This is a genomic window from Paenibacillus cremeus, assembly GCF_007786445.1.
GTDB classification, from domain to species: Bacteria; Bacillota; Bacilli; order Paenibacillales; family NBRC-103111; genus Paenibacillus_G; species Paenibacillus_G cremeus.
This window is the reverse complement of the sequence record NZ_VNJI01000025.1, coordinates 55,625-98,489: the sequence shown is the minus strand read 5'-3', so window position 1 is coordinate 98,489 and position 42,865 is coordinate 55,625. Positions and strand designations below refer to the sequence as shown.

Below are 42,865 nucleotides of genomic sequence, written 5' to 3'. Positions count from 1 at the left end.
ATTTTGAAAGGCAATCAGAATTCCCCACATCGGCAAGTATTTAAATAGAACAAAGTATAAAATTCCGGGCAGGGCCATCAAAAGTAAATACTTATTTTTTACCAACGCCCTCCAGCCCTGGCTCCAGCGATTTCGGGCTACCGTCCCGACCCCTGAAACGGATGAGTCGGTATATAAGTTTGTTCCACTCATGTGGGCACCTCCTTCCTGTTTTGATCTAAAGTATGTATCTAATCATAGTTATCAACAATAAAACATTTTTGCAAAGGGCTGTTCCAGCATGAAAAAGAGTGTGCGGACAAATTTTTACCTTAAGATCGCTCTGAACAAATCAGACCCTTGGCCATGCCACCTTTTGTTGCGATGCTATCGTTAAGCAATTGCACATCTCAGGCTATACGTGAACGGGTGTCTTCAATGAAAAGAAAGCGCTCAAAAACCGAGCGCTTTCGTGAAATTGCGGACACCGTAGGAATACCTGATCCATGTTGGATCCGATATCTCCTTAAAATCATCATTATAATTCGTAACCGTAGTGTCTTTATATAACTCAAGATCGGAATAAACGTAAGTAAGGGGAAACAAATCTTGGGATACTCGTACAAGATAACCGCTCAGGCTTTCGTTATTGTACATTTTTGGGCGATTCAGCAACCTCTTCAAATTTATTCTCCCTTTGCTCTTGATGGAGTTAATTCTTCATAACACCATTTCCATGTGACTTACTTTTTAAACACATCCTTACCTTTACCGTTCGGACACACGTTCGCTTACAAGGTCACAGAAAGAAGCTTCTGTCTTCACAGAAATATGAAAAAAGGCTTGGGGTTCTATTCTCCGAGCCTTTTTGTATATTTATTCATTACGTTGCATACACGTTTTACAATTATTTTTGAAACAAAATTTACAGCTATTTTGTGAACCATTTACAGTTTTTGATGAAAATCACACGGGTGTCTGCACGGTGCTTGCTGAATTGACTAACCTTTGCTATCCTTCTCAATGAGAAGTAACAATTAATGTTCCAACTTTGAAGCCCATTACTATCCTTAATATTCATGCAAAATTATTTATCTAGACAAGTGTTTCTAAAATATAAAAACACTGAAAAAGCCCATTCCATCAAGGAATGGGCCAGCGACATTTATGTTACAACTCTGCGACAAAACATGTTCCAATCGACGACATTTTTAATTACAGTTCACAAACACACACACAACTGTGATATTCCATAAATAATTAGAAAACGGAGCCCGCAAACCCACGCGGCTCTGTTTATGTTGTTCCATATTTCATTAGAATTTTGACCGACGCCTCAATGAAAGAAGCCGTTTGTTGCAGAATTCGTTAGAGAAAATTTTTGGAGCTACAAAGAAGCAGTTAGCCGCACGTCCAGTGCGTTACCACGTTCGCGGTTCCGTTTATTGCTTCCTTCGCTATAACTCCTGGGATCTGGGCTTTGATCAATTGTTTGCCTCTTCCTTCGTTGCGCGCAGGACTGACGCCCAAAAGGAGCCGTCGGCTTTTCCTAGATCGTTCTATGCTTAGGCTATCAATCTGTATGCCGTTTGTCAGACAGCGGCAATATGCCGGTCACTGACGGAAAGTGGATTTTGGCGAACAGGCATCTCAAAATATATCCTTCAGCATCAATGTGACCACAGTCTTATTACTCCCTTCACTTAAACTCATCCGTATAACTTTTCAGTCTTAGTCCTGTTCTTCTTAAATGGATAGAGACTTTAGCCTTAAGCTCTGCATGTTTGAACTCTTCGTTCCAGTTTTTACGAACTTTTTTGAAAGCGGCTGTATCTTGCCTGTACATATCTTCCCCGAAACCAAAAATATCGGATCCGTATTCAACCTGAACCTTCTTCATGGTATTCTCTATGGACGCTTTTAATTTTTGTTCTGCTAATTGCTCAAGTTCTAAGAAGGTTTGAGGCTTGGATAAATCAGCTTTGCAGGACATCCCATCAATTACGCCGTTGATGAATATGTTAACAATTATGTTAGGGGTACCAGCATCGTAGAATGCCTTTATTTTGGTTCCTGAATCATATACATTGACATCTAGATGTCCGTTGTCTTTACAAGGTACCGTTAGTACTGTGTCTTTAATCAAGTTTTGAGTCCATAAGTAATTCCGTGTATCGTCCAAATTGAGGTGTCCGACAAGTTTTTGTTTGTTAAACACCCCTAGTCCCGACAAAATCACATTGTTCCGAATGATACCGGATTTTAAATTTTCATCCTTTGAGCCCACATTCGCATTTCCTTGGACAGTAACCGTTTCAACGACAGGGTCTCTGCCCTCAGAGGTGAGAGCTTCAATCATATCTTTCATTTTGACTTGTGGATCTCCGCCCCATTCTCTATTAAAGTTACCGCTTTGCCGAAACAACTTGGTCGAAGGAGAAATACCTCCAGGTATAATTGTAGAGATGACTTCCAAAGCGGTACCGCGCGTAACTATTACCATGTTAAAATCGTCCCGTAATTCCCAATCTCTTTCCAGGAAGTCCAAGAAATCCAGATTTCCCTCACGGGCCACTTCCTCATTCAATGCAAAAAGTCGCACATGAGAATAAATTAATTTTCGAGGAAGCCCCGCATTCATTTTACGGCGTATTTCTTCGACCGAATTCCCTTCCTGACTATAAACGATAGCAGGAATCGTACTTCCCCCAGTTTTTTTGCCCATTTCCGTCGGATTAATCATTTGTACGGAAAGCTTCCATTTCATGTTCTCGCCTTTATCCAGCGCCATACCAAATACAACGAATATATTATTTATTTCAAGTGTCTGACACCCAGACAGTAAGATGAGCAGTGCTATTGGTAGCAGGGATCGTTTGATCGCATTCATTGCTGAAGTCCCCTCAATCTCTTTTGTTTCTGTTTCTTTTGTAGAGCGGCGATTTTGTTTGTAGGAAGAGGCTTCTTTGAAACATTTTTGGAGAAGGCAGACGAATCCATACCCCAATAATATCCCGAACAGAGGAAGGCGCTATTGGTGACAAATAAGGAATTCCCAGTGAGTTCAACTTTACTAAATGAATCATGATGAGAATTAATCCAAACCCGATACCGTATAAACCCATTACAGCACTCAATAGGATCAACATGAAACGAAGCAACCGAAGAGTAAGTGCCATGGAGTATATTGGGACGACGAAACTGGCAATTCCTGTAAGCGAAACAATAATGACCATAACACTCGAAACGATGCCAGCTTCGACTGCAGCCTGTCCGATGACCAAAGTACCGACAATGGACACCGCATTGCCGACCGCTCTCGGCATACGGATTCCAGCTTCCCTGATAATTTCGAAGGTGAATTCCATAAGTAACACTTCGACGACGGTAGGAAAGGGAACAACTTCCCGTTGTGAAACGATCATGATTAACAACAAGGACGGTATCAGCTCTTGATGATAGGTCGTGATTGCCAGATAAAACGCAGGCAATAGCATTGCAATAAAAAGTGAAACGAATCGTATCAAACGGATGAACATTGACATGAGGTATGATTGATAATAATCTTCCTGGCTTCGGAAGAAATCGTTGAACACGGCTGGAGCAATAATCGCAAACGGGCTTCCGTCCACGATGACCGCTATCTTACCTTGAATCAGGCCGCCGGCTGCAGTATCCGGTCTTTCTGTGTTAAGAAACATAGGGAAAGGCGAATACATATTGTCGCTTAGTGATTCTTCGAGAACAGACGAATCCATCAATGCGCTAATTTCCAGCCGCTGCAGACGGTGGCGCATTTCCGCCACGATGTTCTCGTTTGCAATATTTTGCATGTAAGCCATGACAACCGAGGTTTTCGTATCTTTGCCTAGCTGTAGGGATTCGAATCGAAGCGCGGTATGCTTGATCCGGCGCCGGACAAGGGAAACATTGGTGTGCAAATCTTCCGTGAACGAATCTTTTGGACCACGGATGATGGTTTGCGTGGTAGGCTCTTCGATGCTGCGGGACTTGAGATTTACAATCGAAAGCGCAAGTGCCTGATCAATTTGATTGAAGAATAATAATGCATATCCTTCCAATAGACATGATAATGCTTTCTCAAGTTCTGTTACGATAAGGTGAGAAAAACCCGGAAACAGCTGCATCCGGAAATGCTCCAAGTCATTGAAATCTTGAGATGTATGGGCAGGAGTCAGCAATGGCTGGCGGATGGTGTCGATTTCCTGCGCGTTCGTCATACTATCGAGAAAGCATAATAAGGCGCTTTGCCCGTCCACAAGCATCCGGTCGAACCGAATGTCAAGGGTATTGCCGAACGCCGCTTTGAGATGATCCAAATTAGTTTCCAATACGGCCGATATGGGAGCATTATTCATTCCTTCGGGAAGCAGCGTATTTCTAGTCGTTGTTTGATTTGTATGTAAGAAAACCATCGAAAGGCCCCACCTTACTATTTATTGCCTGAAGCTGTTCGTTTTCGAGTTCTCCACGTGACGATTCCGCATAATACGCATGGAATAGCGATTTGGAAAGGAATATGCAGGACATAGGGAACGAGTTTAATGCCTTCATAGACGTGTTCAGCAGAATTATGGGAAACAACCACAGACAAGACGGAGAATAGCAACCCCATCGGAATAACAAACGTTGTGTAACGTACTTTAGTCAAATGCTCCAATCCCTTTAGTCCGCTATAAAAGAAAACAGACACTTTGATTACGATACCCAGCATCATAATGAATGTCGCTAGCGCATCGATTCGCTCAATGAAATTTCCAATGGTCAAAATGCGTGCAGCGCTAAGAAGTGGGTAGGTTGCTCTTGATCTTGCATCTATGCCGATAGTCCCGATTTGGATGATGCAGGAGAAAATCAGTACTAAGGAACTAGCAAGAATACCATACACACCTACGCGTCGGGCTTTCGAGAACTGCGAGGTGAATGGTATGAACATGGTGAATGCGATCAATTCACCGAACGGAAACGTTATCACGCTCGGGAACGCAGCTTTTAAAATCGGTTCAATACCTTCTCCCATAACAGGCAACAGTCTATTAAACGAGACGTCCCCATCGGCAATTAAAAGCACGCCAATCAAAAATAAAAATCCCATTAAAATCGGAGCAAATAACTCTCCGATACGGCCAATGATTTGAAGCCCCGAGCTTGTAAGGTACATACAAAGGATATAAAAGAAAAGATGCATGATCTCAACGGGCGTCTTGGTCAAGAGTGTGGTTTTCATGATCTCGATTAAATCACGATCTATTCGGATGCAAATGTAAAAAAAATACATAGCATAAAGGTAAATAAATACGGCCCCTATTGGTTTCCCCAAAGCGTATTCCATGACTTGATAGAAATTCTGTTGTGGCAGCCGAAGCATGAACCAGAAATAAATCAGCAAGAGAGCGACTCCCACAGCAGCCGACAGTAAGATTGAAAGCCATGCGTCTTGCTTAGCACTGCTGCCGATGCCGAAAATGATGGCACTGCCTGTTTCGAATGCAACCATTAGCAAAAATAACTGGGATAGAGAAATCTGCTCACTGCTTGGATTCATTGCGGTTTACCGACCGAAGTTTTTTGAGATCCATAAATAAACTTACGACTAATGCAAGAGCTAATTGCAGGAGCAGGATTGGCCTCCCGAAGCTGGTGTGAATACTTGCCAAGTTCAAATAAGATTGAAGAAGAGATCTCTGATAAATGCTTGCATCGAAAAGTGCCAAAACTGTAGCCAGACTGGAGAATACAAAAATAAACATCAAAGTAATCAAATGAGAACGTCTCCCTATGGATGTTTTTGGTTTATAATGTCCATTTTGGAAAATTTTTATGCAGGTATGAGAATAGGAGGGTTCTGACTAGACTGCCTACAATTTTATTGCCAAGACGGCGTGCTTTCTACATTACCTCCACAATAGCCTCAACTTCACTGCTCGTCGCAATGATTTGAAGTTCTTGGTCTCTGCAGAACATAATCTCGAAGCAAAAAAAAGCAAAACTGACCCTATCACTACATCGTTAATATTGCAAGCTAGGGAAGAACTCTGTGCTTGGGGTGAAGGTCGTTGATTTTAAATAAGTAAAAAAAGCCAATTCCATTAAGGAATAGGCTAGTGTCATTTATGTTCCAAATCGACGACATTTTTAATTACAGTTCTCACAAACTGTCCATCGAATTCTGCAACAATTCTAATTAATTCTGGAATTTCACACAACAACAAAAGAGGCCCGAAGGCCTCTTTACTTAACTGCATCTACTATAGCCGCAATTGCTGCAATTTTTGCAGCCTTCACTGTTGATCAAGGAAGCGGATCCGCAGGACGGACATAGGTCCAGAGACGTCGCTGCGTTCTTCGTGACCGCGTATTGCGCGGTCGTTTCCATCACGATCTCTTGCGTCGCTGTGACGTAATCGTCCGCGGTGTCTTCGGCTTCGCCGTGCATCTCGAGTGCTTTAGCTACCGCGTCCGCGATCGATTCCACGCGGTTCGGACCAAAGCCGATGGCGCCGGAGCCGCCGATGCCTTTGAGATGCTTGGTGAGCAGCTGCACTTTATCACCATGATCGCCGTAGCGCAAGAACAAGGAGCAGACGCGGCCGAGCGCTTCGGACATCGCGAAGACGTCGGAGCCGGCTTTCCCTACGTTCAGGAAGATTTCGCTTGGGCTGCCGTTCATATCGTTGATCGTAATGTAAGCCATTCCGAATGGGGTGTTGAACTTGTACGTCGCTCCGCGAAGAATTTGCGGACGGCGCTTGTACTGCTTGTTGAACGTCTGCTCCGTCTTGGAATCTACCTTGACGGCTAGCGATTGAGACAGGCTAGTCAGCGATGTTTCATCCTTCGCACTCGCAGCCTCAGCTGCAGGAGCAACTTGTGGAGCCGCCGCTTCGGCTGTCTTGTCTTCCTTCTTCTCCGTGCTGAGCACTTGCACGTCCCGGCTGCCATCACGGTAAATCGTAACGCCTTTACAGCCCAGATCAAAGGCCAACTCATACAAGTTCTTCGTCTCTTCCACCGTGAAATCGGATGGACAGTTCGCCGTCTTCGAGATGGAGCTGTCCACCCATCGCTGGATCGCCGCTTGAGCGCGGATATGATCCTCAGCGGACAAATCCATCGCGGTGACGAAGTGACCCGGCAGATCTGCATTTGGATGCTGATCCTTCCACTCCTGCGCGATCGGCACATATTGTTTGTCGAAGCCGAGACGGCTTTGACGGTAGTATTCAAATGCGAAGTACGGCTCGATCCCTGTGGACGTGCCTACCATCGTTCCTGTGCTGCCTGTAGGCGCTTGGGTAATGACCGTAACGTTGCGCATGCCCTTCTTCTTCACCGCTGCGCCAACTTCCGGATACACGTTCACCATGTTCTTCATGAAGCCGCTTTGCATGAACTTATCGGTATCAAACTGCTTGAAGGAGCCCTTCTCTTCCGCGATCTCAGCGGAGGCCAGATAAGCTTCCTTTGCCATGAAGCCGTACAGCTTGTCGAGGAACTCCAGCGATTCCAGGCTGCCGTAGCGGATCTCCAGCTTGATCATCAGCTCGGCAAGACCCATGGAGCCCAGACCTACGCGGCGTTCGCCCTGTTGGTTAATGCGGTTCTCTTCAAAGTGATACGGTGTCTTATCGATGACGTTATCAAGGAAGCGCGTCGAGAAACGAACGACCTTCGCAAGTTCATCCCATGCCACATCGTGCTGCTCTTCGTCGTAGAACTTGGACAGGTTGATAGCGGACAGGTTACATACGCCCCAGGCCGGCAAGCCCTGCTCTCCGCATGGATTCGTGCAAATAATCGGGTTGAAATACCAGCTGTTGGACATTTGGTTATAGTATTCCATGAATACAACGCCCGGCTCAGCGGATTTCCATGCCGATTCAATGATTGTATGCCATACATCCCGTGCTTTAACGGTACGGTAATGTTTAATTTCCTTGCCGGTCTTTCTCCACTTCTCTAGATCGCCGTCCCAAATGTCGTTGTACTCAGGATCGGTCGTATCCGGATAGACAAGCTCCCAGTCGAGGTCTTCTTTAACAGCCTTCATAAACGCGTTGCTGACGCAAACAGAGAGATTCGCATTCGTAATCTGGCCCATCGTCTGCTTAACCGTGATGAAATCCACGACATCCGGATGCCAGTCGTTGATCATCAGCATCAGTGCTCCGCGCCGGCTGCCGCCCTGCTCGATGAGTCCGGTTGTGTAGCTGAACAAGCCGCCCCAAGATACAGCACCGCTGGAGGAGCCGTTCACACCTTTAACCACCGAACGGCGAGGACGCAGCGAGGACAAATTAATCCCTACACCGCCGCCGCGAGCCATAATCTCGGTCATTTCCGACAACGTCGCCATAATGCCGCCGCGGCTATCGTGAGGCGATGGAATGACGTAGCAGTTAAATAGTGTCAGTTCATCGCTCGCATCCGCCCCGGCTGCGATCCGTCCGCCCGGCACCAGCTTCCAATCATTCAAGACGTAGCGGAAATTGTCCGTCCACTCTTTCTTCTTCTCTGGCGTTGCCTCGACAGAAGCCATTGCAGTAGCCAAGCGATCCCACATTTGCTCTGGAGTTTTCTCCACCGTCAATGTCAGCTTCTCCACAGTGGACTCGAACATCTCACCGCTTCTCAGCAAGATTTTGACTTGTTTTCCTTCACGCTCGACGACTTCGCCAACTTCCTTAGCAGGGAATTTCGGATCGTCTTTCGTAAGCACTAACACCGTATCGCCCACTTTCGTGTGGCTCGTGTCTGCGTTCTTCATCGCGTAACGGTCAAGAAATATTTTTTCGCTTAAGCCTTCCAATTTGGTCTGCTGCATGGTCTTCAAAACAACAACCTCCCGAAAATAGAGTTAAAAAAATGAAGACAGAGCCTCCCGTGATCATCGACAAATTTCTATGCTCCACAGCGTGTCTCAGGCATTCGCAAGCCGAAGATGTAAGCGGTATATTTAGTAGGCAATTGCCTTAAACGCTGCGGTGACAAGCCGATTCTCACGTCTTCAGAGGGTTTCTCCATGGGGATAATAATCACAATATCTGGTATGCGAAATTCATTATACAATACAATATATTGTGTATCTATCGGATTGATTGCGAATTTCGGCAATTAAATCAAGCTTGGGTGCCAATAGCTACGATTTGCTCTATTAATCTCTCTTTTTCACTTTGTGCGGCTTGACTTTTATTCGACAAAATTCGTTCAATAACACAACTAAAGAACTATAGAACATACGCCAAAAGACCCATTGAAATACAAACCCCGTTCCCGGTCCTTCAGATGCTTTGACATTCGATACATCCATTGATAGTCTAATAACAGCATAGCATAACCAGAAGCAAAACACAAACGTTTGTTCGTACTTATCTTGATCATTTTTGAAGGAGGCTATACATATCCATGACGCAAATTTACTTATATCAAAACGAGTTCGTTGCCAAAGAAGCACTGCACATCTCTCCGGAGGACAGGGGCTACTACTTCGGTGATGGTCTTTATGAGGTCATCCGCGTCTATAACGGCAAGCTGTACGAGGCAGGGCCACACTTTGCCCGGCTGACAAGGACGGCCGAAGCTCTTCGCATCCCGCTCCCGTTTACCGAGGACGAGCTGTCTGCCCAGCTCGAGAAGCTTATTCAAGTGAACGAGCTCCACGAAGGCAGCGTATATATGCAAATCACGAGAGGCGCGGCGCCGCGTTCGCATCCATTCCCGGCCTCGGCCGAGCCGATCCTGATGGCCTACACGACGTCATACCAACGCCCTGTCGCCACGCTAGAGGAAGGCATAACCGCGGTGACGACTGACGACATCCGCTGGCTGCGCTGCGACCTTAAGACGCTTAACCTGCTCCCGAACGTGATGGCGAAGCAGCACGCAATGGACCAGGGCGCCGGAGACGTCATTTTTCATCGCAGCGGGACCGTGACGGAGAGCAGCTCCTCGAACGTCATGATCGTCAAAAACAACGTCATCAAGACGCATCCGGCAAATAACCTGATTTTGCATGGCATTACGCGTTTAGTTGTGCTGCGGCTGGCCAAGCAAGAGGGCATCCAGCTGGAAGAAGCGGCCTTCACGGTCGATGAGCTGCTGAACGCAGATGAAGTGTTCATTACAAGCACGACCGCCGAAGTGACTCCGGTTATCCAAATTGACGGTAAGGCCATCGGCAGCGGCAAGCCAGGCCCGCTCACCCGCCAACTTCAAACCGCTTTTGAAGCAACGATTCCATCAAAATAGACAAAACAGAAAAAAACCTTCGGAGAGAGCCGCCGCTCATCTCCGAAGGTTCCATTCCTCGCTGCCGTACTTTTCCGCTGCCAGCTGCTTCGCCAGCTCCACTTCATAAGACGTCAGCTCTCCCTGCACCAGCTCAATTCCGAGGCCCTCCGCAATCCCTGCGCGAAACGACGCTTCCACCTCACTCAACCCGACGACCGGCTGCTCCAAGCTGCGTAGAATGTCGTTGATCGCCACCGCCTTTTTCAAAAACGACTGCTTCATCCGCTCCATAATCCGCTCGCTCGAAAACTTCAGCAGCCGGAACAGCTGATCCGCGTCCAAATCGAGCAGAATCGAGCCGTGCTGCAGCACAACGCCCTTTTGCCGCGTTTGCGCGCTGCCCGCGACCTTGCGTCCTTCTACCACCAGCTCGTACCAGGACGGCGAGTCAAAGCAGGCTGCCGAGCCAACGGACGCGTACTTCGTTTTTTCCTCTTCGCTCTCGAGCTGCACCATATCGGCCGCCAGCCCCAGCTTGCGGAAGCCCAGCAGCAGCCCTTCGCTAAGCACGCGGTACGCCTCCGTTACACTCCGCGGGATGCCCGGATAGCTCTCAGAGACGATCATGCTGTAGGTCAGCTCCTGGTCGTGCAGCACAGCTCTCCCTCCGGTCGCCCGGCGGACAAAGCCGATGCCCTCCCGCTTCAGCGCGTCGAAGTCCACTTCCTCCAGCGCCTTCTGAAAATAGCCGATCGACAGCGTCGCCGGATCCCAGCCATAGAAGCGCACCGTCGGAGGCACCTTGCCCTCACTATGCGCCGTCAAGATCGCTTCATCCACTGCCATATTCACCTCCGGGGAACAATACCCCGAATGGATAAATCTCCACTGTTGTTTCATGCTGCTAATAACACCGCCTTTATTTTTTCACGCTAATCCAGCGCCCGGACGCCAGCTCCGGAATGATCAGCTCGCGCTCCGGCTTCTCCGTCGCATTCGGCGTCAGAAACGCCAGCGCCCCGTCTTCGCCCAGCGCCACAAACTCGTCTGCCGTCCGGTCCAGCGCCACCGGCTGATGCTCCCAAGCCAGATGCACCTGCTTGCGGCTCTTCAGATCCAACAGCGACAGCGGCTTATCCAGATCCGGATTATTGCCGCTCCGGTCGTAACGGGCGATGAGCAGCTTGCCTTGCAGCGCCTTCATCGTATAGGAAAACGGCCGCGTATTGCTCACGAAATTATTCGCCAGCTCGTAAGGCACCTGCTGGGGATTCCACCGGTATATTTTGTTGGACCACTCGCTTTTATTGCGCTGGGAAATCATCAGATACAGGTCACCGTTCGTGTCGAGCGCCGTTTGGTCGAGCGGGTAACGCCGCGCCGCCTGAATCATGGGGCCCCATTCGCCCGTCAGCAGATCAACTTTATAAATATTGGAGCTGGTTGACGTATTATTAGAAGTGACGAAATAAACATCCTTCCCGCTTCCGATCACGTCCTCAATGCCGCCGGGCACCTGCCACTCCTTCACCCACTTATGCTCCTTCAGCTGATAAATGCCGGCCTTCGAGTATTCCCCATCCTTCTGCATCGTCTTCTCCGCGGACGCCAAAAACATCAGATCGCCCTGCACATAGCTGAACTTGGGCGCCATCTGAGGCGTGGCATATTGCACGTAGCTGTCCCCGTTCCTGTCCCGCAAATAAAAGCCGCGAAACGCCTTCGGATCGCTCGGATTGAACACCGTAATCACTGCATGGTCGGTGGTGTAGCTGATTGAGCTGATGGGCTGTACCGTTTGCAGCACTTCCTTCGCATGCTTCGACTTGCTGCCGATGCTGAACACCTGATAATCGCTGGCCACGAGCAGATCCCCGGTCACATCGATCGATTGCGTCGCTTCCGGATCGACCGGTGTCGCCTTGTGGGTCCAGGAGCACCCCGCACCAAGCCCCAGCAGCAGAAGCAAAGCCATCCCAGCTTTCATGAAGCCTGAGATTAACCTCATCGTCCATCTACCTTTCTGAATCTGGCTGATCATAACACTTTTCACGAATAGACGCTTCCTTACATCATAATGCATCAACCATTGGTTTGAAAGCCCGTCATTTGAGCATACTAAATTTTAACTCTATGAGTTGCCTAGTAAAAGTTGTGGCGGAGAGGACGTCGGACCCGCTGCAACATGAAGAGGGGCGCGTGACACCATGCAACTAAACGAGCAAAAAGAACACGTGCGGTCGCTGAATGAGCATGTTCAGGCCCATTTTGAACGGGAATGGTTCGAGGACCTGCACGCCAAAACGCAGCGCAATGGCCCTTGGGACGACTGGTCGATGTACCGTCTCGCCTACGAGGCCGAACAGACGGGACTGATCCGCAGCTTCGACGAGCTGTTATGCCTGACTCACCTGCAGGGTCTTGTACCGATGCAGCATCAGCTGGACACCGCCAAGAAGGTGCTGACCGAGATGCGGGGCCGAGCCATTCTGGCCGACGAGGTCGGACTTGGGAAGACAATCGAAGCGGGGCTCATCCTTAAAGAATACATTATTCGAGGCCTCGTGAAAAAGGTGCTCATTCTCGTACCCGCTTCGCTGGTGCTGCAGTGGGTACGCGAGCTGAACCAGAAATTCGGCATCTCCGCCGTGGCGCAGAAAAAAGAATACATGTGGGTGCAAAATGACATCGTCGTCGCCTCCATGGATACGGCGAAGCGTGATCCCCATCGTGAAATCGTGCTTGGCCTGGAATACGACATGCTGATCATCGACGAAGCGCATAAGCTGAAGAACAAGAAAACGACCAACTACCAGTTCATTAACGAGCTGCGCAAAAAATATTGCCTGCTGCTAACCGCCACGCCAGTGCAGAACGATCTCAAAGAGCTGTACAACCTGATCACACTGCTCAAGCCGGGCCATCTGGGCGGGCAAGGCAGCTTCCAGGCCAACTTTGTGGTTGACAAGCGCATCCCGAAAAACGAGGAGCAGCTGCAGCAGGAGCTGTCCAAGGTCATGATCCGCAACCGGCGCAGCGACGGCAACGTTAGCTTCACGAAGCGGATCGTCCGCAACATCCCGCTTACGCTCTCCAGCGATGAGCAGGCGTTGTACGACGGCGTGACCGACTTTGTCAAAGGCCGCTACGAGGAAGCCGGGGGCGATATCGGAAGCATTCTGTCGCTCGTAACGCTGCAGCGCGAGGTATGCTCCAGCCGGGATGCCGTGTTTATCACCCTGGTGAATTTGTTCAAAAAAACCGCCGAGGACTCCCCCCTTCGCCCAAAAATTTGGGAGCTGGTGGAGCTGATTCGCGGCATCAAAGCGAATACCAAAGCAGAGAAAACAATGGAGCTCGTGCGCGAGATCGACGATAAGGTGATCATTTTCACCGAGTACCGGGCATCCCAAGAATACCTGCTTAATTATTTGAAGGAGCATAAAATTACGGCAGTGCCCTACCGGGGCGGCATGAACCGCGGAAAAAAAGACTGGATGATGGACCTGTTCCGCAACCGGGCGCAGGTGCTTGTGGCGACAGAGGCCGGCGGCGAGGGGATCAATCTGCAATTTTGCCACCACATGATCAACTTCGACTTACCTTGGAATCCAATGCGGGTGGAGCAGCGGATCGGGCGCGTTCATCGGCTGGGACAGCAAGAGGACGTAAAAATTTATAATTTGTCTACCCAAGGGACGATTGAGGAGTACATTTTGTCGCTGCTGCATGAAAAAATCAATATGTTCGAGCTCGTCATCGGGGAGCTGGATACGATCCTGGAGCGTTTCGAGAAAAAAACGTCGCTCGAGTCACATCTGGCGAAGCTGATCTTGGCTTCTCGCAGCCAGGATGAGATCCGCGATCAGCTTGAGGATTTGGGGCGCTCCTTCACGATGGTCAAGTCCGAGGTCGAGCAAGAGGCACAGGAAAACGGCCGGCTGCAAACGGTGCTGAACGCCGTAGGACAAACCATCCACGATGCGGACTATCTCAGTGAGGAGGCGCAGACTTAAGCCATGATGAACACCGAGGAAATCCACCGCTATGTGCTGCAATATTTGGAAGCCGAGCGCTGCGACATTCTGGAGAAGCATCCTTCCTATCTCACCGTGAAGCTGTCCGTTTCGGCGGATAAAGATCTGAACTACCGGCCGTACTACTGGAGCTTCGTTGAGCGGACCGGCGCGCCGCCTGAGACGATGACGTGCACGTTCATTTTCGACCCGGAGCAGTACCGGGAGCTGCAGCCGCACGGACAGCCGGGAGGTCCGCAGCCGGGCGTGAGCACCGCCGCACCGCCCGGTGCAGGAGCCGTACCCGCTCCGCCGCAAGGCGCTGCTAGCGCAGATGCAGCGGCTCCCCCTGCTTCTGCTTCCGGCAGCCCGGAGCAGCCGCAGCCGCAGAGCGACAGCATCCTCGGCCGCTACTTTGGCTTCGTGCCGACCGCCTTTACCGCGCGCGTGCCGCGGGATGAGGTCACCTTCGGCAGCCGGCGGCTCGAGCAGATCTTCAGCGCCGTGCGGGCCAAGGGCCGCTTCGTGCGCTTGTTCGAGCAGCATGCGCAGGAGCTGCCGCGGTACCAGACCCAGACGATCCCGTATGAAACCTGGCTGGGCGTCAATTACAAGGTGGAGCTGATCTGCGACATGAAGCGCAGCGAAATTCATTCGCTCGGCATTCATCTGCAAACCGGCGAAATCCGCGAGCGGTTCCACGAGAGCGTGCTGCCCAAGCGGATGACGCCGCGGCTGCCGGTCCATGTGTACGTCACACCGGACCGGATTGCCCTCCCCCGTGCGGTGCTGTTCCTGGAGGAGTATGTGGAGCAAAAGCTGGGGGCCTACGATCATCGCTGGGCGCAGGAGGCGCAGCTGCGGCTTGAGGATGAGCTTCTGCGCGTGCGGGATTACTACGAAGCGCTGCTCCAATCCGCCGATCCGGAAACCAGACCTGAGATCGAAGCGCAATACGAGGGACGAAAGCAGGAAGTGGAGTGGCAATACCGCCCCCGCGTTCAAATATCCGTCATCAACTGCGGTTTGTTTCATTTTCCACAGGCGAACGGGCCAATGACCTGACGAAAGACCGCGAACCGCTCCGGTTTTACGGGAAAACTTTTTCAAGGCAGACTACAGGTTCTAACAAACTTCTTAAAGGAAATCTTATAAAATGAAGGCATATTCCACCCGGCACGCGCATATAGGAAGCAGGTGAATGAATGAACAAGCTGACGATCGTCGCGGTCACACTGCTGCTGTGTACGAGTCTATGCTTTGCCGCACCGCTGTCTACGGCCGCCGTGCAGCCGACAGGAGATCAAGTAGCAAGCGTCTTACGAACCGCCAATCAGCCGGCGCAAGATTCGCCCCCTCCCGTCACGCCAACCAAAGAGATCGTGTCCCCGTCGCTTCAAGCAGCAGTGGACAAGTTTTTCCGCGAGCTGTCTGCTCAGAAGGGCTTTGAAGGCTGGAAGCAGGGGACGTGGAGCAGCTACGCGCTCGGTCCTGGCACACATGGCTGGGTTATCCTGATAACGGTCGGCGGAAAAGAAGCAGGCTACATGGTGCTGCATGCCGCAGGACCAGATACGTATCGCCTTTCCGAATACGGCAAGGGCGAATTTCCGTTATACAGCTTGCAAACGCTGTACCGCAGCTTGGTGCAGCTGGAACTCATGGATTATTCTTATCAAGCCCAGCGGCTCTATTACGATCCCCTTCAAGCGGTGTGGAAAATCACCGTCGACGGCGCGGACAGGGAATGGTACTTGGACGCCAAAACCGGAGAAGAGCTTCCGTTCAAGGACAGCAGCCATTTTCCGGACCTTCCGGCAACCGAAGATATGAAACCGTTCACCAATACCGATTCGTCGCATACAATAGCAGCAACCGGACAAACAACAGCTGCCGCTGCTTCTCAGCGCCTGCCCTGGGTCCAAGGCAAGCCCGAGGCGAACATGACGCAGGCAAAGCTTAAGCAGTGGATTAACGACTCCACCACCAGCCAGCCGATTTACTCGGCGGAGCTATTTCAAGGCAGCGTCACATTACCGCTCACCGTCACCGGCTATCAGGCCTGGTCCGGAGGCGATCTATTCGTTCAAGTGCTTCAGGACGACGACCGCTACCTCCCTTACGAGCCCTTGGCAGCACTGGGCGGATTTTACCCTTAACCTACGGTTTTTCTCCTCTCTTCCCAGCGCTGTTCCAGCCTGAGTTGCAATCAGGCTGGAACAGCGTATATAGAAAAGCTTCCCATCGCCGAAGGCACATGCGTCTATCCGCCATCGCCTTGGAACAAGAAGCTTTTCCTTTTTTTATTTATTTCGCTTTTCTCCGCAACACTCGGTCATACCACATGCGCAGCGCCAGCGGCAGCATCCCGAACCAACGGGTGCTCCACCGCTCCCGGACTTCTCTCCGGCCGGCCCTGACTTGCTTTCGTACATCTTTTGGCGTCTCGATATACTTCACGACCTGCTGGGTTAAAAATTTTACCAATTCGTCGCTCTTGGCCATATGAAGTGATCAACCTCCAGTCTACAGTATAGCCAAGGCATCCAAACCTCAAACCCTGCCGCCACAAAAAAATCACCCGCCACCGCTTTAGGAACATACGTCCATCAAGCAGCAGCAGGTGATTCGACTTACGATTAAATTTTCTCCGGTGCATCCAGTCCGATCAGAGCCAGACCGTTCTTCAGCGTGATGGTCACGCTCCGTACGAGCGCCAGACGCGCCCCGCGAACCGCTTCATCGTCCACCAAGATCGGGCACTCATGATAAAAGCGGTTGAAGCTCTGCGCCAAATCCACCAAGTAACGGCTGACGATGGACGGCTCCAGCTTGTGCATCGCCTGCTCCACCCGCTCCTTGAACAGGTACAGCTCGCGGACGACGCCTTGCGCTTCCGGATTGGTCAAATGCTCCGCCTTCACAGCCGCCGCATCCAACGCCGCGTGATCGACACCGGCTTTACGCAGCACGCTGCACGCTCTCGCATGGGTGTACTGCACGTACGGTCCGGTTTCACCCTCAAAGTTGAGCGCTTCCTCCCACGAGAACACGATATCCTTGATCCGGTTATTGCTCAGATCATTGAAAATGATCGCGCCAACGCCAACTTGACGAGCCACTTCATCCTTGTTCTCCATGTTCGGATTTTTCTCTTCGATAATTTCGCGCGTCTTCTCGATCGCTTTGCCCAGCAGCTCTTCCAGATGGATGACGTTGCCCTTACGAGTAGACAGCTTGGCGCCTTCCAAGGACACTTTACCAAACGGTACATGCTGGAGCTGCTTCGCCCAGTCGTAGCCCATCAGCTCGATGACCTTGAACCATTGATTAAAGTGCAAGCTTTGCCCCGCATCGGTCACGTACACCGCTTTTTCAAAATCATAGGTGTTCTTCCGGTAAATCGCCGCTGTAACGTCACGGGTGTGGTACAGCGTGCCGCCATCTTTTTTCACCATCAGGGCCGGAGGCATGTTGTAGTCGTCGAGGCGTACAAGCAGAGCGCCTTGGTCTTCCTCCAGCATCTGCTTCGCCTTCAGCTCGTCCAGCACCGCGGCCATTTTATCATTATAGAAGCTTTCCCCAGCATAGGAGTCAAACTTCACATTCAGCAAATCGTACATCTTGTGGAATTCCTTCAAGCTGATGTCCACGAACCAGCGCCACAGCTCATGCGCCTCGGCGTCGCCCTGCTCCAGCTTCACGAACCAAGCACGCGCTTCATCCTCGAGCTCCGGCTTCACATCCGACTCGTCGTGGAACTTTACGTAAATGCGCTGCAGCTCATCAATGCCTTCCGCTTCGATGGCGTCTTTATTGCCCCACAGCTTGTACGCTACGATCAGCTTGCCGAATTGCGTTCCCCAGTCACCCAGATGGTTGACTCCGACGCTTTTGTAGCCCAAGAATTCAAAAATTTTGTACAACGCATTCCCGATCACCGTCGAACGCAAATGTCCGATGTGGAACGTCTTCGCGATATTCGGCGACGAGAAGTCGATGACTACGCTGCGGCCTTGGCCGATCGTTTGCGAGCCGTAGCGGTCGCCCTTCGTGAGCACTTCGGTGACAATATCTGAAGCGAATTGCGCCGGATTTAAATAGACGTTAAAATACCCCGATACCGCGTCCACCCGCTCAATCGCGGAATGCCCTTGAAATTTGGACTTGAGCTCTTCTGCGATCGCTTGCGGCGCTTTGCGCAGCTGCTTGCTCAATTTGAAGCACGGCAGCGACAAGTCGCCCATCTGCGGATTCGGCGGATATTCGATCAGCTCCGCGATTGCGTCCATTTCTACGCCTTCTAGCTGCGTTGCCAGCTGCTCGGCCAGCCATAATTTATAATTCATTACCCTTTGAACCCCTTTCGTCCTTCGACTGCTCCCAAGTCCCCAGCCCAGCCTGCCACATGCAATAAAGCACCCCGGACGGGGTGCCCCTGATGTCAGCTAAAGCTTGAAATGCCAGTCATTACATACCTTCCATTATATCGGCCACGGAAAAACGAGTCAAGGCAGGCCCCATTAGGGAACTCCCTCCTCAAAGTGAGACCTTCTTCAACGCGCTTACAATATTTTTTGCATCAGAACAACATCCAGCAGCCGTCCGAATTTCGTTCCAACCTGACGCATCGTCCCTACCGTATCGAATCCGAACAAGCGGTGCAAATGAATGCTGTTGTCGTTGCCTTCCGTAATTCTCGACAGCACGGTATGCAGCCCCGCCGCCTTCCCTTCAGCCAGCATCCGCTCCAGCATCCTCTTGCCTAGTCCTTTGCCGCGATGGCCGTCCTTGATATATAGCGAAAGCTCCGCCGTTTGTGCATACGCCAGTCGATCCGAATAGCGGTTCACCGACGCCCAGCCGATCACATTCCCGTCCTGCTCGGCCACGATCACCGGATAAGCTTCGCCATGCTGCTCGAACCACTGCTCCTGCTGCTCCAGCGTACGTGGTACCGTATCGAACGTTGCAACGGAATTGAGCACCGCTTCATTATAAATATCCACAATGGAAGGAAGATCTTCTTTGACCGCGATCCGAATGTGAGGCTTGTCCATCTCTTGTGCACTCTCCCCAGGAAGTATGTTGTTGATATGTATGCTTCTCATCATAGCCCACAAATTTGATGAAATCAATGTAAAAAGCAGCCCTGCAGAGCATATAAAAAATCCCCTTCGCTACCGTAGGGGATGACTTGTACATATAGAATGCGGTCGAGAGGACTCGAACCTCCACGGCTGTTACACCACTAGAACCTGAATCTAGCGCGTCTGCCAATTCCGCCACGACCGCATGTTGGCGACTTCGTTATTATATACCCCCTATCGGAAAATGTAAAGAAAAAATAAACCCGGCAGCAAAGGCCGGGCAACTACATTTATACTCGGAACACCGAGACCGTACGGTTCATCATCTCAGCCAGCTCGGCAAGCGATTGCGAAGAGCTGGCGGTTTGTACGGAGGCCGCCGCAGATTCTTGGCTTGCGTCGGCGATCGTTTCTACCGAGTTCAGCACTTGCGAGGTTTGAGCTGCCTGCTCCTCGCTCGCCGCCGCAATATCGGTAATCCGCTTGGCCGATTGTTCAATCTTGGCGGCAATGCGGCTGAACGTTTCTCCCGTCTGCTGCGTCTTCACGACACTATCCGCCACGGACTGGACACTCTCCCGTGTGCTGGTCTGCATCTCTTTTATAATCGAAGTGATCTGCTTCGTTGCCTCCGTGCTGCGCTCCGCCAGCTTGCGCACTTCGTCGGCCACGACGGCGAAGCCGCGCCCCTGCTCGCCCGCTCTTGCCGCTTCAATCGCTGCGTTCAAGGCCAGCAAATTCGTCTGCTCCGCGATATCGTCGATCATAATGATGATTTCGCCGATTTGGTTCGAATCCTGCTCCAACCGCAGCATCTGCTGATTCACCAGATTCATGCCCTCGATCGAGCCAGCTACCGTGAGGGCGCCTTCTTTAGCGATCCGGACCGTCTCATCGGACAGCTCCGCCGCATCGCTCGCGCTGGCCGCCACCGAATTAATCACGATGTTGAGCTCCGTGAACAGTTCCTTCAAGTCCTTCGCGCTCTCGGACTGGCCCTCACTGCCGGCCGCGATTTCCTGCGTGCTGGCGGAAATTTGTTCCGAGGATGCCGCTACATTTTGCGCGGAGTACAGCACCTTCTCAATGACGCCGCGGAGACTGACGATCATCTGGTTGACGGCCTCCGACACTTGACCTAGCTCATCCTTCGAGCGTACCTCCAGTGGAGGAATGCTCAGATTGCCTTGAGCGATCTCCTTCACTGCGGCATTCACTTGTCCGAGCGGCTTGGTAATCATTCGCGTAAGTCCTAAGGCGATCCCAACACCTAGCAAGATGCCTGCGACGATGCATACGATGCTGATGGTCAGCCCAGAGGAAAATGCGCGATTCGCATCATGCCCGGATTGGATCGCCCCATCGTGATTCAGCTTGACCAGGAAATCCAGGTTAATTTGCATATCGTTAAATCGCTTAATATCGTCATTAAACAGCTGAGCGGCTTTGGCCGTTTCATTTTGCTGGCTGGCTTGAAGGGTCATGTCATTCCCGTTCACAAACACAGTCCATTTCCGCTTTAACTCGTCGAAATTTTTGCGGTCCTCCGGCAAGTAGATCGTCGCCTCGTAGTCGTCCAGCACCGTCTTGATTTTGGAGGCAGCGTCTTTGCGCTGTTTCTCGATCTCCGAGGCTTCCGCCCGGTCTTTGCTGTTCAAATGCCGTAAGGAAAGAGTTAAAATATGCTCCGTGATATAATTCAGCTCATTAATCGATTCCACGCCGGGCATCCAGCTTGTCGTAATCAGATTCGTTCGGTCATTCATGACCATCATCCGGTTAATACCCAGTCCGCCCACAATAGCCACGATCAAAATCATAAGTGAGAATCCAACAACCAATTTTTTGCCAACTGATACCATTACCCGATCCCCCCTTTATGTATTTCGCCCTACCCCTAACCTTGTCCTCGTCTGTCCCATTACTGCAAAAAGTTGATATCCTCCTTAAAAACCATATCAGCCGATTCTTGTCTAAACTTTAAATTTTGATACCAGATCCTGCAGCTCTTCCGCTAAGCTCAACAAGGTGCTGGATGTAGCTGTAATTTCTTCCATAGAAGCCAGCTGCTCCTCGGTTGCCGCCGAAATATTTTGCGTGCCCGATGCCGCTTCCTGTGAAAGAATCGTGATGTGATTGAGCGTATTCACGACTTCATCCGTGCTGGCCGCCATCTGTTCGGTCGCAGCGGAAACCTCCTCGATGCTTCCCGCCACTTGATCGATCGCTAGCATGATCTGCCCGAACGCTTCACCGGCTTTACGGATCTCCTGGCTACCTGCTTCGACTTCGTCCGACCCGGCCTTCATAGCGATGATCGCATGCTGGGTATCCGCTTGAATCGATTGGATCAGCTCAGCGATCTGCTCGGCCGATTGATTGGATTGATCCGCTAGCTTACGTACCTCCGAGGCCACCACCGCAAACCCTCGCCCCGCTTCTCCGGCACGCGCCGCTTCAATGGTCGCATTAAGCGCAAGCAAATTCGTCTGGGCAGCAAGCCCCGTAATGACCGTGACAATCTGCCCGATCTCCTGCGAGCGCATTCCCAGCCCACGGACCGACACATCCAAGCTGGCCACAGTGCTCTGAATGGAATTCATCCGTCCAATCGCCGTTTGTATAGACTCATTACCGGATTTGGCCTGCTTGGACGAATCCATCGCATTGACGGTGGCGTTCTGGGCATTGCCCGCGATTTCCAGGACCGCCTTGGCCATTTCATTCATCATGATCGTCCCGCTGGATACGCCAGCCGCCTGCTTCTCCGCTCCAGTTGCCGCTTCTTGACATGTTTCTGCAATGTGCTCCGATGCTGAGCTGGTTTGCATAGAGCTTTCTCTTAAAGTCAGCGACGATTCCGCTACTTGCTTGGCGTGCTGTGCGACCTCGCGAATCAACCGCTGCAGCTTGCCCATCATTTGATTGAACGAATCCGCTAAATCCCCGATTTCGTCATTCGACCGGACGGTAATGCGCCGCGTCAAATCCCCTTCCCCCTCGGCGATCTCTTTTAATTGCCGGTTCACAACTAAGATCGGTGCGGTAATGCGCCTTGCGAGCAGCAGAGCAAAGCCAATCCCGATCACAGTAGCCGCGACAATAATCCACATGTTCAGCGTTGACGCCAGCTTCTCCTTCGCCTCGGAGCTGTTCTCCAAAGCCTCGATGTCCGCTTGCAGCTGTCCGGTCACCTTGCGTAGAATTTGAATCGTATTGTCAAAAGGCACATTCGCATAGTCCTTCTGCGCCTTCTGTATATCGCCGCTGCGGTATTGCCTGAAAATGTCCTCGTTGCCCTTTTGATACTTGCTCCAATCGGCTTCAAAATCTGCAAACGTCTTCACTTGCTCCGGATCCAGCTGCATTTGCTTCACAGCCTCCGCTTCCTCCAGCATGCTCTTCAGCGCTGCTGAATACTTGTCAAAATATTTCGTTTGCTTGCCATCGCCTTCCAGCATGTAGTAAGAGCCATAATCGTCGACTCGGATCGCCGTTTCGCTTAACGATTGCAGATGGCTGAGAATATTGCGATGAAAGGCAATTTCACTGCTTAATTCGGTGCGCTGCTTTTGCAGAAACAGACTGACAAGAAAAGAAGCCGCAAACAGCAACACAATGGTCGAAATCCCGAGAATCAGTTTGGTCCGGATCGTCATTTTTTTCATCATAAGCTAGTCCTCCAGTCCTATATATGAAGATACTAGCAGTATAACGTGAAGATGTTAGAAAACAATAAGCCAAATATAAAGAAATCTAAAATCAATAAAAAAACAAAAAAAAGAGCCCGCACGCTGCCTGCCGCAAACGATTGGATCTCCTAAGCAAAGGTTATGAAGTTGGACTATCTCCGGTAAATTTGTAGCCGGCGCCCCACACGGTCTTAATATATTTATTTCCTGGGTCGAGCTTGTCCCGCAGGTTTTTGATGTGGACGGTTACTGTATTCAAATCTCCAAACTCCCAGTTGCCCCAGATGGCGTCATAAATCTGTTCTCTGGACAACACCCGCCCCCGGCTTTCAGCCAAATAGACGAGAATTTGAAATTCCTTCGTGGTCAGCAGTACCCGTTCCGCATTCTTATATACTTCAAACGTGTTTTTATTGATCAACAGGTGCTGGAACGACAAAATGCCGCTAGCGCTGCTTCGCCGCTGTGCACTGCGCTGCTCCCGGCGCAAATGTGCTTTAATCCGCGAGACCAGCTCGCCGATCATGAACGGCTTCGTGACGTAATCATCCGCTCCGATTTCCAGACCAATCACCTTATCCAGCTCGCGATCCTTCCCGCTCAGCAGCACGATCGGACCTTCGAACTGCGCACGAATTTGGCGGCACACCTCGAGTCCGTCGATCTCCGGCATCACAATATCCAAGATGAGCAGCGTATACTCGGCATGATTCCGCATCAGCACGAGCGCTTCTTTCCCACTGTGGCAGACGGTGATTTGATAACCTTCCGACTTTAAGCTGTGCGCAATTAGCTGGGCAATGTCCGGATCATCGTCAACGATTAAAATGTGAATGAGATTGTTCATAGCAACCATTCCCGTAATCTTGTAGTTATACTATTTAGTTTCGACAAAATGCGAAAATTTCCTTCTTTTGTCCAGAAGAGAAGGCCATAAAAAAACAAGGGCCTCAACCTATTCGGTTGAAACCCCTGTCTGTCTTGATCGATGCGCTCGAGAGGACTCGAACCTCCACGGCTGTTACCCCACTAGAACCTGAATCTAGCGCGTCTGCCAATTCCGCCACGAACGCAAATCTGAAGTCTCTTAATGAGACAAGAAATAATATATCATCTCTTAAGCATGAAGTCAAACCTTTTTTCATCTCACCAAACCGTAAATGAGCCAAATGATCAGGGCCCACAATGGAAGCGTAAACAATACCCCAAAGACCGTCCCCTTCAAAGCAGAGCCTTCCTTCATCGGACATCAAGCTCCTCTCTTACGCACCTGAGTAACAACCATTGTATGCGGATACAAGCTGCGCTATGACGGATCCTTGCAAGGAGTCATCCTTTGGTAGCCTTGACCATATACTGTTGGCAACGAGGAGGTGTCTCACATGATTCTGCTGCAAATTATTGGGGGGGCGCTCTTGGCGCTGCTGCTTTGGACGCTGCTCAAGCTTACGGTCAAAGCATTCTTCTGGGTGATTGGACTGGCGGTCATTATCGCTTTCGTATTCCCGGGCATGCTGCTCCTACTCGGCGGGCTTGTCTTCGTGCTCGTCAGCTTGCTGGCGACGTTCGGCCTCTTGATGCTGATCTCGGCCTTTTGGCGCGATTAAGCTTGCCTGCTCAGCCTTCAGCCCTCTCTAAAAGCCTCTAATGCCTGCCTGGCCCAAGCGCTGAGCTCATCTACGGACGATTGCTTCGGAGCGTCAAACAGATGCGTGGCTTGACCGGGCTTTTTGGCATCGAGCATAATCACATCGCCCTCTACCCCATCCGGCAAACGCTTTAGCCGTAGAACATAATTTTTTTCCAGCATCACATAATTCTCCTGCTCCTGAGCAGCTTGCTTGGACTTCACTTCGAATCTCTCCCTCGACGGCCTAAAATGGCTTCATTCGTTAAGCTTTCCCTACTTTGTGGAGTTCATCCGTGTTCATGCGGGCAAAATAAGCGGCGGCTGACCTCGTCGTCGCTACGTATACCGTACGTCCGATCGCATAGCCTAGCTGCGTTGCTGTCCCGGCATAGCGGAACGCGGTACCGCGCTGGGTCGCAGCCATTAGCACCGCATCCGTCGTTGTTCCTGTGGCATGAGGCTCTCCCTCGGCCAAGGTCACGTTCAAATCCTGCAGCGCGGCCGTTTTGGCCTCCGTCGCCGTGATGACAGCATTCACGAACGCCGCATCGGTCAGCTGACCGTCGATCACAAGAATCGTGTTGATGGTCCCCGGATACAGCTTGGCGATCTCCTGCGTTTTCCCTGCCCGCGCTTTATTGCTCAGCCCCGCTGTAACCCAGCAGCATACGCGGGTGCCATCCTCCAAACGGAGCTCCTCAAAAGCGCGATCCTGCAAAAACGCCGAGGTTAGGAGCGCAGCCGTCTCATCCGGTGAAATCTCGTGCGCAGCCATAAAGGCATGCATTTCGGCCAGCGGGTCGTCCGACATGTACCGCTTGTCCACCTGCCGATTCATGAGCAGCCGGTGCATGCCAAAGCCCTCGCCCCACATGGAGGAGTTCAAGGTGCGAAGCGGCCGCTCGGATCGAATCAAGAAGTAGCTTTGCCACCCCTGATCAATAAGCTGCTCGCTCAAGCCGTCAATCATTCCTCCTCCTCAAGCCATAGCTGCGTTCTTGGCTCCTCATAAGGCTCATATAGATAGCTGCGGTCCAGCTTGACGACCCGTCTGCTGCGCTTGCGAATCATGACCGTCTGGTCATCCCAGGCTACGACATAGCCCCGTACATCATTGGCGCGGTCTGCATCCCGAACAACCCGCAGGAACGTCCCATCAATGCGATATTGATCCAGCTGCTCATCCGTAATCATGCTGCTCTGCCTCCCTTACCTTTTTCCAGTCATCTCTTGCTACAACTATACCTTATTTGAAGGCTACAATAAACCAAGCGGCGTACAAAAAAGAGCCCGGTCCGGTCATCGCTGACGGAGCAGGCTCATCTCGATCTATGCAGACAATTAACCGACGTGCTCTTTGGAGTCGTTCGTTTCAAACCAATAGTCAAGCACCTTGCTGGACATAACCCGCTTCTGAATGTACTCTGCCTGCTGATGTGAAAACTGCTCCTGCCAGCTGATCTCCAGCTCATTGCAAAGCTTTACGATCGTAAGCAGCTCGGACCAAGCTACATATCTCTTGTACCAGAAAAATTGAGGATGCTCAATCATATAGGGATACAGATCGTCAAACTCTGTATGCTTACAATCAAGGGCACGTTCAAAGTGAACTTTAGCCTCGTTCAGTTTGGTTACGAAAAAATCTGCCGGAATTTCTTTCCCCATAGCAGCGCACCTCCTCATGAATTACACCGAAGCAGCTTTTCTGCCGCGCGTGTTCCTTATCCCATGGGTCCATTATAAAGGAAAACGCCAACCTAGGGAAGGATGCAAATCTTGCTATTCAAACTCGATTTGACCGTTTGCCAGCGAGGCAATCTTAACAAGCGATTCCACCCGGATGCCCGCTTCGCGAATGGTTCGGCCGCCCGCTTGGAACGACTTTTCTACCGCAATGCCGAGCCCGAGCAGGGTGGCACCAGAACGGCGAATGATCCGGATCAGCCCTCTGGCTGCATCTCCATTAGCAATAAAATCGTCGATCAGCACGACGCGGTCCGTCTCGTTCAAAAATTCTTTGGACACCATAATATCGGTAACGATTCCTTTGGTAAACGACGGCACGCGCTCACTGTAAGTATCCGTGTCCATATTCAGCGTTTTTTTCCGGCGGGCGAAAACCATCGGCACGTTCAGCTCCTGCGCTACCGCGAATGCGATGGGAATACCGGACGATTCGATCGTCAAAACTTTCGTAACCCGTTCTTCCCGGTACAGGCGTGCAAATTCCTTCCCCATCGCCGTTGTCAGCGCCGGATCTACGGCATGATTCAAGATGGCATCCAGCTTAATGACCTCGCCCGAAACTACCGTGCCAATCTCTCTTATTCTTTGCTTCAACAGTTCCATCGCTTCCACGCCTTTCCCCTATTCGAAAAACCTTTTTCCGTAAACTTATCATATCGTTGAAGCAGGTTTCAAGTACCATATTTTAAGGATTTCCAAAAAATTCCGCAACTTTATTCCGTTTTATCCGTCTAAATAACTATAGGGAAGATAAGAGCGTGAAACTAGGCCTCCCGGAATGAAAACAAGCTTATGAAAATGATAACGAGTTATTTTCATAAAATTTGCGTGGATTTGGTCATTTTTGGTCTTTGAAGAAGCGGCAGCCTTCCATGTATGATAAGTAGTGCTATAAGTATTGAACGGAAAGGAAGTTAATGATGAACAGAAGGAGAAGCTTCATTGGTTTCTTGTCCGTTGCTGTGGTCGTGATGATTTTCACCGCAGGGTGTCAACATAAACAAGCGGGGCCTGTCGAGCCCGTCAAGACCCAACTGCCGGAGACGGCTGTGGTCCAACCGACACCTCAGACAGCAGTGAAGCCGGTCGAGAGCACGGTTCCTGCTCCGGTGACACCGCCGGGACCTCAGAACGATAAAGTGGCGCTCGCCAGCAGCGACTCCGCGGTCAAAGCCCCGGATGCCCCCAGCGGCAGCGATCCGAAGCGAAGCACAGGCGCCAAGCCGAAGCTGGAGATTTCAGCGCCATACACGCAAGCGAAGCCGACGCTGCTCGGGCTGACGCTGAAGACGGACTTAAGCGAGATCAAAGCGAAGCTGGGAGAGCCCAAAGACACCTTCGTGATGGATGATGATGCGGATCCCATTACGGTATACAATTACTCAGACTTTCAGGTCGGCTTCAACAAGCAAAATCAGCTGCAATTCGTAGATGTACGGAGCCATGACATCGACCCTGGATTGAACGGCTTGAAGCTAGGCGACCCGGTAGCGGACGTCACCAAGGCGCTGGGCAAGCCGGACGGCAACACGAGCCTCGTGCTTACATACAAAGCATCTGGGGCCCTGCTCAAGCTCGACATCGATCCCAAGACGCAAAAAGTCAACTCCATTAAGCTGTTTGCGGAGTAAGCCAAAAACCTCGTTTCCATTCGGATCGAGGTTTTTTTATTTCGCTTTATTTGCTAGATGCTGCAGGAACGGCGGCGTTTGCGGTACCGCCAGTACCCATACAGTACAATGGCGACAATGACAGCAAGGATCGAAACGCTAAGCCCCATGTAATGATGCACCATCTCCATGATCGCCGGCGCATTCACACCGATCACATGACCGAGCGTAAGGAACGTCGCCGCCCACACCAGCGCCCCGCTGCCCGCATAAAGCAAGTACCGCCAGAAGCTCACATTGCTAACTCCTGCGAGATAGCAGGTAAAGTGACGGATTCCAGGGACATAGTAGCCGAAGGCGACAGTCCATAAGCCGTATTTTTTAAACCAGCCTTCCGCTATCGCTAGGCGCTCCGGTGTCAGCTTCACCCATTTTCCGAACTTGTACAGGAAGGGCTTGCCTACTTTTTTGCCTAAAAAATAACTAACCAGCATGCCGGTCATCGCCCCGCCGAAGCTGACAAGAAAGGATGTGCAAAAGCTTAGCAGCGGGTTCTCGCCCACAGTTAGCGAGCCTACGGTGGTCATCAAAATTTCATCCGGCACCGGCAATCCGACAATGCCCAGCGCCAGCAGACCGTAAAGTGCGATATAGCCATATTGATCAATGAGCTCAAGAAGTTGCTCCACTGCGACACGCTCCAGCGAAATATTTGCGATAGGATATTGGTCATAGGACCAGATAAAAAAACAAACGCCATCTCATTGTATCAGAATTCCTGCGCACAAAAAAGGCATGACGCTTGGACAATTTTCATACGTTGTACAGAACCACCCTAAAATACCGGTCATTATGGATATATAAGGAAGGGGACGCGCTGGCACATGATTAAAAAATGGGGCAGCATTCTGCAGGTCAGCTTCACATACGTCGGCACGGTCGTCGGCGCCGGTTTTGCTACGGGACAAGAAATCCTGCAGTTTTTTACCCGCTATGGGGCGCTGGCCACCTTTACGATCGGCGCAGCGACCGTTCTGTTCGTTTGGCTCGGCGTGAAGCTAATGCTGATCGCCAGCCGCCTCGATGCGAAATCCTACGAGGATTTGAACAACCTGCTGTTCGGCAAGCGAATCGGCAGCTGGGTCAGCTTGTTTACGCTCGTCACCCTGTTTGGCGTCTCGACAGTGATGCTGGCCGGAGGCGGATCGGTGTTCGCCGAGCAGCTCCATGTCCCCTATCAGGCGGGACTATTGATTACCTTGATCCTCGCTTATATGCTGCTGAATCGAGGCATGGACGCCATTCTGGCCGTCAATACGATTGTAGTCCCCTTAATGGCGTTGTTCAGCATACTCATCGTCTGGCATACCTGGGGATCTCCCGGCGCAGATAATTGGCTGCAGCTGAAATCGGATCAATCCATAGCGCGCATCTGGTTCTCCCCGTTTCTTTATGCCGCATTCAATCTCGCAATGGCACAGGCGGTGCTCGTTCCGCTTGGGGCTCAAGTCAAGGATCGCACGGTACTAATCTGGGGCGGGGTGATCGGCGGGTTATGCATCGGCATCATGCTGATTGCCGGCCATTTTGCCCTATCCGCTCAAATGCCGGGCATCGACCAATTCGATATCCCCATGGCCCACGTCCTGCGCCGGATCGGCACGCTGCTTCAGTTCTTGTTCGTGCTGGTGATCTACGGCGAAATTTTCACCACGCTGCTTGCTGACGTCTACGGGCTGGCCCTGCAAATCGAGCAGCGGCTCCGAATGAGCTACCGCATTATCGTACCGATTCTGCTGCTTCTGAGCTATGCGATCAGCCAATTTGGCTTCAAAACGCTGATCTCTTCCCTCTATCCGTTATTCGGCTTGTTCAGCCTGGCTTGGCTCGTGCTGATGGTTTGGCATCGAAGCGGCTCCGGCCGCTCGCCCCATTGAGACGGTTACCGCAAGCCGCAGCGCCATCATGACCATTCCGGCGAACGTGAAGATAAAGCCGCACAGCAAGTAGCCGTAATGGTAAGGCGGATACGACTCCGAATCGCGCAGCACGGCGATCAGATCGGTGAATAAGAATAAGCTGCCGATCATAAATAAAGCGAACAGCGCATAGTCGAAAAACGTCCACCGAAGCAGCGTGGAAGCTTCAGGCTTGCGCTGTGAATACAAAGACCAGGCAAATAAAACCGCCGACGCGGTTACTGCCAGTCCGATCAAGCCGCCGAGTATGGCAAGCAGTGTCATCATAAGAAGCACCTCATAAAGTTAAGAAATTAATGGAACCGGGCAAGCCAGTAGACCATCCAAACGAAGAGCAGAAACAAAACGGCCGGAGTCCCCCAAGCGAGGATCTGCAGCACCCTCCCTGATAGGAATGGCGCCTCCTTCCAAATCGTCGTCTCATTCCACTGCTGAGCCGCCGAAATCGGTCCCGCCGGCTGCTCCTGCGTAGAAATCGCACTTCCTGTCTCTTGCCTGTCGGCCGTGCCGTCGGTGTTGTCCCGGCTGGAGACGATTTTGCCCCGCTTCCAACCGACCTGATATGTAATTTCGCGTGGTGTGCGCTGTTCAGGCTCCACAGGCGGTCCCCCCTAATCAGATCTATCTCTTTTTGCTGTGTATACGCTTGTAATATCTTTATAGTATTCGATATACTCTAAAAAAAGCAATGGAAGAATCCATCCTCCAGGAGGTGTGCACATGCGTAAGGTCGCAGTCATAACCGCCGGCGCACAAGGCATCGGCAAAGCAATTGCGCTGGAATTTGCGAGAGCGGGCTACGAGATATCGGTAGCGGATACGGATAAAGAGGCGGGTGCCGAGCTCATGCAAGACATTCGGAGCATGGGCGGCAAAGCGATGTTTTTGCCCGTCAATATCGGTAAAGCGGAGGAAGCGGAGCGCTGGTTCAAGCTTACCCTCTCCGAGCTGGGACGGGTGGATGTGCTCGTCAACAACGCCGGGATCGGACGCGGCGGCTCCATGCTGGAGCTGCCCTTGGAGAAGTTCGACGAGGTGATCAACGTCAATCTGCGCGCCGCCTTCGTCTGCTCCCAGCTTGCTGCCAGGGAGATGAAGAAACAAGGCGGCGGGGTCATTTTGAATATCGCGTCGACGCGCGCACTGATGTCGGAGGCCGACACGGAGGCGTATTCCGCCTCGAAGGGAGGGCTGCTCGCGCTCACCCATGCGATGGCTGTTAGCCTAGGACAATACGGGATCCGCGTGAACGCCGTCAGTCCGGGCTGGATCGAGACGCGAGACTGGCAGAAAGCGTCCAAGAGGCAGACGCCGGTCCACTCGGAGCGCGATCGCTTGCAGCATCCGGCCGGCCGGGTCGGGACGCCGCTTGATATTGCAGCCGCGTGTCTTTACTTGGCCGGAGGACAAGCCGGCTTCATCACCGGGCAAAACCTGGTGATCGACGGGGGAATGAGCGTCAAAATGATTTACGAGGAGTAAAAATAACCGACAGCAAGGGGACTTCATCATGTGGTTTGTATATGCTGCGGCAGCCGCCGTGTGCTTCGGGCTGAGGGGGATTTTGTATCAATGGACCTCACAGCGGCCGCTTCAGCGGAATGTGCTGCTGTTCGGCGTTTATTTGTCGGGCATACTGATCGCCCTGGCGGTCAATCTCGCCGTAAGCCAGCCTTGGAGTAAGCCGGTATGGATCGGCACGCTCATGGGTCTGTTTTCCTTTACGTCCAACGCTGCGATGTATAAGGGCTTTTCGGTCGGTAAAGCGTCCCTCATCGCCATCTTTACGGCGCTTCCGCCTGTGGTCGTCGTGCTGATGGCTTACCTGATCTGGGGTGAGAAGCTGAATGTATGGCAAATGGCTGCGTTTGCCGTCATCCTCACCGGCGTGCTGATGATCCGCTATGCAGGAGACTTGTCGCTCAAGCATTTGCAGGGCGCTGGATGGGGCGTGGTGGCGATGCTCTTCTTCGGCCTGACCGACCTGTCCTCCAAAGCGTCGACGCTTCACGGCGCCGAGCCGCTTCCAACGCTTGTTGTAATGTACGCTACGGGCACCCTCTGTTTCGGCTTCTCTTGGATGATCGATGCCAGACAGGCGCGGCGCGTTCGTGCAGCTATTGGACAGGGCGTTCAGGAGATGGCGGCAGCCTCGGAAAGCGGCTCAAAGCGCTGGCCGGTCGGCAAAACCTTGCTATGGGGCATGGTCGTCGGCGTGACCAACATTAGCGGGATGATGTTTATATTGCCCGCTTTCAAGCTGGGTGTCACCGGACTCGTGTCCGCGATGATCGCCATGAACGTTGTTATTGTACTTCTCTATGCCCGATTCGGGCTGAAAGAAAAAATGAGCCGCCTCGAAGTGGGCGGCCTCATCTGTGCGCTGATCGGTATTCTGGTGCTTAAGCTGGCTGGCTAATGACATGCGCCTTCATCCCATGCGGATAATCGATTCGTCGGGCAGCTGCCGGGCGTACGCCTCCAGCACATGACGGTGGCACGTGAACAGCAGCAGCTGATGCCGCTCCGCGACGGTGCGCAGCAGCGCCATGCCTTGCTCCAGCCGTTCGTCGTCGAAATTGACGAACAGGTCGTCAATCACGAGCGGCAGCCGAATGCCGGATGCCGCGTATTCGTCCACCAGCGCGAAGCGTATGCATAAGTACATCTGCTCCGCGGTGCCTCGGCTCAGCTGCGACGAAGTGAGCAGCTCCCCGGTCGCTTTTTCCGCGAGCACACGGTATTCGCCCAGCGGAGCGACCATTCGTGTAAATCGTCCGCCGGTCATTTGTTCAAAGTAGCCCGAAGCCCTCTGCATCACGGAGGGCTGTTTTTCATGCTCGTACAGCTGCTTCGTGCGGCTGAACAGCGTGCTGCACATCGCGAGCACTCCCCAGCGCTTCAGCAGCTGCTGCACTTCCGCGCGCCGTTCCTCGACCCGCTGCAGCTTCTCGGCATGATCGCCGCCCTCTGCCAGCCGCTCCAGCTCAAACTTGGCGCGGCTCTTCTCTTCGCGGCAGGCCTCGATCCGCGCCTGGCCGGCGGCCAGCTCCGCGTCGAGCCGCTCGAGCTCGCGCTGCAGCGCCTCTGCGTCCGAGCGCCGCAGCGCGTCGTCCAGGCGCTCCACCTGCGCGTCGCCGACGAGCGTCGCGATCGCCAGCTCCGCCTGGCGCTGCTCGCCGAGGCGCTGCTTCCGCTGCTGCGCCTCTCGCGCGCGTCGGCGCAGCGCCTCGGCGCCGTCCGCACCCGCGGCCTGCAGCAGCTCTCGCAGGCGCCCCGCGACGCGCTCGCGCTGCGGCTCGAGCAGCGCCGCCTGGCGCCGCAGCTCGGCCTGCTGCCGGCGGCCCTGCGCCAGCTGCTGCTGCAGCGCCAGCTGCCGGTCGCGCGCGGCCTGCCACGCCTTCAGCGCGGGGCCGGGCTCGCGGCTGGCGGCGGCGCCGAGGCGCGAGCCAACGGCGGCCGCGAACGCCGCGGCCGTGCGCTGCAGCGCCTCGCGGGCCGCACGCTGCCGGCGCAGCCGCTGGAGCTGCTGCTGCGCCTGCTCGGCCAGCTGCAGCAGCGCGAGCGCCGCATCGGGGCCGGCGGCCTCGGGCAGCGCCAGCTCGCGCAGCCAGGCGCCCCAGCGGCGGCGCAGCGGCTCGCCGGCGGCCGCGGGCCGCCCGCGCTGCGCGAGCAGCGCCTGCAGCCGCTCGGCGGCGGCACGGCGCCCCGCGTGCTGCGCCTCGCGCGCGCGGAGCTGACGATCGAGGGCATCGAGCTGAGGCTCGAGTCCTTCGATCGTCAGCGGCGCCGCTTGGCGCGCTGCCGCGGCCTCAAGCGCCGTGGGGCCGCCGGCGAGGCGCGGCAGGCGGCGCAGCTCGGCCGCCAGCGCAGCCTCGAGCGTGGCGGCCTGCGCCTGCTCGCGCGCCGCGGTAGGCGCCTCGGCGGCCAGCGTGCCGCCGTAGGGCCGCTGACGGCGCCCGCGGCGACGGCCGCGCAGCCGCGTCCAGACAGCGCTGCCCGCCAGCAGCGCCGCAAAAGCAATCCCAGCCGCCGCATAGTCATGCAGCGCCGCCAAAACCGCGGGCACAAGCAGCGTCAGGGCATACACCGCATATAGCGGCAAAGCAGACGAGGCGTCAGTAGAACGCGGCTCCGGCTCGGTACGCAGCTGCCAATCCCGCTGCCGCTCCTCCGCATGGCGAGCCTCCTGCTTGGCCGCCTTCCAGTCGTAAAACAAACGTCTAGCAGCCTGAACACGTTCAAACTCCTCTTGAGCCTGTGCAAAGGCTGCAGCTTCAGCAGCGAGCAAACGCTGAAGAACCTCTTCCTTTTCCATCGACTCCACAGGCCAGCTGAGCTCTTGCAAGAGCCGCTCCAGCTCGTGCCCCTCAGCCGCTTCCGCTTGGCGCTGCCGGTTCCACTCGTCGCGAAAAGCAATTGCTTGCTCCCGCAGCATGACAAGGACAGGCAAACGATCCAGATGCTCCACGGACCATTCCGGCCCTAAGGTGCGCAAAAGACGCTCAAGCTCAGCGTCCAGCTGCTCTTCCTCCGCTGCCGCACGGGTAATCTGACGCAAGGTCTCCTCGTAGGCCGCCCGTTCGTCCAGCAGCTGCTCCAGCTCGATCTGGTGAGCAAGCACATCACCGTCAGCCGAGAGCTGGCGTTCCAGACCTTCCATCTCCTGTGCAAGCTCGTCGCCGGCTAATCCAAGCCGATCGGTCTGGGCAGCTAATTGCTCCTGCTCAGTTTCTAGCGCCTCCAGACGAGTAACCGCATCGTCAGGGAAATCGTCCAGCTCTGGAAGCTCAGCCAGCTCCCGATTTAGCTCACGCAGACGAAGCCAATGCGGGCGGGCGCGCAGGCATTGATGCAGCCAATCCGAATGACGTCGCCCCTCAAGCTGCTCAGCCTCCAGCCGCTCCAGCTCACCACCAAGGCGAGCGAGCTGCTCTTGAAGCGTATAGTAACGCTCGGCGTCGCCTCGACTTCGGGCCAGCTCCCGCTCCGCTTCAGTCAAATCCTGCAGCGCCCGATTGATGAGCGGCGTACGGCCCCGGGGACGGTACAGCTGCTCCAGTTCCTGTGCCAGCTTCCGTTCCGCCGTTCGGAGCGCCGAACTGCTCGTCCCAAGCCCGGCGCTGTATAAAAATCCGCTGATCTCCTCGCTTTGCAGCGTCCCCAGCTCCTGCAGCTCCGTCAGCCCAAAAGCAAACAAGCTACGGAACAGCTCCGAGGACACACCGCCAAGCAGCGCCGCCAGCTCTCGCTCTCCACCGGTCGCCCAATCAGGAAATATCACACGGACGCTCCCTGACACCGGCGCTTTTCCTCGCCCATTCACAGGGCTATCGAAGCGTTCTACCCGGATACGTCGTCCTTGGGGGTCTTCCAGCGTTACAGCACCGCCAAATGAGCCTCCCCCTAGCGGCAGCAATCGTTCTGAGCCGCCTCTCGCAGGGAATCCGAACAAAATGGCGCGGACAAACTCCAGCAGCGTGCTTTTTCCTGCTTCATTCGGACCATAGATTAGGGTAGCAGAAGACTCCAACGTAAAGTCCAGATCACGCAGGGTGCCAAAACGATGCACCTGCAAGCGCGCGATTCTCATCCCGTCCACCCCGATTCCGCCTTCAGCTCCGGTGACAAGGCTTCCATGGCCAGCTCCTCCGCCTCCTGCAGCCAAGCCGCGAGCTCCTCGGTCCCCATCCCCTGTAGTAACGATGCCAGCATGGGCTGGCCCGCCATCACAGCAAATGCTTCCGTAGCAAATGAATCCAATTGCTCTGATGTCATCCCCGCTTCCTCCGCCAAACGCAGCAAATCGCCTAAAAACCCCGGCTGTGCAGCCAAGTGCCCTCGATCGACCAATGCGCCGGTTTGATCGTGGATGGACTCGATCCAAACGACTGCATTCCTTTGGGAATGCTTCTCCGCTTCCCATAACAGAGCAGCCAAATCCGTCTTCACACCGGCTCGCTGCAGCACCGGATGGAGCTCGCCTCTGCCCGTAAGCGTAACCCGAAGCAGGGCAGGTCGGCCTTCCGAGACCTCTCGCGCCGCCTCAACGGCTTCCTCCAGCGTTTCCTTCAGCTCCTGTTCGGTTGTAAGCCCCGCGATCGAAACCGATTGCTCCTGCCAACGCACCTCATCCAGCGCATGGAATTGCACCGTTGTCTCGCCGCCAGCCGTAACGTCTACCAGATAACATCCGCGTGCACCGGTTTCCCGGATATGTCTGCCTTGCGGATTGCCCGGATAAACAACCCATGGGCGTTCCTGAACAATTTGCCTCGTATGTACATGACCTAATGCCCAATAATCCACTCCCCGGCCGTTCAAATCCTTCAAGCTGCAGGGCGCATAATTATCGTGCTGCGGATCTCCATCCACATTCGTATGGAGAAGTCCAATATGATACAGCCCGTCATCCCACCTTCGAAAGCCGGGTGTCAAATTTTCAGTCACCACCGCCTGACCGAACGAGATACCGGAAACCCGGCACAAAGCCTTCCCTTCCGCATCCATAACCACATGACTCTCCACCTTCTCGCAACCGAAAACTCGGGTGCCTTCCGGGTAACGAAGCTTGGCAGCGTAGCCATCCTTCATCGGATCATGGTTCCCGTGAATGACAAAGGCGGGTATCTGATGACCCGCCAGCGTCTCTAAAGCTTGACAGAACCGCAGCTGCGCACGCAGCGAACGGTCCTTAATATCGTAAACATCCCCGCTAATCACAATAAAATCAGCCCGCTCGCGCACAGCCAATTGCACAAGTCGATCCAATGCCTGAAAGGTCGATTCCCTCAACCTCTCGCGTAAAGACTCCGGCAGCTTGACTAAACCGCGAAACGGACTGTCCAAATGCAAATCAGCCGCATGAACAAATCGAAAAGCCCGCATAAGCTTCAACCCTTCTCCGTCCGATACATCCGGTATACACTGCGCAGCTGCGCAATGACTCGGGTCATAGAGTAAGTATTCAGTGCCTTCTCCATCGCCACTCTAGCGAGCTGATAACGATACATCGGGTCACCGGTCACCTTCTCGAGAGCACCGGCTAAGGCCTGAACATCATCAACTGGGACCAGCAGTCCGTTGACTCCATGCTCAATCTGCTCCGCTATACCGCCCACGTTCGTTCCAACCACAGCAAGTCCGCATAACGCCGCCTCGGCAAACACCGATCCGAAAGCCTCCGCCCGCGAAGGAAGCACGAACACATCAAAGAACGGCATGAAATCCTCTGGATGCAGCATATAGCCGTAAAAAATCGTATCGTCATAAATTCCTAGCTGCATCGCCAAAGCCTCAAGCTCCGGTCGAATCGGGCCGTCCCCGATGAGATGGAGCACGAAGGGATGCCCCTTCTTTTTTAATTCCGCACAAGCGTACAAAAGGGTATCCAAGCCTTTAGCGGGAACCAAGCGGCATACGGAAATCAGCTGCGGCACTTGATTTTCATGGGTCACAGGACGGAAGCGCTTTTCATCAAAGCCGTTAGGAATGACTCCGATCCGCTCCGGCTCTTGAACAAACTCAGCCAAATACTGTTTAAACGAGTTGGATACCGTGAACAATTGATCTGCCTGCTCCTCCAGCTCCCGGTAAATCGAAGTCAGAAAAGCATACTCAGGCCCGTCCGGTTTAATTTTTCCGTTCAAAATTAACTCACGCTCGTAACTGGAATGCACCGTCATCAAAATCGGTGTATCCGGAAACAGGCGCTTCATCACTAGGCAGGCGATCGGGTGATGCGCATGGATCAAATCATAGGATGACTTAATCCGCATCTTCGTCCACCAAACGTAATCTTTGATGGTCTGGATATATTTATCAACAACTGGATTTCCGGCATATATTTCCCAGTCGAATGTAGTAAATTGGAACGCTTCAGAGCCTTTCCCGCGGATCCGCTTCGGAAGCGAAAACAGCTCCATTTCCCAACCTCTTTTATTAAACCGATCGAGTATAAAGGGAACCATGGAAGAGACGCCGCCCGGCTGCTCCGGTGGAAAAAATAACGCTTGAAGTATACGCATGATACCCTCCCCCTATTCCGTAAAAAAGCCTCATCAAGTCATGATACATGTAAATAATGCTTACAAATTACATCCTATCAGTTATGAAAGAAGACGACAAGACTTCACGAAACGAATGTATGTTTGCTATAATATACTCCAAGAAATCTTTTTTGACCAGATGCAAGCAGACCGGGAGGGTCGCCTTTCTTTCATGAACAATGTATCGTTCGCGGAATTAGTATTTGGACCGGCAGGTTCCGTTTTTATGTATTCCATGCTGATCGTCATCATCGCAATGACCATGCTCGTCTCCTTGCGATTATTGATGAATCGCCGCAAAATCGGCTACTTCTCCATGATGGTAGCATTTATTATTTTGCTAGTTCAGTACGGTCAGCTAATCCGGCTGGCTATCAACGCTAGCGAAACCGATGCCTCGGCTTATACGGCGCTCCTGCTCAAAGTGCTTGCCTTCGTCCTCTTTAATATCGGTATCTATCAACTCTACAACGTGACCCGAATGCGTGATTTTGTCGTGTTCGGCTTTTTCATCGCAGTAAGTGTGCTGGTCTCCTTAACATTTTGGTACATCCCGGACTGGCTGCAGGGCAGTGAACAGCAAACAACGCTTCTTAGGCCGCTTTTCACGGAGCTGTATTTATTTTTACTCCTGTTTCTGAGCTTTTTGCTGGTCAATCCGCGCGTCGGTCAAAACGGCAAATACCAAATCATGCTGACCGTGTATTTTACATCTCACACCTTACATATGGCAAATGTATATTTATTCGGAGGCCGCCAGCCGTTCTTAATGCTCCTGGAAGAGCTAATTCCGTTCATATTTCATATCGTACTGTTCCTCTTCATCTTTGAGCGCGTGATCGAAGTGATGCAAGCAATTTATCATTCCTCCATCACAGACGGGCTGACCAAACTATTTAACCGAAAATATTTCTACAACCGCACGTCGCAATTTGTGGCGAATCGAGTCCCGGTATCCGTGATCTTCAGCGATATCGACAATTTCAAAAAGCTCAACGATACCAAAGGCCACCACATGGGCGATCAGGTACTCAAGCAAGTCGCACAAATCGTCAAAGAAGAGACTGAAGACACCGGCATCTGCGGCCGATACGGCGGGGAAGAGATGGTCGTACTTGTAACAGATCGCACGGTAGACGCTGCAGAGCTGGCTGAACGGATTCGTACAAGAGTCGAGCAGGAATCAATCGTCACCGTCAGCATGGGCTACAGCCACTGGAAAAAAGGCCTCTCCGCAGACGAGCTAATCAAGCAAGCCGACGAAGCCATGTACCAAGCCAAAACCACCGGCAAAAACAAAGTCATCGGCTTCTGATCCTTAAACAAATGAGCCATCCCGTAAGACCTGAGCAAAGCACTATGTCCGCCAGGTCTTTTTTTTACCGGCTGCCACGCTTTTCACTCTATAGCACTGGCTCATCCCCATATATTCCTCTTATTTTCTATCATCCCCTCCTCAACTCTCACTTCTTTCATGAACACTCTTTTCCCCATTATCCCCTTCACTCAGCCCAAAAGCATACACCTCACTTTCTTAACTGCCACTCCCCCGTGAAAGCTCCCGTTCGAATTCCCCGTAGACCACACGCCCCTATTGCAAACTCAACTCCTCAATCCCTGCAACCCCCTCCATCCTACCAATACCCTCAATCGCCACCACAACCCCTCCATCCTACCAATTCCACCCACTTCTAATTCGCTTTTTTCTTGTATTATCCCCTTTACTCATTCCATTTTTTTACATTTAAAACTCGACACAAGAACCAGCGTTTGGTATAATACCGATAGGAACACTAGTTCGGTTATTTTTATAAGGAGGTAACGCGCTTGATGGATGAAGTGATCAACTTGGCAAACTTTCATCAGCAATTTGGAACTGAGGAAGCCTGCGCTGCCTACTTACTTCGAGCTAAATGGCCTAATGGTTTCAGTTGTCCTCGCTGTGAGCATCGCCATACCTATATGACCGATACCCGCAGACTTCCCTTATTTGAATGCTGCCATTGCCACCATCAAACGTCACTTACTGCTGGAACACTTTTAGAAGGTAGCCGTACAGAGCTCCGCAAATGGTTTATAGCCATTTTTCTGGTTTCCCGCACCACGACTGGTACGAGCGCCGTTGAGTTGAGCAAAATCATCCGTGTAACCTATAAAACCGCATGGCTAATGCTTCGCAAAATTCGTCACGGCATAAGCACTTCAGATGGCGGTACGCTTCTATCAGGCATCGTTCAAGTCAATCTGGCTGCATATGGTCATCCTCATAATCCTTCTTTCTATAAACATAAGCGGGAACAACCTTACTTTATCGGATCCACTGTAAATAATGAGGGCGATGCGTATTATATCAAGCTAAAACTGATCCCTCTGAATCATCTGAACCAAAGAGATGTCCTTCGCAGCGGAACAAAAAATTTTTCCGATCTTCATGTGAATCCGCAAGTTTCAGAGGTACAATTCGTAACAGCTCGATATTGCTCTAAACGCTTCACCAAACTCCTTCTATCAGCCGCCAAGGCAAATGAATGGATTAACAAAACATTTCACGGCATCGGGAGGAAGCACCTTCAAGCCTATTTAGATGAATATAGTTATCGTTATAACCTCACCATTCGAAAAGCATCCATTTTCGAGAATCTGGTGATGCTATGCGCTTCTTCTTCCTCTTTGCCATATTCAAAATTAACTAAAGCAAGCTAGCAATTTTATAAGGAAATTTATGCCATAGCTATATAGTAATTATTTATAATTAGTAATTTAGTACGATGATTTGATTGCTATTAGTTAGTTTCAATCTAGTCCGTATTTTTAAAGTTGGATATAGCTCGATTAAAAATCACTTCATTTTGCGCATCACATTTTGAATAATAGCTTCGGTCGTTCTCTTCCTGAGCTAAGGGGATAATGGATAAAAGGCGCTAAAAAGCAGTACATATATCTCGCAGTTAGGCTTGTGTAATTACCGACGGTAGTTCATACACGAAGAGTACTTGGCAGAAGTAGGCTTCCTGTAAACGGTGGGATTGCCGGTATTTCGATCCTTTTTGGCGCATGAGCTGGATTTGCCTAAACAGATTGGCAAAACGTTTGCTCTATCCACTTTATATTCCGTCGTGATTATGTCGATTGGGACGACGCTGCTCATTCTGATCCAGTAGATAACGTTGGATCCGCTGTTAGCGGCTTTTTTCGGCGGGATCATTCTCGGGATTGGTGTGGGGATTGTCATTCGTTCGGGCGGATCTTTGGGGCGAGGGGTAACGTATTTGGAGGCCGAGAGGGAATTTACTGGAAACGACCGTAATAACGTTATTCGATCGTAAATAATTCCTCTAGCGGCTGTTCGAGCAACTCGCACAGCTTTTTAGCCGTTCCGGGGCCCACGGGTTTGACCGACCTCTCGAGCAGACTGATATAGGCATTGCTTAGTCCTGTTAGCTTGGCCAAATCACGCTGCGTCAGTCCTTTCACAATCCTCGCCTTCACCATGACGTTCGTTTTCGCTCTAATTTTCATCCTAATGCCTCCCCGATAACTAACCCCTTACTTCTTCCTGAATATACCATAAGTATACCATTTGTTTTCACATATGCAACCTATTGTATTTACTTTTGTTTATTAAATTTAAATTGTATCGGCTTATGCTTACTGTTATTATATTAACGTTACCTATTATTTACTTTCGTTTATCTTGGGTAAAACCAGAATTGTAGGTGTTTCGGATGGATTTCTACGAGCAGTTGAAAGATATGCGTAAATTGAAAGGGTTTACAATACGTGAGCTTGCCGATCGTTCCGGTGTTTCCGCAGCTTATATTTCTCAGCTGGAAAACGGTAATCGCGGCGTCCCCTCTCCAGAGGTGCTAATGAAGCTTTCGGAAGGGCTCAATACCCCCTACACCGAGCTAATGCAGATTGCCGGCTACCTGGAAATGAACGCACCTTCCCGAGAAGAAGCTGCATATACGAAGCCTCGTATTAATTTACGGCGTTTTCTCCGGGAAAACGATCTCTCCTTCGATGGGGTCGACCTGACGGAGCTGGATAAAGAATGGATCGAACGGGCGCTGACCGTCCTTTTTTGGAAAGATAAGAAACGTCGTAACGGTGTGGAAGAACCGGAATTTACTTACGAGAATTAAAAAAAGCCCGGCTTTCCAGACTTCGTCTTGGATGGACCGGACTTTTTCGTTATAATTAACTGCGCAGACAGACATAGTATTACTTTCGATACGGAATCGGATCGCTTGATCCGGCATCCATAAACCCTTTTAGGCGCAATCTGCAGCTGTCACATACACCGCAAGCTTCCTCTTGACCGTTATAGCATGACGTAGTCAGCTGATAAGGCACCCCGAGGCGCATGCCTTCCCTAATAATTTCCGCCTTTGTCCAGTGAATAAGCGGTGTTTCGATTAGGATCGGGCCGCCTTCGACACCCACTCGTGTAGCGAGTGCCATGACCTCCTCTACCTTACGAATGAATTCCGGGCGACAATCCGGGTAGCCGCTGTAATCCAGTGCGTTGACACCGATGTAGATCGCCTCTGCCCCAATGACCTCAGCATAAGAAGTCGCAATCGATAGGAATAGCAGGTTCCGGCCCGGCACGTAGGTGATCGGGATATCCGAATCAATCGGACCGCTTTGCCCTGCTTCCGGAACATCAATCGACTCATCGGTCAGCGCGCTGCCTCCGAATTCTTTTAGGAACCCGAGTGAGATGACGCGGTGACGCCCCGAAACCTCGTAGAACTCCGCTACCTGCCTTGCGTTCTCAATTTCACCTTTATGGCGCTGCCCATAATCAAACGTAATTGG

Annotated in this window: 37 protein-coding genes, 2 tRNA genes and 2 pseudogenes (1 of these 41 only partly in view); 13 read left to right on the top strand and 28 right to left on the bottom strand. The window is 52.1% G+C overall.

Going from position 1 to position 42,865, the window contains the following annotated elements; all coding sequences use genetic code 11:
- The 5 genes and pseudogenes from FPZ49_RS37295 to FPZ49_RS19760 all read right to left on the bottom strand — a co-directional run.
- Positions 1–192, bottom strand: a pseudogene (locus FPZ49_RS37295) (sugar ABC transporter permease); the annotation flags it as partial.
- 1,486 nt (positions 193–1,678) lie between these two features.
- On the bottom strand, positions 1,679–2,869 hold the full coding sequence (locus tag FPZ49_RS19775; RefSeq protein WP_144850119.1) for a Ger(x)C family spore germination protein: 1,191 nt from the start codon (positions 2,867–2,869) through the stop codon (positions 1,679–1,681).
- A gap of 13 nt (positions 2,870–2,882) precedes the next feature.
- Positions 2,883–4,415 carry a spore germination protein gene (locus FPZ49_RS19770; RefSeq protein ID WP_144850117.1) on the bottom strand — a complete coding sequence of 511 codons (1,533 nt, stop codon included), beginning with the start codon at positions 4,413–4,415 and terminating at the stop codon, positions 2,883–2,885.
- Positions 4,416–4,432: 17 nt separating this feature from the next.
- Positions 4,433–5,545 (bottom strand): GerAB/ArcD/ProY family transporter, encoded by a 1,113-nt coding sequence (locus FPZ49_RS19765; RefSeq protein ID WP_144850115.1) that lies wholly within the window; start codon positions 5,543–5,545, stop codon positions 4,433–4,435.
- Between the two features lie 690 nt (positions 5,546–6,235).
- Entirely contained in the window at positions 6,236–8,833 is a 2,598-nt protein-coding gene (locus tag FPZ49_RS19760) for an adenosylcobalamin-dependent ribonucleoside-diphosphate reductase (RefSeq protein ID WP_144850113.1), read from the bottom strand.
- Positions 8,834–9,405: 572 nt separating this feature from the next.
- Here FPZ49_RS19760 and dat point away from each other — a divergent pair.
- Entirely contained in the window at positions 9,406–10,248 is an 843-nt protein-coding gene (dat, locus tag FPZ49_RS19755; RefSeq protein WP_186445927.1) for a D-amino-acid transaminase, read from the top strand.
- A 36-nt stretch (positions 10,249–10,284) separates the two neighbouring features.
- Here dat and FPZ49_RS19750 read toward each other — a convergent pair whose 3' ends face one another.
- Complete coding sequence (locus tag FPZ49_RS19750; protein ID WP_144850108.1) at positions 10,285–11,130, bottom strand: lipoate--protein ligase family protein; 846 nt, start codon at positions 11,128–11,130, stop codon at positions 10,285–10,287.
- A 19-nt stretch (positions 11,131–11,149) separates the two neighbouring features.
- On the bottom strand, positions 11,150–12,283 hold the full coding sequence (locus FPZ49_RS19745) for a hypothetical protein (protein WP_144850106.1): 1,134 nt from the start codon (positions 12,281–12,283) through the stop codon (positions 11,150–11,152).
- A 154-nt stretch (positions 12,284–12,437) separates the two neighbouring features.
- Between FPZ49_RS19745 and FPZ49_RS19740 the strand changes: the two genes are divergently transcribed.
- The 3 genes from FPZ49_RS19740 to FPZ49_RS19730 all read left to right on the top strand — a co-directional run bounded on the left by FPZ49_RS19740 (position 12,438) and on the right by FPZ49_RS19730 (position 16,405).
- Positions 12,438–14,246: a DEAD/DEAH box helicase gene (locus FPZ49_RS19740; RefSeq protein WP_144850104.1), complete on the top strand. Its 1,809-nt coding sequence runs from the start codon at positions 12,438–12,440 to the stop codon at positions 14,244–14,246.
- Positions 14,247–14,249: 3 nt separating this feature from the next.
- Positions 14,250–15,311: a YqhG family protein gene (locus FPZ49_RS19735; RefSeq protein ID WP_144850102.1), complete on the top strand. Its 1,062-nt coding sequence runs from the start codon at positions 14,250–14,252 to the stop codon at positions 15,309–15,311.
- A 140-nt stretch (positions 15,312–15,451) separates the two neighbouring features.
- Positions 15,452–16,405 carry a hypothetical protein gene (locus FPZ49_RS19730; RefSeq protein WP_144850100.1) on the top strand — a complete coding sequence of 318 codons (954 nt, stop codon included), beginning with the start codon at positions 15,452–15,454 and terminating at the stop codon, positions 16,403–16,405.
- A 148-nt stretch (positions 16,406–16,553) separates the two neighbouring features.
- Here the strand turns inward: FPZ49_RS19730 and FPZ49_RS19725 are convergent, their stop codons facing one another.
- The 8 genes from FPZ49_RS19725 to FPZ49_RS19690 form a co-directional block, all read right to left on the bottom strand.
- Entirely contained in the window at positions 16,554–16,751 is a 198-nt protein-coding gene (locus tag FPZ49_RS19725) for a YqzE family protein (protein WP_144850098.1), read from the bottom strand.
- A 134-nt stretch (positions 16,752–16,885) separates the two neighbouring features.
- Positions 16,886–18,595, bottom strand: coding sequence for an arginine--tRNA ligase (gene argS / locus FPZ49_RS19720; RefSeq protein ID WP_144850096.1), 1,710 nt, complete (start codon positions 18,593–18,595; stop codon positions 16,886–16,888).
- A 216-nt stretch (positions 18,596–18,811) separates the two neighbouring features.
- Positions 18,812–19,306, bottom strand: a complete 495-nt coding sequence (locus tag FPZ49_RS19715) for a GNAT family N-acetyltransferase (RefSeq protein ID WP_144850094.1) — start codon at positions 19,304–19,306, stop codon at positions 18,812–18,814.
- Between the two features lie 151 nt (positions 19,307–19,457).
- A tRNA-Leu gene (locus FPZ49_RS19710) sits at positions 19,458–19,541 on the bottom strand.
- An 85-nt stretch (positions 19,542–19,626) separates the two neighbouring features.
- Positions 19,627–21,198, bottom strand: coding sequence for a methyl-accepting chemotaxis protein (locus FPZ49_RS19705; protein ID WP_144850092.1), 1,572 nt, complete (start codon positions 21,196–21,198; stop codon positions 19,627–19,629).
- Positions 21,199–21,309: 111 nt separating this feature from the next.
- Positions 21,310–23,007, bottom strand: a complete 1,698-nt coding sequence (locus FPZ49_RS19700) for a methyl-accepting chemotaxis protein (RefSeq protein ID WP_144850091.1) — start codon at positions 23,005–23,007, stop codon at positions 21,310–21,312.
- Between the two features lie 160 nt (positions 23,008–23,167).
- Positions 23,168–23,875 carry a response regulator transcription factor gene (locus FPZ49_RS19695; protein ID WP_144850089.1) on the bottom strand — a complete coding sequence of 236 codons (708 nt, stop codon included), beginning with the start codon at positions 23,873–23,875 and terminating at the stop codon, positions 23,168–23,170.
- A gap of 142 nt (positions 23,876–24,017) precedes the next feature.
- Positions 24,018–24,101 (bottom strand) — tRNA-Leu (locus FPZ49_RS19690).
- A gap of 309 nt (positions 24,102–24,410) precedes the next feature.
- On the opposite strand from FPZ49_RS19690, the gene FPZ49_RS19685 reads away from it, so the two are divergent.
- Positions 24,411–24,635, top strand: a complete 225-nt coding sequence (locus tag FPZ49_RS19685; protein ID WP_144850087.1) for a hypothetical protein — start codon at positions 24,411–24,413, stop codon at positions 24,633–24,635.
- A gap of 17 nt (positions 24,636–24,652) precedes the next feature.
- On the opposite strand, the gene FPZ49_RS19680 is transcribed toward FPZ49_RS19685, so the two are convergent.
- From FPZ49_RS19680 to FPZ49_RS19660, 5 genes are all read right to left on the bottom strand, one after another.
- A complete protein-coding gene (locus tag FPZ49_RS19680; protein WP_144850085.1) occupies positions 24,653–24,880 on the bottom strand; it encodes a hypothetical protein in 228 nt (75 codons plus the stop codon).
- A gap of 40 nt (positions 24,881–24,920) precedes the next feature.
- A complete protein-coding gene (locus FPZ49_RS19675; protein ID WP_144850083.1) occupies positions 24,921–25,628 on the bottom strand; it encodes an adenosylcobinamide amidohydrolase in 708 nt (235 codons plus the stop codon).
- Positions 25,625–25,852, bottom strand: coding sequence for a hypothetical protein (locus FPZ49_RS19670; protein ID WP_144850081.1), 228 nt, complete (start codon positions 25,850–25,852; stop codon positions 25,625–25,627). Before FPZ49_RS19670 ends, FPZ49_RS19675 begins: the two co-directional genes overlap by 4 nt.
- Before the next feature lie 147 nt (positions 25,853–25,999).
- Entirely contained in the window at positions 26,000–26,323 is a 324-nt protein-coding gene (locus tag FPZ49_RS19665; RefSeq protein ID WP_144850079.1) for a hypothetical protein, read from the bottom strand.
- 114 nt (positions 26,324–26,437) lie between these two features.
- The gene (locus tag FPZ49_RS19660) at positions 26,438–27,007 is read right to left on the bottom strand and encodes a xanthine phosphoribosyltransferase (RefSeq protein WP_144850138.1); all 570 of its coding nucleotides are present in this window, start codon (positions 27,005–27,007) and stop codon (positions 26,438–26,440) included.
- A gap of 317 nt (positions 27,008–27,324) precedes the next feature.
- On the opposite strand from FPZ49_RS19660, the gene FPZ49_RS19655 reads away from it, so the two are divergent.
- The gene (locus tag FPZ49_RS19655; protein ID WP_144850136.1) at positions 27,325–28,035 is read left to right on the top strand and encodes a DUF4309 domain-containing protein; all 711 of its coding nucleotides are present in this window, start codon (positions 27,325–27,327) and stop codon (positions 28,033–28,035) included.
- A gap of 53 nt (positions 28,036–28,088) precedes the next feature.
- Here the strand turns inward: FPZ49_RS19655 and FPZ49_RS19650 are convergent, their stop codons facing one another.
- On the bottom strand, positions 28,089–28,703 hold the full coding sequence (locus FPZ49_RS19650; protein ID WP_144850077.1) for a DedA family protein: 615 nt from the start codon (positions 28,701–28,703) through the stop codon (positions 28,089–28,091).
- 198 nt (positions 28,704–28,901) lie between these two features.
- Here FPZ49_RS19650 and FPZ49_RS19645 point away from each other — a divergent pair, with 198 nt between their 5' ends.
- A complete protein-coding gene (locus tag FPZ49_RS19645) occupies positions 28,902–29,951 on the top strand; it encodes a YkvI family membrane protein (RefSeq protein ID WP_144850134.1) in 1,050 nt (349 codons plus the stop codon).
- On the opposite strand, the gene FPZ49_RS19640 is transcribed toward FPZ49_RS19645, so the two are convergent.
- Positions 29,874–30,260 (bottom strand): hypothetical protein, encoded by a 387-nt coding sequence (locus tag FPZ49_RS19640; RefSeq protein WP_144850075.1) that lies wholly within the window; start codon positions 30,258–30,260, stop codon positions 29,874–29,876. The genes FPZ49_RS19645 and FPZ49_RS19640 overlap by 78 nt on opposite strands.
- A 26-nt stretch (positions 30,261–30,286) precedes the next feature.
- The gene (locus FPZ49_RS19635) at positions 30,287–30,592 is read right to left on the bottom strand and encodes a hypothetical protein (RefSeq protein ID WP_144850073.1); all 306 of its coding nucleotides are present in this window, start codon (positions 30,590–30,592) and stop codon (positions 30,287–30,289) included.
- 121 nt (positions 30,593–30,713) lie between these two features.
- Here FPZ49_RS19635 and FPZ49_RS19630 point away from each other — a divergent pair, with 121 nt between their 5' ends.
- The gene (locus FPZ49_RS19630; RefSeq protein WP_144850071.1) at positions 30,714–31,475 is read left to right on the top strand and encodes a glucose 1-dehydrogenase; all 762 of its coding nucleotides are present in this window, start codon (positions 30,714–30,716) and stop codon (positions 31,473–31,475) included.
- A gap of 28 nt (positions 31,476–31,503) precedes the next feature.
- Positions 31,504–32,412: a DMT family transporter gene (locus FPZ49_RS19625; RefSeq protein ID WP_144850069.1), complete on the top strand. Its 909-nt coding sequence runs from the start codon at positions 31,504–31,506 to the stop codon at positions 32,410–32,412.
- Between the two features lie 12 nt (positions 32,413–32,424).
- On the opposite strand, the gene FPZ49_RS19620 is transcribed toward FPZ49_RS19625, so the two are convergent.
- From FPZ49_RS19620 to FPZ49_RS19610, 3 genes are read right to left on the bottom strand one after another with little or no spacing between them, the layout of a single operon-like run.
- Positions 32,425–35,661 (bottom strand): AAA family ATPase, encoded by a 3,237-nt coding sequence (locus FPZ49_RS19620; RefSeq protein ID WP_144850067.1) that lies wholly within the window; start codon positions 35,659–35,661, stop codon positions 32,425–32,427.
- A complete protein-coding gene (locus tag FPZ49_RS19615; RefSeq protein WP_144850065.1) occupies positions 35,583–36,881 on the bottom strand; it encodes a metallophosphoesterase family protein in 1,299 nt (432 codons plus the stop codon). The genes FPZ49_RS19620 and FPZ49_RS19615 overlap by 79 nt, the downstream gene beginning before the upstream one ends.
- Before the next feature lie 5 nt (positions 36,882–36,886).
- A complete protein-coding gene (locus tag FPZ49_RS19610; protein WP_144850064.1) occupies positions 36,887–38,020 on the bottom strand; it encodes a glycosyltransferase family 4 protein in 1,134 nt (377 codons plus the stop codon).
- 193 nt (positions 38,021–38,213) lie between these two features.
- Between FPZ49_RS19610 and FPZ49_RS19605 the strand changes: the two genes are divergently transcribed.
- The 3 genes and pseudogenes from FPZ49_RS19605 to FPZ49_RS36905 all read left to right on the top strand — a co-directional run.
- Positions 38,214–39,356, top strand: a complete 1,143-nt coding sequence (locus FPZ49_RS19605) for a GGDEF domain-containing protein (RefSeq protein WP_144850061.1) — start codon at positions 38,214–38,216, stop codon at positions 39,354–39,356.
- A 515-nt stretch (positions 39,357–39,871) separates the two neighbouring features.
- Positions 39,872–40,744: a transposase gene (locus tag FPZ49_RS19600; protein ID WP_144850059.1), complete on the top strand. Its 873-nt coding sequence runs from the start codon at positions 39,872–39,874 to the stop codon at positions 40,742–40,744.
- A gap of 368 nt (positions 40,745–41,112) precedes the next feature.
- Positions 41,113–41,292 (top strand): annotated as a pseudogene (locus FPZ49_RS36905) (YitT family protein); the annotation flags it as partial.
- Between the two features lie 61 nt (positions 41,293–41,353).
- Here the strand turns inward: FPZ49_RS36905 and FPZ49_RS19590 are convergent.
- Entirely contained in the window at positions 41,354–41,560 is a 207-nt protein-coding gene (locus tag FPZ49_RS19590) for a helix-turn-helix domain-containing protein (RefSeq protein WP_144850057.1), read from the bottom strand.
- A 206-nt stretch (positions 41,561–41,766) separates the two neighbouring features.
- Between FPZ49_RS19590 and FPZ49_RS19585 the strand changes: the two genes are divergently transcribed.
- Positions 41,767–42,186 carry a helix-turn-helix domain-containing protein gene (locus FPZ49_RS19585; RefSeq protein WP_144850055.1) on the top strand — a complete coding sequence of 140 codons (420 nt, stop codon included), beginning with the start codon at positions 41,767–41,769 and terminating at the stop codon, positions 42,184–42,186.
- Positions 42,187–42,265: 79 nt separating this feature from the next.
- Here FPZ49_RS19585 and queC read toward each other — a convergent pair whose 3' ends face one another.
- Positions 42,266–42,865, bottom strand: the 3' portion of a protein-coding gene (gene queC / locus FPZ49_RS19580) for a 7-cyano-7-deazaguanine synthase QueC (protein ID WP_144850053.1). 87 nt of this gene lie beyond the right edge of the window; 600 of the gene's 687 nt are visible here — the last part of the coding sequence; its start codon lies off the right edge, out of view — the gene reads right to left on this strand; its stop codon occupies positions 42,266–42,268.

Bases quoted from the DNA above. Each gene is read 5' to 3' on its own strand.
- FPZ49_RS19675 (WP_144850083.1), bottom strand. From the start codon at position 25,628: ATGATTGACGGCTTGAGCGAGCAGCTTATTGATCAGGGGTGGCAAAGC.
- FPZ49_RS19735 (WP_144850102.1), top strand. From the start codon at position 14,250: ATGATGAACACCGAGGAAATCCACCGCTATGTGCTGCAATATTTGGAA.
- FPZ49_RS19740 (WP_144850104.1), top strand. From the start codon at position 12,438: ATGCAACTAAACGAGCAAAAAGAACACGTGCGGTCGCTGAATGAGCAT.
- FPZ49_RS19655 (WP_144850136.1), top strand. From the start codon at position 27,325: ATGAACAGAAGGAGAAGCTTCATTGGTTTCTTGTCCGTTGCTGTGGTC.
- argS (WP_144850096.1), bottom strand. From the start codon at position 18,595: ATGAATTATAAATTATGGCTGGCCGAGCAGCTGGCAACGCAGCTAGAA.
- FPZ49_RS19630 (WP_144850071.1), top strand. From the start codon at position 30,714: ATGCGTAAGGTCGCAGTCATAACCGCCGGCGCACAAGGCATCGGCAAA.
- FPZ49_RS19765 (WP_144850115.1), bottom strand. From the start codon at position 5,545: ATGAATCCAAGCAGTGAGCAGATTTCTCTATCCCAGTTATTTTTGCTA.
- FPZ49_RS19665 (WP_144850079.1), bottom strand. From the start codon at position 26,323: ATGGGGAAAGAAATTCCGGCAGATTTTTTCGTAACCAAACTGAACGAG.
- FPZ49_RS19725 (WP_144850098.1), bottom strand. From the start codon at position 16,751: ATGGCCAAGAGCGACGAATTGGTAAAATTTTTAACCCAGCAGGTCGTG.
- FPZ49_RS19775 (WP_144850119.1), bottom strand. From the start codon at position 2,869: ATGAATGCGATCAAACGATCCCTGCTACCAATAGCACTGCTCATCTTA.
- FPZ49_RS19600 (WP_144850059.1), top strand. From the start codon at position 39,872: ATGGATGAAGTGATCAACTTGGCAAACTTTCATCAGCAATTTGGAACT.
- FPZ49_RS19770 (WP_144850117.1), bottom strand. From the start codon at position 4,415: ATGGTTTTCTTACATACAAATCAAACAACGACTAGAAATACGCTGCTT.
- FPZ49_RS19685 (WP_144850087.1), top strand. From the start codon at position 24,411: ATGATTCTGCTGCAAATTATTGGGGGGGCGCTCTTGGCGCTGCTGCTT.
- FPZ49_RS19715 (WP_144850094.1), bottom strand. From the start codon at position 19,306: ATGGACAAGCCTCACATTCGGATCGCGGTCAAAGAAGATCTTCCTTCC.
- dat (WP_186445927.1), top strand. From the start codon at position 9,406: ATGACGCAAATTTACTTATATCAAAACGAGTTCGTTGCCAAAGAAGCA.
- FPZ49_RS19695 (WP_144850089.1), bottom strand. From the start codon at position 23,875: ATGAACAATCTCATTCACATTTTAATCGTTGACGATGATCCGGACATT.
- FPZ49_RS19640 (WP_144850075.1), bottom strand. From the start codon at position 30,260: ATGATGACACTGCTTGCCATACTCGGCGGCTTGATCGGACTGGCAGTA.
- FPZ49_RS19750 (WP_144850108.1), bottom strand. From the start codon at position 11,130: ATGAAACAACAGTGGAGATTTATCCATTCGGGGTATTGTTCCCCGGAG.
- FPZ49_RS19590 (WP_144850057.1), bottom strand. From the start codon at position 41,560: ATGAAAATTAGAGCGAAAACGAACGTCATGGTGAAGGCGAGGATTGTG.
- FPZ49_RS19660 (WP_144850138.1), bottom strand. From the start codon at position 27,007: ATGGAACTGTTGAAGCAAAGAATAAGAGAGATTGGCACGGTAGTTTCG.
- FPZ49_RS19615 (WP_144850065.1), bottom strand. From the start codon at position 36,881: ATGCGGGCTTTTCGATTTGTTCATGCGGCTGATTTGCATTTGGACAGT.
- FPZ49_RS19585 (WP_144850055.1), top strand. From the start codon at position 41,767: ATGGATTTCTACGAGCAGTTGAAAGATATGCGTAAATTGAAAGGGTTT.
- FPZ49_RS19610 (WP_144850064.1), bottom strand. From the start codon at position 38,020: ATGCGTATACTTCAAGCGTTATTTTTTCCACCGGAGCAGCCGGGCGGC.
- FPZ49_RS19605 (WP_144850061.1), top strand. From the start codon at position 38,214: ATGAACAATGTATCGTTCGCGGAATTAGTATTTGGACCGGCAGGTTCC.
- FPZ49_RS19700 (WP_144850091.1), bottom strand. From the start codon at position 23,007: ATGATGAAAAAAATGACGATCCGGACCAAACTGATTCTCGGGATTTCG.
- FPZ49_RS19705 (WP_144850092.1), bottom strand. From the start codon at position 21,198: ATGGTATCAGTTGGCAAAAAATTGGTTGTTGGATTCTCACTTATGATT.
- FPZ49_RS19730 (WP_144850100.1), top strand. From the start codon at position 15,452: ATGAACAAGCTGACGATCGTCGCGGTCACACTGCTGCTGTGTACGAGT.
- FPZ49_RS19625 (WP_144850069.1), top strand. From the start codon at position 31,504: ATGTGGTTTGTATATGCTGCGGCAGCCGCCGTGTGCTTCGGGCTGAGG.
- FPZ49_RS19670 (WP_144850081.1), bottom strand. From the start codon at position 25,852: ATGATTACGGATGAGCAGCTGGATCAATATCGCATTGATGGGACGTTC.